Origin of the sequence: Vibrio sp. J383, assembly GCF_023503985.1 — a bacterium.
GTDB lineage: Bacteria > Pseudomonadota > Gammaproteobacteria > Enterobacterales > Vibrionaceae > Vibrio > Vibrio splendidus.
This window is the reverse complement of record NZ_CP097294.1, coordinates 515,640-573,310: the sequence shown is the minus strand read 5'-3', so window position 1 is coordinate 573,310 and position 57,671 is coordinate 515,640. Positions and strand designations below refer to the sequence as shown.

Annotated in this window: 46 protein-coding genes (2 of these 46 cut by a window edge); 13 read left to right on the top strand and 33 right to left on the bottom strand. The window is 45.7% G+C overall.

What is annotated here, in order from left to right:
- Positions 1 to 651, bottom strand: partial view of a Qnr family pentapeptide repeat protein gene (locus M4S28_RS19120; RefSeq protein ID WP_249633521.1) — the 5' portion only. 6 nt of this gene lie to the left of the window's left edge; only the first 651 of its 657 coding nucleotides appear in the window; the start codon lies at positions 649 to 651; its stop codon lies beyond the left edge, outside the window.
- Positions 652 to 971: 320 nt separating this feature from the next.
- Between M4S28_RS19120 and M4S28_RS19115 the strand changes: the two genes are divergently transcribed.
- Positions 972 to 1,562 carry a TetR/AcrR family transcriptional regulator gene (locus M4S28_RS19115; protein WP_249633520.1) on the top strand — a complete coding sequence of 197 codons (591 nt, stop codon included), beginning with the start codon at positions 972 to 974 and terminating at the stop codon, positions 1,560 to 1,562.
- A 94-nt stretch (positions 1,563 to 1,656) separates the two neighbouring features.
- Here the strand turns inward: M4S28_RS19115 and M4S28_RS19110 are convergent, their stop codons facing one another.
- The 19 genes from M4S28_RS19110 to M4S28_RS19020 all read right to left on the bottom strand — a co-directional run bounded on the left by M4S28_RS19110 (position 1,657) and on the right by M4S28_RS19020 (position 24,292).
- Positions 1,657 to 2,904: an anaerobic sulfatase maturase gene (locus M4S28_RS19110; RefSeq protein ID WP_249633519.1), complete on the bottom strand. Its 1,248-nt coding sequence runs from the start codon at positions 2,902 to 2,904 to the stop codon at positions 1,657 to 1,659.
- Between the two features lie 118 nt (positions 2,905 to 3,022).
- Positions 3,023 to 4,768, bottom strand: coding sequence for an arylsulfatase (locus M4S28_RS19105; protein WP_249633518.1), 1,746 nt, complete (start codon positions 4,766 to 4,768; stop codon positions 3,023 to 3,025).
- A 76-nt stretch (positions 4,769 to 4,844) separates the two neighbouring features.
- Entirely contained in the window at positions 4,845 to 5,276 is a 432-nt protein-coding gene (locus tag M4S28_RS19100) for a tetratricopeptide repeat protein (RefSeq protein WP_249633517.1), read from the bottom strand.
- A 207-nt stretch (positions 5,277 to 5,483) separates the two neighbouring features.
- The gene (locus M4S28_RS19095) at positions 5,484 to 6,689 is read right to left on the bottom strand and encodes an iron-containing alcohol dehydrogenase (protein WP_249633516.1); all 1,206 of its coding nucleotides are present in this window, start codon (positions 6,687 to 6,689) and stop codon (positions 5,484 to 5,486) included.
- Positions 6,690 to 6,906: 217 nt separating this feature from the next.
- Entirely contained in the window at positions 6,907 to 7,350 is a 444-nt protein-coding gene (locus M4S28_RS19090; protein ID WP_004732424.1) for a hypothetical protein, read from the bottom strand.
- A gap of 85 nt (positions 7,351 to 7,435) precedes the next feature.
- Positions 7,436 to 8,851 (bottom strand): coniferyl aldehyde dehydrogenase, encoded by a 1,416-nt coding sequence (locus tag M4S28_RS19085; protein ID WP_249633515.1) that lies wholly within the window; start codon positions 8,849 to 8,851, stop codon positions 7,436 to 7,438.
- Between the two features lie 276 nt (positions 8,852 to 9,127).
- Positions 9,128 to 9,610 (bottom strand): MarR family winged helix-turn-helix transcriptional regulator, encoded by a 483-nt coding sequence (locus tag M4S28_RS19080; RefSeq protein ID WP_004732429.1) that lies wholly within the window; start codon positions 9,608 to 9,610, stop codon positions 9,128 to 9,130.
- 362 nt (positions 9,611 to 9,972) lie between these two features.
- Positions 9,973 to 11,187, bottom strand: a complete 1,215-nt coding sequence (gene choV, locus M4S28_RS19075; protein ID WP_249633514.1) for a choline ABC transporter ATP-binding protein — start codon at positions 11,185 to 11,187, stop codon at positions 9,973 to 9,975.
- A gap of 2 nt (positions 11,188 to 11,189) precedes the next feature.
- Positions 11,190 to 12,032, bottom strand: a complete 843-nt coding sequence (choW, locus tag M4S28_RS19070) for a choline ABC transporter permease subunit (RefSeq protein ID WP_009845976.1) — start codon at positions 12,030 to 12,032, stop codon at positions 11,190 to 11,192.
- Between the two features lie 95 nt (positions 12,033 to 12,127).
- Positions 12,128 to 13,099, bottom strand: coding sequence for a choline ABC transporter substrate-binding protein (locus M4S28_RS19065; RefSeq protein WP_004732435.1), 972 nt, complete (start codon positions 13,097 to 13,099; stop codon positions 12,128 to 12,130).
- Between the two features lie 145 nt (positions 13,100 to 13,244).
- Positions 13,245 to 14,972: a choline dehydrogenase gene (betA, locus tag M4S28_RS19060; protein WP_249633513.1), complete on the bottom strand. Its 1,728-nt coding sequence runs from the start codon at positions 14,970 to 14,972 to the stop codon at positions 13,245 to 13,247.
- Positions 14,973 to 15,044: 72 nt separating this feature from the next.
- Entirely contained in the window at positions 15,045 to 16,505 is a 1,461-nt protein-coding gene (gene betB, locus M4S28_RS19055; RefSeq protein WP_249633512.1) for a betaine-aldehyde dehydrogenase, read from the bottom strand.
- A gap of 155 nt (positions 16,506 to 16,660) precedes the next feature.
- Positions 16,661 to 17,263, bottom strand: coding sequence for a transcriptional regulator BetI (gene betI, locus M4S28_RS19050; protein ID WP_004732441.1), 603 nt, complete (start codon positions 17,261 to 17,263; stop codon positions 16,661 to 16,663).
- Between the two features lie 402 nt (positions 17,264 to 17,665).
- A complete protein-coding gene (locus M4S28_RS19045) occupies positions 17,666 to 18,847 on the bottom strand; it encodes a M24 family metallopeptidase (RefSeq protein WP_102572379.1) in 1,182 nt (393 codons plus the stop codon).
- A 37-nt stretch (positions 18,848 to 18,884) separates the two neighbouring features.
- Positions 18,885 to 20,228: a TRAP transporter large permease gene (locus M4S28_RS19040; protein WP_061021025.1), complete on the bottom strand. Its 1,344-nt coding sequence runs from the start codon at positions 20,226 to 20,228 to the stop codon at positions 18,885 to 18,887.
- Entirely contained in the window at positions 20,225 to 20,767 is a 543-nt protein-coding gene (locus M4S28_RS19035; RefSeq protein WP_249633511.1) for a TRAP transporter small permease, read from the bottom strand. Before M4S28_RS19035 ends, M4S28_RS19040 begins: the two co-directional genes overlap by 4 nt.
- Positions 20,768 to 20,887: 120 nt before the next feature.
- A complete protein-coding gene (locus M4S28_RS19030) occupies positions 20,888 to 21,931 on the bottom strand; it encodes a TRAP transporter substrate-binding protein (protein WP_004732448.1) in 1,044 nt (347 codons plus the stop codon).
- 220 nt (positions 21,932 to 22,151) lie between these two features.
- The gene (locus tag M4S28_RS19025) at positions 22,152 to 23,393 is read right to left on the bottom strand and encodes a M20 aminoacylase family protein (RefSeq protein ID WP_249633510.1); all 1,242 of its coding nucleotides are present in this window, start codon (positions 23,391 to 23,393) and stop codon (positions 22,152 to 22,154) included.
- A gap of 101 nt (positions 23,394 to 23,494) precedes the next feature.
- The gene (locus tag M4S28_RS19020; protein ID WP_249633509.1) at positions 23,495 to 24,292 is read right to left on the bottom strand and encodes a maleate cis-trans isomerase family protein; all 798 of its coding nucleotides are present in this window, start codon (positions 24,290 to 24,292) and stop codon (positions 23,495 to 23,497) included.
- Between the two features lie 310 nt (positions 24,293 to 24,602).
- Here M4S28_RS19020 and M4S28_RS19015 point away from each other — a divergent pair, with 310 nt between their 5' ends.
- A complete protein-coding gene (locus M4S28_RS19015) occupies positions 24,603 to 25,094 on the top strand; it encodes an Lrp/AsnC family transcriptional regulator (protein WP_004732456.1) in 492 nt (163 codons plus the stop codon).
- Positions 25,095 to 25,280: 186 nt separating this feature from the next.
- Here M4S28_RS19015 and M4S28_RS19010 read toward each other — a convergent pair whose 3' ends face one another.
- Positions 25,281 to 26,480 (bottom strand): diaminopropionate ammonia-lyase, encoded by a 1,200-nt coding sequence (locus M4S28_RS19010; RefSeq protein ID WP_249633508.1) that lies wholly within the window; start codon positions 26,478 to 26,480, stop codon positions 25,281 to 25,283.
- 308 nt (positions 26,481 to 26,788) lie between these two features.
- On the bottom strand, positions 26,789 to 27,886 hold the full coding sequence (locus M4S28_RS19005) for an alpha/beta hydrolase (protein ID WP_102562648.1): 1,098 nt from the start codon (positions 27,884 to 27,886) through the stop codon (positions 26,789 to 26,791).
- Between the two features lie 279 nt (positions 27,887 to 28,165).
- On the opposite strand from M4S28_RS19005, the gene M4S28_RS19000 reads away from it, so the two are divergent.
- The 5 genes from M4S28_RS19000 to M4S28_RS18980 all read left to right on the top strand — a co-directional run bounded on the left by M4S28_RS19000 (position 28,166) and on the right by M4S28_RS18980 (position 35,286).
- Entirely contained in the window at positions 28,166 to 28,870 is a 705-nt protein-coding gene (locus tag M4S28_RS19000) for a response regulator (RefSeq protein WP_026012327.1), read from the top strand.
- Positions 28,871 to 28,906: 36 nt separating this feature from the next.
- Positions 28,907 to 30,226, top strand: a complete 1,320-nt coding sequence (locus M4S28_RS18995) for a sensor histidine kinase (RefSeq protein ID WP_249633507.1) — start codon at positions 28,907 to 28,909, stop codon at positions 30,224 to 30,226.
- A 135-nt stretch (positions 30,227 to 30,361) separates the two neighbouring features.
- Positions 30,362 to 30,637: a hypothetical protein gene (locus tag M4S28_RS18990; RefSeq protein WP_004732471.1), complete on the top strand. Its 276-nt coding sequence runs from the start codon at positions 30,362 to 30,364 to the stop codon at positions 30,635 to 30,637.
- Positions 30,638 to 31,201: 564 nt separating this feature from the next.
- Positions 31,202 to 33,586: a M4 family metallopeptidase gene (locus M4S28_RS18985; RefSeq protein WP_249633506.1), complete on the top strand. Its 2,385-nt coding sequence runs from the start codon at positions 31,202 to 31,204 to the stop codon at positions 33,584 to 33,586.
- A gap of 143 nt (positions 33,587 to 33,729) precedes the next feature.
- The gene (locus M4S28_RS18980) at positions 33,730 to 35,286 is read left to right on the top strand and encodes a M28 family metallopeptidase (RefSeq protein WP_249633505.1); all 1,557 of its coding nucleotides are present in this window, start codon (positions 33,730 to 33,732) and stop codon (positions 35,284 to 35,286) included.
- A 167-nt stretch (positions 35,287 to 35,453) separates the two neighbouring features.
- Here M4S28_RS18980 and lhgD read toward each other — a convergent pair whose 3' ends face one another.
- From lhgD to M4S28_RS18960, 4 genes are all read right to left on the bottom strand, one after another.
- On the bottom strand, positions 35,454 to 36,668 hold the full coding sequence (lhgD, locus tag M4S28_RS18975; protein WP_249633504.1) for an L-2-hydroxyglutarate dehydrogenase: 1,215 nt from the start codon (positions 36,666 to 36,668) through the stop codon (positions 35,454 to 35,456).
- Between the two features lie 26 nt (positions 36,669 to 36,694).
- Positions 36,695 to 38,872: a TRAP transporter permease gene (locus M4S28_RS18970; protein ID WP_249633503.1), complete on the bottom strand. Its 2,178-nt coding sequence runs from the start codon at positions 38,870 to 38,872 to the stop codon at positions 36,695 to 36,697.
- 225 nt (positions 38,873 to 39,097) lie between these two features.
- Positions 39,098 to 40,111, bottom strand: coding sequence for a TAXI family TRAP transporter solute-binding subunit (locus tag M4S28_RS18965; protein ID WP_048610053.1), 1,014 nt, complete (start codon positions 40,109 to 40,111; stop codon positions 39,098 to 39,100).
- 320 nt (positions 40,112 to 40,431) lie between these two features.
- Positions 40,432 to 41,772, bottom strand: coding sequence for a sigma-54-dependent transcriptional regulator (locus M4S28_RS18960; protein WP_249633502.1), 1,341 nt, complete (start codon positions 41,770 to 41,772; stop codon positions 40,432 to 40,434).
- A 229-nt stretch (positions 41,773 to 42,001) separates the two neighbouring features.
- Between M4S28_RS18960 and M4S28_RS18955 the strand changes: the two genes are divergently transcribed.
- Positions 42,002 to 44,065: an ATP-binding protein gene (locus M4S28_RS18955; RefSeq protein ID WP_249633501.1), complete on the top strand. Its 2,064-nt coding sequence runs from the start codon at positions 42,002 to 42,004 to the stop codon at positions 44,063 to 44,065.
- Positions 44,066 to 44,185: 120 nt separating this feature from the next.
- Here M4S28_RS18955 and M4S28_RS18950 read toward each other — a convergent pair whose 3' ends face one another.
- The 6 genes from M4S28_RS18950 to M4S28_RS18925 all read right to left on the bottom strand — a co-directional run bounded on the left by M4S28_RS18950 (position 44,186) and on the right by M4S28_RS18925 (position 52,159).
- On the bottom strand, positions 44,186 to 46,636 hold the full coding sequence (locus M4S28_RS18950) for a family 20 glycosylhydrolase (protein WP_249633500.1): 2,451 nt from the start codon (positions 46,634 to 46,636) through the stop codon (positions 44,186 to 44,188).
- A 108-nt stretch (positions 46,637 to 46,744) separates the two neighbouring features.
- Positions 46,745 to 47,374: a bifunctional 4-hydroxy-2-oxoglutarate aldolase/2-dehydro-3-deoxy-phosphogluconate aldolase gene (locus M4S28_RS18945; protein WP_249633499.1), complete on the bottom strand. Its 630-nt coding sequence runs from the start codon at positions 47,372 to 47,374 to the stop codon at positions 46,745 to 46,747.
- A 14-nt stretch (positions 47,375 to 47,388) separates the two neighbouring features.
- Positions 47,389 to 48,357, bottom strand: coding sequence for a sugar kinase (locus M4S28_RS18940; RefSeq protein ID WP_249633498.1), 969 nt, complete (start codon positions 48,355 to 48,357; stop codon positions 47,389 to 47,391).
- 116 nt (positions 48,358 to 48,473) lie between these two features.
- Complete coding sequence (locus M4S28_RS18935; protein WP_249633497.1) at positions 48,474 to 49,988, bottom strand: sodium:solute symporter family protein; 1,515 nt, start codon at positions 49,986 to 49,988, stop codon at positions 48,474 to 48,476.
- A gap of 205 nt (positions 49,989 to 50,193) precedes the next feature.
- Entirely contained in the window at positions 50,194 to 50,586 is a 393-nt protein-coding gene (locus M4S28_RS18930) for a RidA family protein (RefSeq protein WP_004732497.1), read from the bottom strand.
- Between the two features lie 139 nt (positions 50,587 to 50,725).
- Complete coding sequence (locus M4S28_RS18925; RefSeq protein WP_249633496.1) at positions 50,726 to 52,159, bottom strand: N-acyl-D-amino-acid deacylase family protein; 1,434 nt, start codon at positions 52,157 to 52,159, stop codon at positions 50,726 to 50,728.
- 176 nt (positions 52,160 to 52,335) lie between these two features.
- Here M4S28_RS18925 and M4S28_RS18920 point away from each other — a divergent pair, with 176 nt between their 5' ends.
- Complete coding sequence (locus M4S28_RS18920) at positions 52,336 to 53,610, top strand: amino acid deaminase (RefSeq protein ID WP_017084930.1); 1,275 nt, start codon at positions 52,336 to 52,338, stop codon at positions 53,608 to 53,610.
- A 117-nt stretch (positions 53,611 to 53,727) separates the two neighbouring features.
- Positions 53,728 to 54,591, top strand: a complete 864-nt coding sequence (locus tag M4S28_RS18915; RefSeq protein ID WP_017082877.1) for a MurR/RpiR family transcriptional regulator — start codon at positions 53,728 to 53,730, stop codon at positions 54,589 to 54,591.
- Here M4S28_RS18915 and M4S28_RS18910 read toward each other — a convergent pair.
- Complete coding sequence (locus tag M4S28_RS18910) at positions 54,588 to 55,127, bottom strand: hydrolase (protein WP_249633495.1); 540 nt, start codon at positions 55,125 to 55,127, stop codon at positions 54,588 to 54,590. The two genes, M4S28_RS18915 and M4S28_RS18910, sit on opposite strands and share 4 nt — an antisense overlap.
- A gap of 364 nt (positions 55,128 to 55,491) precedes the next feature.
- On the opposite strand from M4S28_RS18910, the gene M4S28_RS18905 reads away from it, so the two are divergent.
- From M4S28_RS18905 to M4S28_RS18895, 3 genes are all read left to right on the top strand, one after another.
- Positions 55,492 to 56,067: a porin family protein gene (locus tag M4S28_RS18905; protein WP_372305130.1), complete on the top strand. Its 576-nt coding sequence runs from the start codon at positions 55,492 to 55,494 to the stop codon at positions 56,065 to 56,067.
- Between the two features lie 252 nt (positions 56,068 to 56,319).
- A complete protein-coding gene (locus tag M4S28_RS18900) occupies positions 56,320 to 56,904 on the top strand; it encodes a porin family protein (protein ID WP_102491274.1) in 585 nt (194 codons plus the stop codon).
- A gap of 232 nt (positions 56,905 to 57,136) precedes the next feature.
- Positions 57,137 to 57,671 carry the beginning of a phosphoethanolamine transferase gene (locus tag M4S28_RS18895; RefSeq protein ID WP_249633493.1) on the top strand. The gene runs 1,088 nt beyond the window's last position, so 535 of the gene's 1,623 nt are visible here — the first part of the coding sequence; it begins with the start codon at positions 57,137 to 57,139; its stop codon lies beyond the right edge, outside the window.

The following is a 57,671-nucleotide window of genomic DNA, read 5'->3' as shown; positions in this document are numbered from 1 at the left end:
GGGCATGACCACAATACCCATGGTTTCAAGCAGTTGCTCTTGTTGCCAAGCGACAATTTTAATCCCCGACGTGTCTACCTTGCGAGGATCTAACCCTTCTAATTCAGCATGGCATAAATTAGCACCTTGCATACTGAATTGCCCCCATACTTCCTCCGAGAACACACCTCGGCTAAGATCAGACTCTTTCAGTGACGCGCCGCCAAGGTAAGTACCTATCCAACGGTTCTCAAACAGTTCGCACTTCTCTAAACAAGCCTGTTCAAAATTAGCGTAAGACAGGTTGCAACCCGTGATGTATGCCGAGCAAAAATACATGCGATTGCTCACCTGATTGGCAAAGTTAGCACGAGTGAAGTTCGCCCCTTTCAAGTCGCATTCACGTAGCTCAATACCATAGCAATTCGCGTTACTAAAATTCGCCATCGCCAACTGGCAATTCTGGAAGCTTGCGTCTCGTAAGTCGGCAATATCAAAGTGGCATCCCTCAATATCGCCTTGTTCGATGAACTTACAGTTAATAAACGTCGCATCACGCAGGTTCGAACGTCTGAAATCACAACGGATAAACGTGCAGGCTGTAAATGTAAGCTCTGATAAGTCTTGTTGAGCAAAACTGTGGTGATGATAAGTGCTGTTATTGGTGTCCATTTAGCCCCCTAAAGAAATTAAGCTAAGACTACCATTGCGATCTTAAGAAAACACCAAATTAAAAACCAACAAAAACAGCAACTTAAAACACCCTGATTTAGCCATTTTAAGACACCAAACAAGCCCTTTAAGGTCGTTATTTTCGATTTATAGGATATGCTTATCTTGAAAAAAGTTTTGTCGCTTAGAAGTGCCAATAAGAGAAAAAGTTACTTTGACGAAACGAGTCAATTATTGACCGCGTCCTAACGCGCTAGACTGGACGGTTGGTATGTTGCTCGTTACACTATTCCTCATTCTCAGCATAAAGAGTAAGAACAATGAAAGACATGCGACAAGCTATGCTCGATGCAGGGTTTAGCCTTATTAATGAACACGGGTTTGCTGGTGTTGGCCTGATGAAAATCATCAACCAAGCGGAAGGCACGAAGGGTTCTTTTTACCATTACTTCAAATCCAAAGAACACTTTGGTGAGATCCTTCTTACCAACTACTTTGATGAGCATCTCGCTAAGCTGGACGACTTTTTAAGTGATGAGTCGCTTTCTCGTCGTGATCGCGTAAAAGCCTATTTCGAGTTTTGGTGTGCATCGAAACTGACTGAAGACTTCAATATCCAATGTCTTGTCGTAAAACTGGCGGGAGAAGTATCTGGGTCTGCTAACCCGTTGCAATCGACCATGGCAGAAGGCGCTGAAAAGATCATCCTGCGTATGGCAAAACTGTTTGAAGAAGGTAATGAGGCCGGTGATTTCACTATCGCAGAGCCCGAATCGCTGTCTCGAATGCTTTATGGCCTATGGCTAGGCTCAACGCTCATGGCCGCCATGCAGCGTAACCGTTCGATTCTAAACAATGCCATGGAAGAGACTCTTCTCGCCATAAGCCCAGCCCAAGAATCGGCTGACTAGATATACCCGTTACCAAATACCAAAAGGCTCGCACAATTTAGCGAGCCTTTTATCTAACTTTAAATCTAGATTGAATTCATTCACGCCTACTCCGCTACCCCAGACGAGACGGAATATTATTGGCTTTGAGTAAGCCCTTAATAACCGGGTCGATATGCTTGAAGAAGCTTAGCCATCCTTCACAGAGATAATTTAATCCAGCCTCACCATCTCGGCTTTTGATGATGCGGTTTTTAGGGCACTCGCCATGGCATGCAAATTTAAACTCACAGGCTTGGCATTGTTTCGGCAGAGACTTCTGTTTGGCGAACCCAAAACTCTGCTGCTTTGGCGAGAAGGCTAAAGTTGAAAGTGCTTGTTCCTGAATATTACCTAGCTGAAATTCAGGAAAGACATAATGGTCACATGAGTACACATCGCCATTGGGCTCAACTGCTAACCCTTTGCCGCAGATCTCACTCAGCGTGCACATGGTACTTTCTCTGCCCATCCATACGCCGACAAAATTTTCAAAGTACGGCACTAATACCCGACCAAAATCATGTTCGAACCATTCGTCAAAAATGGTAGTGAGGAACTCTCCCCATTGTGCAGAATCGACACTCCAAGCCTCAACCTCACCTGATACGGGAATGATCGCTTGTTGGTTGCTCAACCATTTATTGTTGGTGTGAGCTTCGCGCTTATCGACCACAGGTATAAACTGCAACTGCTTCGAACCCACTTCATCTCGCAGAAAGCGATAGACCTCTAACGGATACTTTCCTGTCACATCATTCACGCAGGTTAGGGTCGCGAACTCGACGTTATGCTGCTTCAAGTAGTGAATACCACGCATTGTTTGAGAAAAAGTGCCTTTGCCTGCACGGTTGGTTCGGTAGTGATTATGTAAGTGCTCTGGGCCATCAATACTCACGCCAATGATAAAGTTATTGTTCTTAAAGAACTCACACCACGCATCATTCAGTAACGTGCCGTTGGTTTGAAGGTCGTTGCTGATCTTACTGTGGTTAGGACAATATTTTTTCTGCAGCTCGACGACCTTTTGAAAGTACTCAATCCCCAACAAGGTAGGCTCTCCACCATGCCAAGAAAAGATGATTTCAGGCGTATTCTGCCCTTCTATATATTGCTTGATATAACGCTCTAACAGAACTTCATCCATCGTATATTGAGAGCCTTTTGGGTAATCAAGCAGCTGTTGTTTTTCTAAATAATAACAGTAGGTGCAACTGATATTACACACCGCCCCAATGGGTTTTGCTAATGCTTGCAGCTTGCTGTGTGCTTTGCCATTGAACTGCGGAACCGAACTCAAATTTGATAGCGATAATGTCGTCATGAAGAGTGCCTCGATGTAAAAGTCTTTGTATTAGCCAAAACAATTCGTAATTCCTTTACACGTTGTTCATCGGCCAACCAAGCTTGATGGCATTCGGTTGGCCAAGTGGTTTTTTCCTCTATTTCACGTTTTCAAACGGGTTCCACGCTTCGTCAACCGGGACGATATTTTGCGTTTTTTCGTATTCTTGATATTCAGCGACCATTTCAAGGAACAGATCTGGCATTTCATTTCTCAAGTCATGTTGCTCAGCAGGGTCTTTCTTGGTGTTGTATAAGTGCCACTCACTGTCACCGCCCATTCCTGTAGAAATTCGAATGATCTTGTAATCACCTTTAAGCAAAATTCCGCTACCAAACAATTCGAATGGAATCGCATTGTTGGCACTGTGCACCTCTGCCGTCTCCCCTTTGAAGTAAGGCAACAAGCTCACACCACTCATCGGCGCCACTTCTCGACCTTGATATTCAGTTCCTGGATGCTCTACCTTTGCAATTTCAAGAATAGTGGCTGCAATGTCTTTCACTTGAGACAAATCATCCGTCTGAGTTCCCGGCTGCAACGCATTTTCATCTTCTAAAAGCGCTTTTGCTGGCTTGACGATAAACGGCACACGGATACCGCCCTCTGCTGTGTAAGCTTTATACCAAGATAGGCCGCCGGTTGAAGCGCTTGCCCACTCAGGACCAAGTGACACACTGGAGTTCGCCTTGCCCAAGTTTTCAGTCGAATTATCGAAGTGATGAGCAGTCCAAGTTCGGATCAAGTCACTGATATTTTCACCGGTAATATCCGTTGCTTCTGGACCATTATCCGCAAGATACATGATGTAGGTATTGTCGTATTCTCCGATTTCTTTCAGGTAGTCGACTATCTGCCCTACTTGTTGGTCTTGCATTTCCATCATGCCCATCGCGACAGCCATTTTCTTGCCGTACCACTTTTGTTCTTTCTCAGAGAGCGAGTCCCAAGGTCGACTTAATGCGTTACGATCTGAAATATCGGCGCCTTTTGGAATCACACCCATCTCTTTCATGCGCTCAAAGCGGTCTTCTCGAATCGAGTCCCAACCATGTTCAACGTAGTAGTCGACCTTGTCTTGATACGCCGATTCTGGGGCTTGCAGCGGAAGGTGTATGGCGGTGAAAGGAAGATAAGCGAAGAAAGGCTTACCGTCGTCTTTTTTACTGTCGATCATCTTGATGATCTCGTTGGTGTAAACTTGATCGGAGTACTCGCCTTTGTATTTATCTTCTACCACTTCACCATTTCGGTAGATTGACTCAACTTCAACGCCGGGAATATCACCTTTTTGCAGCGCATCCGCTGTCGCGGAATTTTTGGCAGGGAACATCATGTCGCGGTTAAAGTGATTCGAACCGCCCGCTAAAATGCCGTAACTCTCTTCAAAACCTCGATCGTCAGGCAAGAACCCATCATCATGACCTAAATGCCATTTACCCGATAAATACGTGTTGTAGCCACTGTCTTTAAGCAGCGTAGCCACTGTTACGCCCTTCTTGGTCAGGTAACCTTCATAACCCGGTTTGCCAATCGCGCCCGGATAGACAGCATAGTCGAAGGTGCCTAGCCCAACTTCGTGGCTGTTTGCTCCGGTTAACATCATTGAGCGCGTTACCGATGAGGTTGGTGAGGCATGGAAGTTAGTGAATTTAACCCCCTCTTCAGCCAACGCCATCAAGTTGGGAGTTTCGGCTTCTGAGCCATAGGGCTGGGTATCAGCAAAGCCCACATCATCACCGACAATAACAACGATGTTCGGCTTGTCTGATACGGCGGCGAAAGCGGCGCTACTTGCGGCGGCCATCGCTGTGAATAGTAGGGATTTCTTGAATGTCTGCATAAGACGTTCTCCAATTTCTGTGATTGATTTTTCTGTTATTAACTTGTTCTGTGATTAACTTTCGTTAGGATTTGAATTAGTGCGCGGCTTGAGACATCCAATGTAATAAGTCGAGCGCGGGGTCATACTCTTGAGCTGCTGCCATGCCAATCCAGGTGACAGCCTCCGCTTGGCTGGCTTGAACGCCACTTCCAGAGATATACATCAACCCAAGCTGTGTTTGAGCTTCAGGGCTACCGTTATTGGCTGCGGTGACGAACCACTCCGCGGCTTTTTTATCATTCTGTTCTACGCCCTCTCCGCTCAGATATAAATAAGCGACAGAGAGCTGGGCATCCAATTGCCCTTGGTAAGCTTCATCCAACAGTTGCACGACGTCTTGATGCTGCTGCACTTGATCCATGGTGGCTCCATTCTCAAAGCTCTCGCTTCCAAAGCTTGCCTTGGCAAAAAACAGAACAACCAAAACACCCGCCAAAATCACGGTAGTTAAACGTTTATTGAGCATTTATTTCCTCCTCGGGAATAAAGGTCTCGACGTCCCTGTTGAATGAATTAGGTGAAAAGTAGGAATGGCGCGATGATGCACAAGCTTGATAGCAATACGTTTTCGATTTTCATAATTGGCTCTCGAGTAATGATTGTTGAGTGAATCAGGGACTGAATCATCGACTGAATTAAATGGTCATAAGATTCAGTCGATTAAGACAGAGACTTAAATCGCTTTCTCTATGATGGTTTCAATCGTCTGTTTCGAGATTGGGTAGAACTGAAAACAGATGTCTTTTTCAATCGCTTCTGCAATGTTGCTCTTCTCTTGCTCATCAAACTTCCAGCTGCTGAAACGCTTCATCGCACCGACACGGGTTTGGAAGTTATTTAAGAAATCCAACACGCGTAGGTAAATCATTTCATCGGTTCCCGTGCTGTCGACAGAGAATGCTTGAGCTAACTTCGCCGCATTCGGCATGTAGAACTCTGGCAGTGCTTCAATCACAACCGGCATTAATACCGTGTTGGCATCACCATGTGGAATGTGGCTAATCGCACCAAAAGCGTGAGCGCAGTTGTGAATCGGAATACCGCCTAAAGACGAATAAAATGCAGAGATCGCCATGGTACTTGCTTGAAGAAGATTGCCACGTGCCGTTAGGTTTTCTGGCTCTTTCAATGCCAAGGGTAAGTTTTCAATAATCAGTTTTGCAGCCTGAATACCGTAAGCGTCGGTGAATGCATTACTCATTGGCGAGACAATCGCTTCAACAGCGTGTGTTAGTGCATCCATCGCGGTAGAACGAGTAAGGTGAGCTGGCAGCTTAGTGGTAACCGTTGGATCAAGGATCGCGATATCGGCTTCCAATCCAGACGCGACTAGACTTGCTTTGATGTTTTCATGTTCATTGTAAAAAACAGCAATCGGAGAGGCTTCTGCGCCCGTACCAGCCGTTGTCGGAACAGCAATGTGGGGTACTTGGATATCTTCATTGTTTGGCCATACATCCATATGACCACCGCCCGCAATCACCGTACGGATATCATCTATCTGCTTATGGAATGCGTATTTCACACCTTTAGAAGCATCAATCACGCTGCCGCCGCCAACAGACAAGATCGCATCAGCATTGACGCTGTTTGCAAACTCAATTGCAGCGTTGATGTTGTCGCAAGTCGCGTCTGGCGCGATATCGGTGTACACACCAACAAGCTGAACCGCTTGTTCATTACCTGGCTGGTTCACCTTTTCGTTTACAAACAACGCCGAGAACTGCTCAACAAAACCAAGAGACTCCAAGCCTTTATCAGAAAAGAGCACGACTCTTTGCGCACCTAAGCGACCAAAAAGAGAAGGGATATTTTCAATGCCATTCTCTTGAGCATGAACAATGGTTTTAAGTTGAAAGTTAAAATTATTGGTTGTCATGATATTTACCTCATTTCTAGTTGATGACTAAACAATAGCCAATACAAACCGGTCGGTCTAGAGTGTTAATGTCAAAGATATGTCAATTAAGATCTTTATGGATCATTGCCCCAAAACGAAAAAAGCCCGCAAATGCGGGCTGTAGTAATAAGTAAGCTAGTTAGAGAGTGATCATTAAATAAGTGTCATTGACTCACCATGGGCAACTTACTAACTATTAACGAAGATGAGCTGGAACCTTGCTTTTGTCTCTAGTGAGGTAGTAATACAGGTAAACTAAAGAGTAGACAGTCACAAATCCATCGAGCGCAAACACACCGCTCCAACCGTAAAACCACTCATAATCGTTGATACACACGTTGTATAAGAATATGCCCACAAACATCGACTTCTCAAATGCACTGTAAATCATGGTCGAAGTACGCAGCGATTTGTACTTCGCCGAGAACATCAACAACACACCAATACAGCCAACCATGACTCCCCAGTGTTGATAGGTACCCATAAGATACTCTTTGTTCACCATCATCGTATCGTTGTACGAGAACAGCGTTTGCATACTCCAATCAGGCGCAAGGAAAGTAGAGAAAGCGGTTGCGGTTAAGAATCCTGTAACCATCAAATACGCTTTCATCGTTCGTTCAAAAAATCGTTCTAACATAAAAATAACCTCTTAAAATAACGTCGTAAAAATAATTTCTTATAAATAACTTCTTGTAGATAAATTGAGTAATGACAGAAATGATTTACTTGCCAAGCATGCTCATCACTGTGGTCTTTAATTCGTTGTCTTCTTTTGAAAACAGATGCTTAACTCGATGATCTAAGCCTGTTTCCAAGACGGTTTTGGCATGGGAGAAAGTAAGGAAACCTTCTTTGCCGTGATAGTTGCCCTGACCAGATTCACCAATGCCACCAAACGGCGCGTCATCAACCGCTAAATGAAAAACACAGTCATTGATACACATTCCGCCGGAATGAACTTGGTGTTTAACCTGAGCTTGTAAGCTCAAATCAAAGCTCATTAGATAGAGCGCTAACGGCCTTGGTTTGCTATTGATGACTTGGAACGCCTCTTCGATATTGCGATACGTAATCAAGGGTAATAGTGGGCCGAAAATCTCTTCGTTCATCATCTTGGATGACAGGCTTGGTTCAACAATTAGGTGCGTCACCAAACGATGGTTATCTAAGTCCATCGCTTCGTCATGGCAAGCGACGGTTCGCGTTCCTGCTTGTTGCTCTTCATTCAACAAGCCGACAATACGATCGCATTGACGAGGATTGATTAGGGACGTCAAACTCTCGGAATAGACCCCTTCATCGAACAGCAATTGGTACTGTTTTTTATACTCTTGAATGAAAGATTCAACTTTCCCTTCGGGTAGCAATACATAGTCAGGAGCCACACACACCTGCCCGTTATTGAGGCTCTTACCATAAATGATTCGCTCAACCGCGATATCAATTGGCATGTCTTCTGCAACGATAACCGGTGACTTACCACCTAGCTCTAGCGTGACTGGAGTTAGCGTGTCAGCCGCTGACCTCATCACTTGGCGACCCACTTGGGTTGACCCCGTAAACAGAAGATGATCAAACGGCAACGCCGAAAATGCGGCTGCGATTTCTACCTCACCTTCAACCAAGCACACCTCATCGGATTGGAAGACTTCCGCCAATAGCGCTCTTAATACTTGGTTCGTAGCTGGGGTAAATTCACTCATCTTGATCATGGCGCGATTGCCCGCTGCCAACGCCGAAATAAGCGGGCCGACGGATAACATGATCGGGAAGTTCCACGGAGCAATGATCCCGACAACGCCTTTGGGTTGATAAACCACTTCAACACGAGAGGTTGAAAGCAAAGGGCCGGAATGACGAATCGAAGATGTCGACCAATGAGGTAAACACTCAATGCTGTGATCAATATTTCCGATGCAAGGCAATATGTCGGCCATCAAAGTGTCTTGTCGACTGCGGTGACCATAGTCCTCACTCACGGCTGAACACAAACGATCTGTGTAATCGATAAGCGCAGATTTAAGTGCAAGCAACTGCTCAATTCTCACCGATACCGCTGGCATCGGGTTCTGTGCAAAAGCTCCCTGCATGTTGTTCAACGTCATGGTCATTTGTGTTGGCGTCAATTCGTATTTCATACATCACCTCGTGGTTAAGATGAGCACACAATAATACAAAGCAGACCGGTCGGTCTATACTTTTATTGTCAGAGAATCGTCAATGCATTTTTGAATACAAATAAATAGGGTGGTTACAACGTAGGGTTAAAACCCAGGGTGATTTAAAATAGGAGGGTGTAACGAACAGGCGGTATAACGAGAAATCTCACATGGTGAGATCAAAAATGGCCGCTTAATGCGACCATTTAATAACTCTTTAAGTTTTTGTTTTCAATCGACAATTTAAAACTAACGTTAGCTTTTGGCTACGTTTGCAATGCCTTCAAGCTGAAGCACTGGAGCAGCGTCGATGTCTTCTGCGTTCATCATTGCTGATACACGCTGCATCGAAGAAAGCAATAAGCTTTGCTCCCACGTCTCTAGATTTTGGAATTTTTTAACGAAGTTATCTTGCAGCGGCGGTGGCGCATTGTTTAGCAACTCTTGACCTTTTTCAGTCAGGTTCGCGTGTACTTTACGGCGGTCCGATGAACTGCGTACTCGTTGTACATAGCCATTTAACTCAAGACGGTCGATGATCGTCGTCGTCGTTGCTTGGCTTACATTGGTCTGATTAGACAATTCTTTGATTGTCACATTACCCATTTCTTGGATTGCTCTCATTAAGATTAATTGAGGGCCAGTCAAACCATACTCTTTACTCAGCTTCTTCGAGTGTAAATCGATAGCGCGAATAATTTGGCGAATAGCGACCAGGATTTCGTCATGTTTGTCCAAGATGCAGACCTTTGTACTAATATACTGTGAATGGTTTTACAGCGTCGAAGCGATGAAATGTCTCGAGTGATTACGTCACGCATGCTCGAATTACACTGTAAATTGATAAATTACTTCATTGATTTTTCCGCATTGTACTGATGTTCATACTATTCTCAATCTTTTCTATACCACTAAACTTGCGTGGTACGGCACTTTTGCTTAATGAAGGGGGAATGAACGCTTCAATGAAGACAAAAATAATGAACCAGAGAATACAAACTCAAAGAATAATATATTTTAATAATCATAGAGGTAGAGAGATTTAACCCTCTCCACCCAATAAAAAACCAGCCTCAATAGCTAAACTGAAAAACGAAATTTTACGCAGCGGTATTCATCTGAAAGTTACCCGTTAGTGCGTTGTAAAACTCGCTGTTATCCAAAATCCCGACCAATTGATTGTTTTCAACCAACAGAATTGGGTGGTTACTGATCTGCTTAAGCTTAATCGCATCACGCATACCAATCTCCGGGCTTGTCACTACCACACTCGACGCGTTAATCGCGGTTAGGTCGTCAGACTCGCTCCACTCAACAAGCGCCAAAGTAGATTCACCTTTCACTGATAAAGCACCTTCACTCTGTTCAATCCAAAGATCTTTAGAATCGCAGATCTTCCAGCTTTCATTCTCTTGCGTCAGTGAATCAAGAGGCTGCATTAAAGAGCGACCTTTAAGCACATTCAATGGATTGGTGTGAGCAACGAAGTCTTTTACGTATTCGGTTTTTGGCGTCAGTACGATCTCTTCAGGCTTACCGTGTTGAATCAGTTTTCCTGACTCCATGATCGCAATGTTATTACCAATCTTCAGTGCTTCATCTAGGTCGTGACTCACGAACAGAATCGTTTTGTTGAGTTTGTTTTGCAGCGTGATCAGTTCATCTTGCAGCTGAGCACGAATCAGTGGATCAAGCGCCGAAAACGGTTCATCCATCAACAGAATGTCGGTGTCCATTGCAAACGCACGCGCCAAACCAACACGTTGCTGCATGCCGCCGGAAAGCTCATGTGGATACTTAGTTTCCCACTCTGCCAAACCCACCATTTCAAGTTGTTCACGCGCTTTAGCACGACGAACATCTTTGGCTACGCCTTGCATTTCTAGACCAAACGCCACGTTATCTAACACGTTTAACCAAGGCATTAGGGCAAATTTTTGGAACACCATAGAAACGCGGTGAGTACGAAGATGACGCAAGGTCGCTTCGTCGCACTGTTCACCTAAATCAACCTGCTTGTCTCCATCTTTGATCGCCAATGAGCCACGGCTGATCTCATTCAGGCCGTTAACTGCGCGAAGCAAAGATGATTTACCAGAACCAGACAACCCCATCAGCACACAAATCTCGCCTTCTTCAACGGTCAGCGACACATTATCTACGCCAACCACTTGGCCAGTCTCATCAATGATCTCTTGGCGAGTTTTACCTTGGTCGAGTAGCTCAAGCGCTTGTTTCGATTTATTACCAAACACAACATCGAGATTCTTAATGGTAATCGCGTCCATTGTCTTTTTTTCCTGAGAGTTAGACATGATTAAGCTTCCTTCTGGTTTGGTGTTTTGCACAAGCGGTCAAGGATGATTGCGACTAATACAATCGCTAATCCAGCTTCAAAACCTTGTGAGATGTTCACTGTGTTCAATGCACGAACAACAGGTTTACCAAGTCCGTCAGCACCGACAAGAGCGGCGATAACCACCATCGAAAGCGACAACATAATACATTGGGTTACACCTGCCATGATGCTTGGTAGAGCCGCCGGTAATTCGACCTTCATCAACAATTTCATGCGGCTGGCACCAAACGCTTTACCCGCTTCAATCAACTCTTCAGGCACTTTAGTGACGCCTAAGTAGGTTAAACGAATCGGTGCAGCTATCGCGAAAATAATGGTAGAGATTAAGCCAGGAACAATACCCAAGCCGAATAGAACCAGAGTTGGAATCAGATAAACGAAAGTTGGGACTGTCTGCATCAAATCAAGGATTGGACGCAAAACTGTATAGAGCCAAGGACGGTGAGCAGCCATGATGCCAACCGGTACGCCAATTAATACGGAAATCGTTGTCGCCGCAAAGACGAGAACAAAGGTTTCCAGCATTTCTTGCCAATAGCCGAGGTTAAGAATAGTCAGCAGTGCTGCGACCACAAAGATCACCAGCGAAGGTTTACGGTGTAAGTACCATGCAATCGCAGCAGTCATCACGATTGGCAGTGCAGGCGGCATCCACTTAAATACATCGACTAAAAACATAATGACGGTTTCTAGAAAAATCGAAATAGCGTCAAAGAATCCTGCTGCATTGATTGTTAGCCAATCAACACCCGCTTCCATCCATTGTCCGACAGGGATTTTGTTTTCCGTAATAAAATTCACAATATTGCCTTTTATTATGGGTGGGCTACTTCAAACCAATCGATAAATTGGCAAGCCCACCTTTATTATTTATGTAGCTGTTGAGATAGGTAGAACTAAGCTTTAACTTGCTTTAGGTATTCAGTAACGGCTTGAGTCGCTGATTCACCTTTATGCGTTTTTACGTTGTCTAACCAAGCTTCAACTTGTTGAGGGTTCTTGTTCAACCATTGTTGAGCCGCTTTTTCTGGCTTCACTTTTTGGTTAAGAATCTCTTCCATCAACTGGTTTTCCATCTCTAGAGTGAATTCTAGGTTTTGTAGAAGTTGACCGACATTTGCACATTCAGACAGGTAGTTTGAACGAACGTTAGTGTAAACATTCGCGCCACCGTAGTTAGGGCCAAAGAAGTCGTCACCACCTGATAGGTATTCCATTTCAACATTGCTGTTCATTGGGTGCGGAGCCCAACCAAGGTAAACGATCCACTGGCTACGACGAGCAGCGCGAGATACTTGCGATACCATGCCCGCTTCACTTGATTCCACTAGGCTGAAATCTTTCAAGCCAAACGCGTCAGAATCAATCATTGATTGGATTAAGCGGTTACCGTCGTTACCCGGCTCGATGCCGTAGATGCGGTCTTTAAATTTGTCGGCGTGTTTTGCTAGGTCTGCGAAGCTTTTTACGCCAGAGTCGTACACGTATTTTGGTACGGCTAGCGTGTATTTTGCGCCTTCAAGGTTGGCACGAACGGTTTCAACCGTGCCCGCTTCACGGTACTTAGCAATATCGCCTTCCATGGTTGGCATCCAGTTACCTAGGAATACATCAATATCGCCGTTCGCCATTGAAGAGTAAGTCACCGGTACTGAAAGTAGGTCGGTTTTGGTTTTGTAACCAAGGCCTTTTAATAGTTCAGAAGTAACGGCGGTTGTTGCGGTAATGTCAGTCCAGCCTACATCAGCGAAGCGAACGTTTTCACATTGCTGCGGTTCAATAGAAGCGTTAGCACCAAATGCAAATGAACTAATGGCTAGTGCTGTTAACGTTTTCGTGGTCATGTTCTGAATATTTAGAGTCGTCATAATGGTTCCTTTTTATCTTTCCTTTTTCTGCTCGATATCAACACCGATAGAGAGCAGTTCTTCTGACTTTTGACTAATTTTTGTTGTTACTTTTTGCTTTTTCTATTTTTGAACTACTTTCTATTTTTGAACTAATAACAGAGGCTTACGCTTCTCTTACTGGTTTATTTATTCTTTGCTTCTCTTGCCACTCAGGTGCAATCCACACTAGAACGTCCTGCGCTTTGAGCATCGGCTTACCTAAAATCAAATCGGAAGCACGCTCAGCAACCATAATGGTCGGGGCGTTCAAATTGCCGTTTGGAATGGTTGGGAAAACCGATGAGTCGACAACGCGTAAATTATCGACACCGCGAACGCGACACTCTTCATCAAGCACTGCCATTGGATCATCATCTGAACCCATTTTGCAGCCACATGAAGGGTGATAAGCACTTTCAACGTTCTGCTTAACCCATTCATCAATTGCTTCATCGGAAGTAATATTTAGACCCGGCTGAATCTCTTTTCCTCGATACACATCCATCGCAGGTTGAGACAAAATCTCACGCGTCAGACGAATACAATCGCGCCAATCTTGGCGATCTTGTTCAGTCGAGATGTAGTTGAAAATGATCTCTGGCTTGGCATGCGGATCAGCAGAAGTGATCGCAACCGTACCGCGACTCTCTGGCTTGTTAGGCCCAACGTGTACTTGGAAACCGTGACCATCAAAGGCCGCTTGTCCGTCGTAACGCATCGCGGCTGGTAGGAAGTGATATTGAATGTTTGGCCACTTCAATCCTTTGCGAGAACGAATAAACGCGCACGATTCAAAGTGGTTAGTGGCACCAAGGCCTTTACGAGTCAAAATCCATTCCGCGCCAATCATGCCTTTGCTGACTAAACCAAGCTTGCTGTTGAGCGTGATGGGTTCGTTACAGTGATATTGGAAGTACACTTCTAGGTGATCTTGAAGGTTTTCACCTACGCCATTCAGCTCGTGTTTAAGCTCAACGCCCGCCTTTTCAAGTACAGCTTTCGGTCCGATACCAGAAAGCTGAAGCAGTTGAACAGAACCGATAGAGCCCGCAGAAGAGATCACTTCTTTGTTCGCTACAGCCACTTGAGTATTGCCTGATTTTTCAAACTCGACACCAACAGCTTTCAGCCTTGATTGACCTTTTGATGACTGGTCTTTTACGACGAGTGCTTCAAGTAAGAAACGACGCGCCACGATACCCTTCTTCAAGGTTAGGTTTGAACGCTTCAATGCACGGCGTAGATAAGCGTTAGAGGTTGAGGCTCTAACACCCTTGTCTACCGTCATATGCATAGTGCCGAATCCTTCTTGCTGGTAGCCGTTGTAATCGTTTGTTTCTGGGTAACCGGCATCTTTACCTGCATCGATGAACGCTTGGTAAAGCGGGTTGAGCTCCATATCGTTACCGTTACAAGTGCCGACAGGGCCATTGTCACCACGGTATTCATCACCGCCTTTGTTCCATGATTCAGCACGGCGGAAGTAAGGTAAGCATGCTTGGTAGTTCCAACCCGCTGCGCCCTCTTCTTCCCATTGGTCAAAATCACACGCGTGGCCACGAACATAAACCATGCCGTTAATTGATGAGCTGCCGCCTAACACTTTGCCACGTGGGCAGTGCAGTTCACGTCCATCAAGACCCGGTTCTTTCTCTGTTTCAAATTGCCAAGCGTACTTTTCAGTATTCATTGGGTAAGAAAGCGCGGTTGGCATCTGGATAAAAATACTCTTGTCCGTACCACCCGCTTCCAGTAATAAAACGCTATGTTCACCGCTTTCCGTTAGCCTATCCGCTAACACACAGCCGGCCGAACCCGCGCCGACGATAATATAATCGTAGCGTTGTTCCATGTTTTGATTTCCCTGAGATGAGTCAGTAGGGCTAGCTCTGTTAAGCTAACCCATAAAATTGAGTGTTACGCTTTAGGCATAAGGGCTGGCGTAGTCGCCAAGTTCAATAAGAATGCTCTTAGTCTGCGTATAATGAAGTAGGGTTTCTGGTCCATTTTCACGGCCAATACCCGAAAGCTTGTAACCACCAACAGGCATTTCTGCCGGTGAGTCGCCCCACGTGTTCACCCAACAAATACCTGCCTGCATTTGATGAATAACACGGTGCGCACGAGAAAGGTTTTGCGTGAACACACCAGCCGCCAGGCCGTATTTGGTGTCGTTAGCGCGGCGAATCACATCGTCTTCGTCCGTAAACTTCAACACTGACATCACAGGGCCGAAGATCTCTTGTTGAACATGAGGCATGTTGTCTTCGCAATCCACAAACACCGTTGGAATAACAAAGTTGCCGTTTTCGAGACCGTTGTCTGTCACTTGATAGCCGCCCGTCAACAGGGTTGCACCCGACTGCTTAGCTAGCTCAATTGCTTCAAGGACTTTTGACAGGTGTTCTTTAGAAATCAACGCGCCGATCTGAGTCTCCATGTCCATTGGGTTACCAATGATCAGCTTCTCAGTGCGTGTTTTAAGTTGGTCGATGAATGTGTTGTAGATGTTTTCGTGTACATAAACACGGGTACCATTAGTACACACTTCGCCTTGGGTGTAGAAGTTAGCCACCATCGAAGCGGAAACTGCATCATCCAATTTCGCATCATCAAACACGATCATCGGTGACTTGCCGCCAAGTTCCATGGTGACTGATTTCAGCGTCTTAGCGCTGTCTGCCATTACCGCTTTACCGGTACCGGTTTCGCCCGTGAACGACACTTTTGCTATGTCTGGGTGCGCCGTTAGCATCTGACCAACACGGTAATCGCCCTGAACCACGTTAAACACGCCATCAGGAAGACCAGCTTCAGTAAAGATCTCAGCAAGCTTGAGCGCTGTGAGCGGCGTTTCTTCTGAAGGCTTGAAAATCATCGCGTTACCCGCGGCCAATGCCGGAGCTGATTTCCACATCGCGATTTGAATGGGGTAGTTCCACGCACCAATGCCCGCACAAATGCCTAGCGGTTCGCGGCGAGTGTAGAAAAATTGAGATTCACTCAGCGGTTGTTGGTCGCCTTGTAGCGTTGGTGCCAAGCCAGCAAAGTATTCAATAACATCAGCGCCAGACGCCACATCCACTTCAATCGCTTCTTGCAGCGGCTTGCCCGTATCAACAACCTCAAGGTTTGCAAGGTCATTATTTCGAGCTCTAAGTATTTCCACTGCCTTCAAAAGAATGCGGCTGCGTTCCACAGCGGTCATTGCTGACCATACCGCAAATCCGCGCTTCGCAGATTCAATAGCACTGTCGACATCCGCTGAAGATGCTTGGCCTAACGTCGCGATAGGTTCGCCGTTTGCAGGGTTAATGCTATCAAAGGTTTCACCAGAGGTTGCTTTAACCGCTGCGCCATCGATGTATAACGAGTTCATTTCCATTTGAGATTCTGACTTAATTATTGTTATTAGACTCTACTGGTCTATATGTGAGTATTGGGTGCGAATAGTGGTCGTTCTAGCTCTTGCTCTAGGTTTAGGTCTAGGTCTAGGTTTAGGTCTAGGTCTAGGTCTAGGTCTAGCGCTACCACTGCGATCTATTTGCTGTGACACGAGTAGAACGTAAGTTGTTTATCTAGATAATCATTGATGATGGCACGCGCCTTTTGAGCATCGATACCATCTGGGTTTAATGTGCCTCTCAGCCACAAACCATCGATCAGAGACGCAATCCCGTGAGCAACGAGATCCGCTTGTTCATGATTCAAAATACCTTTCAACTCAAGACGTAAGTGTGAAATCAAACGTTTTTCATTCACACGCTGCAGTCTTTTCAGCTGCTCGTCATGCATTGAATATGACCAAAATGCCAACCACGCCTTCGCGACCTTATTTTCTGCTTGGTAACCTTCGAAGTTACCATCGATGATCGCGTTAATTCTCTGTTGGTGAGCATCAACAGGAAGTGCTTTTAGTGACGTGGTGATGGTATTAGAAAGTTGGCGAAGGATTTCACGCATGGTCTCTTCGAGCAGCCCATGCTTTCCACCAAAATAGTGATTAATAATGCCAGTGGAGACTCCCGCTTCTTTGCTGATCAACGCAATACTCGCGGCATGCAAACCCACTCGATCAATCACCGTCATGGTGGCTTGAACAAGCTGTGGTTTACGTATATCAGGCATCCCAACCTTCGGCATTTCTTAGTCCTTTTATTTTATATTGAACGTTCAGTTAAATATAAAATGACAGAAATTTAGTTAGGGTTCAAATGATTATTTAAAACAAACTCGTAACAATACAGCATTCAAAACAACAAAAATCATTACAAAACAATAAATTAAATATCATTTAGAGCACTAACGAAAACAATTAAAGATTTGAGGTGTGATAGTTATTGGTCAAATGTTTTTGCTCAACAAGGACAATATTTGAACAGAAAGAGAGATTCTTGAAACAAAGAGGAATTCGGAAATTGGAGGTATTTAAGTGTAAAAGATGACGAGGTATGGCGAAGTGAAAAAGAAAACCGAGCGTCCAACAAAGTGCTTGAACGCCCTCCTCTACCAGGATTCAACATTATGATTAGATTCTAAACGCAATTAGCCAATAATCGGCATCGACTGCCAAGATCTTTGATGCAGCATTTCGCAGCCAGATTCGGTGATGACGATGTTTTCCTCGTGTACCATCATGCGGTTTTTCGCAAACGCCATACCGGGCTCTAACGTTAACACCATGCCGGGTTTTAATATCACGTCACCATTTGGTACATGTGATGGCCACTCTGTTAGCTGCATGCCTAATCCATGCCCCATACGACCCACATCGTTGCCAAGCGCGCCGTTCTTTTCGAGCACCGACCACATGGCTTGCCACACGTCTCCGGTTGTTCGTCCCGGCTCTGCCATCGCGAGCCCCGCTTCTGTCGATTGATATACTGCGTCATAAGCCGCTATCGTATCTGGCTGCGCATGCCCAAACGCATAGTTCCGGTCAAAATCACTGAAATAGCCATCAAAGTTAGCCCCCGTATCGATGATCAGTACATCTCCTTCAGAGAGCATACGATCCGTTGGCCCCATGATGATGTTGTCATAGCCACCTTGGCCGGATGCCGAAATCAGATAAGGACACGCATCGGCGCCCAAACGCAGCATCTCCAAATGCATGGCTTTACACGCCTGTCGTTCCGTCATCCCTATCGCGAGGTTATGACGAAGATACTCAAAGCCCGCCGCTGTCACTTGGCAAGCGAAGCGTACTTTATCGATCTCCGCTTGAGACTTAACACTGCGCAGATCGCGAACCATGAATGACACATCAACCACACTATGTTGGCTCAACTTCTGCTGTAACAACGCATAGTTAGTGGCAGGCATACGTAGGTGTGTTTCCGGGCCAATCATCGAACCGATTCTGCGAGAACCTTTGGAGACTTCAGATAGCGTAGAAGCTAACAAAGAGATACCGTCATCTTCTGGCCTTGGTGACGGCCAACTGCGCACATCTTCAATCCATGTATCGTCGAAACCAGCCACACCGATCTCTGGTACTACCGCTATGGGCTTACCAACCGCTGGCACCACCAAAAACCACGGACGCGTTGGGCTTTCCCAAAACTGCGATTTAAAGCCACTGAAATAACGGAATTCAGGCTCGGTCGTGAAAAACGCAGCATCGATGTTTTGCGCGCGAAGACGTTGTTGCAACTCGACAGTACGTTGCTCTAGTTCTGCTGATTCAAACCCTCTCTGCGGAGGTGTTAACGGCAATATACTCATATCTCTATCCTTGATTGAATAAGGGTAACTCGACGGGTTAATTGAATAAGATGTCTCTTGGTAACAGAGCGATGCTTGGGAAGAAAATCAGCAACGCAGACATCAACACCAAGATCAGGAAGAACGGCAGCGTCCCGCGAATCACTTCCATATAAGGCTTTTCAAAGATGGCGATAGCAGTAAAGATGTCGCACCCAAAAGGTGGCGTCGCTGAGCCAATGGCCATTTGCAATGTCACCATCACACCCACCAATATCGGGTCGATGCCTGCTGCATCAACAATCGGCATGAAAATCGGCGTCAAGATCAGCAAAACCACTAACGAATCCACAAACATACAGCCGACAAAGAAAGTCAGTGCGATGACAAACAAGATGTACTCTGGAGAGGCACTCTCTAAGTCCAAAGGTGCTAACAGTTCTTGAGGGATTTGTTCGAAAGAGATGTACCAAGAAAAAGCCTGACCAACACCCACCAGCACAAATACAACCGCGGTGATCAAGCCGGTATTCAACGCCGCATCGCAGATGTCTTTCACGCCAAGCTTACGATAGAAAATACACTCGACAATGATCGCATACAGCACCGCAAACGAAGCGGCTTCTGTTGGCGTCACGACCCCAGAGTAGATACCGCCGATAATTAAAGCAGGGAAACCGAGAGGAAGAATCGCTTTCTTGATCGCTTCAATGCGTTCTGCGGTGTTGGCTTTTTCAACCAAAGTGATGGTATCGCTGTGTTTGACGCTGTAGGCATAGCTGTATAACGAGAACAGGCTCGCGAGCACTAAACCTGGGCCAATACCAGCAATGAACAATTCTCCCACACTGGCGTTGGCTAAGGTGCCATAAAGAATCAAACCAATACTTGGCGGAATAAGGAACGCGATGTCGCTGGCATTGATGATCAGCGCCATCACAAAGCTGTCTTTGTACCCTGCTTGCAGCAACTTCGGGCGCATGATTTGGCCAACCGACACCACGGTCGCCTGAGTCGATCCAGAAACCGATCCAAATAAGGTACAGCTAATACAGGTCGTAATCGGCAACCCGCCACGCAAATGACCTACAAACGCTTGAATCAAACCCAGCAAGTTATAGGCCGTGTGGCCGCGTGTCATAATATCCGCAGCCAAAATGAACATAGGAACCGCAATCAAGGCGTTCGGCGAAATGCCTGTCACCATCTGCTGAATCAGCACTCCCGGCTCAACCTGAGAGAAATGAATCAAGCCAATTAACGCGCCAACCGCTAACGGTACAATCATTGGGAAGCTCAAAAAGAGCAGAATCACCATCACAGAGACCAAAGTAAAAGTGATGACATAAATATCGAGTTCGCCGGCAATAATGTCCGAGAAAAATTGTGCAATATCACTCATTCGAATTCACCCACATTGTTATTTTTAATCTCTATGACATCGAATGACACGTAGATTTCTTTATGCAGCAAGTTCATCAAAAAACTCATGCTGTATTGCAGCCCTGCTATGGCAAAGCCGATTGGAATAATGGAGTAGACCCAATACACCGGAAACTGCAGCGCTGGGCTAAGTCGGTTGATTGACTTCAACTCTTGGACATACAGGAAGGCGTGATAAGCGAGGTAAAACATCAACATCCCAGTCAACAATGCAATCACGGTGGTGAGCACCTTCTGGGCTTTGAAACTCAGTGAATCGTACACCGCAGTCATGCGGATATTTCGACCTTGGCGGACGGCATAGGCGAAGCCAATAAAGGTCACTGAGACAATAAGGAATTGATTAAGCTCTTCTGAGAAGAACAGGCTTTTATTGAAGGCATATCGCCCAATCGCATTGGCGGTGGAGTTGATCATCATCGCGAGAATAGCGGTTGTGATCAAAAAGCGTTCTAGCTTTTCTGTCGCGACGCTTATTTTATGTAGCAGTTCTTTCATAACAGGCAGTGCTCCATACTTCGTTCAGTGACAGGGGTCCATTGCCACAATTTGGAGAAGGTGGGGATAAGCTAACCGCTGCCAATAAACAGCGGATAGCATTAATCCTGACAACGCTTTCTATTGCGTCGCTGAAGCAGCCTTCACTTCATCTAGGATTTCTTCGAGAATGGTTTTCGCACCCTCACGCGCTTCACTTTGCTCACCGGCAGGGTAGGCATTTGCTACCACGTCATAGTAAGTCGTGTGCAGCTTTTGACTGAGGACCTTGAAGCGTTCACGCTCTTCCTCAGTTAACACAACCACTTGCATGTCTGGACGCTCTTTTAAGATCTTGTCCATGTTCTCTTTGTTGATGCGTACCTGATAGTCGTAAGCCGCTTGGTCTGCCGCTGTAATTGCTTTGTCGACCATCGCTTGCTTCTCTTTCGACAGGCCGTTGTACCACTTGCTATTGGTCGAAACGGTGCTCACATAGGGTTGCTGACCTGGGAACATTAGGTAGTCTTGAACCTCATGCCACTTCGCGTTGTAGATGAAGTAAATCGGGTTAACCATGCTATCGATGGTCTTAAGTTGCAGTGAACCGTACACTTCACCCCAAGAAAGAGGAGTAGGTGTTGCACCAAACGCTTTGTAGGTTTCAACAGGAATGGTTGAAGTGAAAGTACGGATTTTCTGGTTCGCAAAATCTTCAGGTGTACGGATAGGTTTATTGCCGCCCCAAACCATTTCACCTTCAGACATCATCGACAACAGCTTTAAGTTTACGCTCTCAAACTTAGGTGCCAGCTTGTTGTAGATAGTTGGACTTTCCGTTAAGACCTTATGCGTGATCGCTTCGTTAGTACCAAGAACATACGGTAAGCTCACCGCTTGAACTTCAGGTACGTAAGACCCTAAGTGACCCGCGCCTACCGACACAAATTGAATCGTACCCTTAGCAGCCAGCTCTACGATGTCGTTTTCTGTACCCAGTTGACCGTAGTAATAGATGCGAACACGGATGTCGCCATCAGATTCCTTCTTAATCACTTCCGCAAATTTTTGCGCATAGATGTCTTGAACGTCTGTTTTGTCCTCTTCTGAAGCAAACTTCCATGTTTCGGCATGAACGCCAAAAACCATGCTCAAACTTAGCAGTGCTACGCCTAATCGTTTCATCCTGTCTTTCCTTTTATTATCCTAATTACTCGCTGATGACCTTGGTCACTTCACGCGCTTCAGTTTTGGCTGTGTCGACAATAAACTCCGTTTAAAGTCAGCCATCTTGCAGTGCCAATACGTCACTGCTGAATCTATTTCTGTACTTGTTACTTCTAATTAAGTTATTGCTTCTAATTGAGTTGTTACTTCTCATTGAGCTGCTTCTAAATAAGTATGTCTAAATTGATCGTGCTAAACGATCGTTCACCAACTGAATCCAGTAGCTCGCACCGAGCTTTAAGATGCCGTCATTAAAATCGTATTTAGGGTTATGCAATGCGCAACCACCGACCGATTCCGTGCCATTACCCAACAGCACATAACAGCCCGGTTTAACACGCAACATGCTTGAAAAATCTTCAGAAATTGTTAGTGGGTCGCAGGCATCATTAACGTTCTCTACACCAAGCACCTTCTGCGCGGCAGCTACCGAGTATTGGGTTTGTTGCTCGCTGTTGATGGTTGGGTAGAAGGTATTGATAAACTCGAATTCGTAAGTCGCACCAGCTGCCTGACAAATGCCCGCCACAATTCGCTCCATGCTTTGCTTGATTCGATCGAGAGAAGATTCAGTGAAGCAGCGACAGTCACCTTTAATGACCACTTGAGTAGGAATCACGTTGACCGTGCCATCGGTAATAAATTCGGTGGCAGAGACTACAGCCGTGTCGTGAATCGCACTAAGATTACGAGACACGATGGTTTGCAGACCAAGAATGACTTGCGAGCCAACGACGAGAGGATCGACCCCTTGATGCGGCAGAGCAGCATGTCCACCCACACCATTGATGGTGATCTCAAAGCTACTCTCACTGGCCATTAATGATCCGGGGCGAACCATCAATTCACCTTCCGCTAGACCGGGGAAGTTGTGAACCCCATACACCTCATCAATCGAGAATCGTTCAAACAAGCCATCATCAATCATCGCTTGCGCGCCACAACCGTGCTCTTCATCGGGTTGAAAAATGAAATACACCGTGCCATCGAAGGTCGGGTTACCTGATAATAGGTTTGGGGCTAATAGGTTTTGGGCCAATAAGTTTTCGGCTAAATAACTTGCCGCGCCAAGCAGCATTGCAGAGTGCCCATCGTGGCCACAAGCGTGCATCTTCCCATCATGTTGTGAACAGTGTGCGAAGCTGTTTTGCTCATGAATATGCAGAGCGTCCATATCAGCTCTTAGGCCAATACTCGCTTCACTTGATCCTGAACGAAGTATTCCTACTAATCCTGTTTTGCCGATGTTACGCACCACTTCGATGCCAAAGCTCTCAAGCTTACTGGCGATGAAATCAGAGGTGAGGTTGACGTCAAAGCCACACTCAGGGAAACGGTGTAAGTGTTGACGCCACTCCGTCATGCTTTGAATAAGCTGCGAAGACAGTTGGTCTGGTTTAATCGAGAAAGTAGACGGCATAGTAGTGATCCCAAAGTGTAATTCTTTGTATTAACGTTAAATGTAGAGTTAGCTTGGCTGCTGAAGTTAAACGCAAAGCGAGCAGCTTTAATCGAAGGTCGTTACAACGACTGCGACCTTCGGCAATTATCTGAGGATGGTTGGAGATGGTGCTCTAGCAGCAGCGCACCAAACCCTTTAATGGGTATGGAGTAGTTCATCAACTGAAGCGAGTGCCAAGCCAACACCTGATTGCTGCTGACAACGGGCTTATCTAATGCCACTTCAATGGATTCAATCACCGATGCTGCTCGCAACGCAGTGCAAGAGATAAACAGAAGATCCGCTTCAGGGTCACAGACTTGTATCGCGGCTTGTTTGATGTCCATTGGAGAAATGAACGTCATTGCGGTGTCATCTTCAAAACCAAAGCCTGCGATGCTCAACACTTCAATGCCTTGTGATTCAAAAAATGCCGCGACATCTTTATTTACGGCTTCGGTATAAGGCGTTAATACAGAGATACGCTTCGCTTTAAAGCTGTCGAAAGCCGATAAGGCAGCAGTCACCGGATTCGTAACCGCAGCGTTTGGGCGAGACTGATGAATGAGCTGGGTAATTCGCTCGCTTCCAATCGCTATGGTGCCGGAGGTGCAAGCGTAAATCACCACATCCAATTCGGTGCCCGGTAGGATGGTATCGGCACAAGCGGCGATTCCCGGTTCCATCTTACGCAGGTTTTCTATCGTCAATGGATTGTAGTTTCTTAGGCGGCTGGTGAACGATTGCACATCGTTTGGATACAGGGCGTTTAAATCACGCTCAATATTGAAATCTGTCGCTAACGCAATCACACCGACGCGTCCTGCTGGTGCCAATTTTTCTAATTCAAACTGTAAAGTAGCGGTTGCAGATTTCATACTTTCCAACTCCTTGAGCGAGAGTTAACATCGCCCAAAGGATGTTAACAACATGTTTCATATAATTCTCAAACTCTGTCGATTTGATCTTTACATTTCGTTCACAAGATTAATAATGCACCGATAACTTTAAGGATTATCATTAAATGATTACCTTGTTGTGCAGAAATTCCGCATTTTTTCTGCGTTATAGTGGTTTTTTGTTCTCGCTCATTGAGGTCTAAATGTTAAGGCTAAATACCTTTAACTCGATCACACACTGGTTCAAAAGAAACAATTAATTTACAAACAGATATTGGGAAGTATGGGTATGACACAGCAACCTGCATTGGTGGTCGACAGTTTCGACAAGAAGATCCTCAACATCGTACAAGACTCAAACAGAGCTACCTCAGACAAGATTGCAGAAAAGGTCGGACTCTCTCCAGCTGCTGTTCAGCGCCGTTTAAAACGCATGAGAGCGCAAGGTGTCATTCAAGCTGATGTCTCTGTTATCAACCCAAAGGCAGTCGGCCACGGAATGACGTTTATCGTTCAGGTAACGCTAGAACGTGAGCGTGTGGATTTAATGCACAACTTCAAAAAAGAGATGAGCTCGAACCGCTCAGTACAGCAATGCTATTACGTGACCGGTAGTTCAGATTTCATCATGATTGTTACGGCAGCGGATATGGAGGGTTACGACAACTTTACTCGTGAAGCCTTCTTCGACAATGCCAATATCAAGAGCTTTCAAACCAATGTGGTGATGGATAACGTCAAGGTGGGGCTGACGATTCCAATTGATGAGCAGCGCGATTGATGACCAGATCGATTGATGACCAGTGCAATTAGAAAGCAAGGCGTGTCGTGAAATGAAGTCAGAAAAGAGAGGAAAAAAAGACGGTATGAAGAAACCTTACATACCGCCAACCTTGGGGCTTACTTTATTATTCGTTGTTCGCGATTAGCTATTAACTGCTAGCTGCTAGCTATGTACTTTTCGCTATTAGATTTTATTGTCGATGATCTGTTGGTAGAGATCGGGGTCGGTTGCCCCTTCAGTACCAATAACCAACACTCGACTGTCTTGAGTCAAATTCAATTTTTCAGCGAAGTTCGGATCTTGCTTGGCGATGATCGCTGCGGCAAAACCTGGGACTGCAGATTCCCCGCCCTCTATCGCTACTTCCGTTTTTTCGCCACTTGCCAACATGCGCATCGCTTGCGGAATAGCTTCTTCGCTCAACGTCATAAAGTCATCCGCGCCATTTTGTAGAATCGTCCACGCCAAGCTTGAAACCTCACCACATGCCAAACCAGCCATCAGCGTCTCTAAGTCGCCCGTAACCACGATAGGTTTTCCAGCTTGAGCACTCTTCTGTAAGCAGTTAGCCTGTTCAGGTTCTACGATTACAAAACGTGGACGATCGACGCCCCACAAATCCCAGAAGTAACCACAGACAGCGGATGCCAAACCACCCACTCCCCCTTGCACAAAGACATGGGTTGGAATCTCGCCATCCAATTGCTCAACAATTTCTGCCAACATCACGGTGTAACCTAAAGCAACGTCTTTAGGGATTTCCATATAGCCTTCGTAAGAGGTGTCCGAAACAATCACACGATTTTGCGCTTTAGCTTCTGAGTCGGCCAAACGAACGGATTCATCGTAGTTACCAGTAATGCGTACTACTTCTGCACCGAACGCTTCCATCGCTTGCTTGCGGCCTTCCGAGACGTCACGGTGAATGTAGATAACACAACCACAACCAAACATTTGTGCGCCCCATGCGACGGAGCGACCATGATTTCCGTCAGTTGCACAGCTGACAACGATTTCAGCAACTTCTGATTTCCATTCCCCGTTGAGCAGCTCACTGATGGTCGGGTTCTTCCCATAGCGATTGGCGATTTCAATCTGAAGCTGACGAGCAACGGCATACGCGCCGCCCAGTGCTTTAAAACTCTTCAGGCCAAAACGCTGCGATTCATCTTTGTACCAAAACTTGTTTACACCGATCTCAGCAGAGATTGCATTCAGCTCGTGTAGAGGAGTAACAGAGTAGCCTGGCCATTGAGAGATATCTTTAATCGCCTGTTGAGAGTTCGCGACACTTAAAATGTCACGCTGCTCACTCGAGTATTCCAATTCAGGGCGTGCTTGAGGGTTAGCATAGTGTGTCAGAGTGCCTGCCAGTAACTGCATAAATGATCGTCCTTATTAGTCATTCACATGCTCCTTACATCGTTAGATTATAGAAACCTATCGACCAGTAAGGCTGCGGATAATAAATTCTATCGACAAAAAAGTGCCGTGATTACACATTCTTATCACACGATCTGCGGGAATTAATTGTTACATGAGTGTTAAATGAAGAATTTGTTCACCAACGAACATCGGTACTCGACGACTCAATATGCCAGTACACTAAACAACAGATGCTCAAAGGGTTGGTGACAACAACGTCATCACCAACCCTTTCAAGTCGTTTCTAATTTTAATCCGAGCTTAAGCTACTCAATGCGAGTGATGAAGCCGTATTTATCTGAATCGGTCTTAGTCACCCAGTGTTCACCATCAGATGGCGCAGAGTCTAAAGTGAAGATGTAAAAATCAATCCCTGTATCTCCCATCACCTTCTTAAAATACGTCGCTTGCTTACGGTGGCTCTCCTCAGTATACGGGAAATCTTTTGCGGTCTTATCGCCCGTCCCCCAACTGTGCACGCCGATTTGTTTGTTTAATTCAATGGCCTGCTTGGTGTTAGAGCGCTGTAAGATACGTGGATTACCAGCAGCAAATAGATCCGTACCACCCGAGAACACCGAACCCGTTGGGGTCACGATTGTCGTCATCTTGTTGTTCTTAATCATGCGCCCGGTGTACATATTGATATCGTCGTCGGCACTACCACCGATGTGGTTAGTGAACTTCAATGTCATCTCACTGCCTCGGTATAACTTCACGATATCAAAAAGCTGAGAATAGGTTGATGCACCCAGAGTTGAATTAATGCGCTCAACAGCGCCAGTCTCTTTAAGCACATCTCGGTAAAAAGCGTTGAAGGCAAACGAGGTGGTTATCGTTACCTTGTTCCCACTTTTAGTGTTGCTCAAAATCGTCGAACCAAGACTAGTCATGTATTGCGACAACTCATTGTGGTATTCAAGCTTAACGGCTTTTGCACTGTTCGCTGTTGTTTGGATTAACGTGGTCTCATTAGAAACAGAGCGTAACGCGGAGCTGCAATCAAACACGTCCAAACCCTTGCTCTCTGTGTAGATACCACAGCTATCAAACCCTGCATCAGGAAAATACAGGTCAACGCTTTGACCTAAACTATCCGCAAGCCTAACCACTTTTTGCTTATCACTAATGTCTTCCGCAAACAGAATAGTTTCATACTGCACACCATCGTAAGTCAGCTCCATTGACTCTTGGACCTCTTGTCGCTCTTGATACAACTCGCCAAGCTTAGCTGATGAAAACACGTAATCTGCCTTAGGTTTCACTTGTGCTTTAGTCGCCGCTTTACCTGAGTTGGAGCTTGAGTTACACCCAGCTAAAAGAACCAAAGGCAACGCCAGTAATGCATTTCGATAGTCGTTCATACAATTATTCCCCAAATGTTTGATGGGGTAATTCTATTGATAAATAGTTAATCTATCTGTCGTGCGAATGTAAGAGTATGTATTGGCTTTTTGAACATTGTTTTTTATTCTCCCATTAATGTAAAATCATCATTGAACTGGCGTGGAAAGTGTTTAATCATTCATGTCAGGTATTTTACGTAAAGCATGCAAATTGGAGATGCCACAATAGCTAACCACTAGATAAGGCTCCCTCACGTAATCTCAATGATTGAAACGCACGACAAGGCTGATAATGGAATGACAAAACCTAAAATGATCATCGTGGAAGACGATTTAAAACTTCAGAAAATGCTGCAGGACTACTTTGTCACGCAGGATTTTGATGTCACCACGCTAGATGACGGTAGTGATGCTGCGAAAACTATCCTTGCCGAACAACCTGACATCGTGTTGTTGGATTTAATGCTCCCTGTAACCGATGGACTGACAATCTGCCGACAGACGCGTACACACTATAAGGGTAAAATCTTGATGCTCACCGCTAGCGATGACGACTTTGATCACGTCGCTGGTTTAGAGACAGGGGCTGATGACTATGTCACCAAGCCAATCAAACCAAGAGTTCTGCTGGCCAGAGTTCGCTCGTTATTACGCCGTCAAGACGCTAATACCACTTCAGTTGATGACTCAGACAACCTTCAGTTCGATCAACTGGTTCTGAAAAACACCTATAAGAAGTGTGAACTTTCAGGTGCCGTTTTATCACTCACTGACAGTGAATTTGACCTACTTTGGTTATTAGCGAGTAACCCTGATACGCCATTATCACGTGACTATTTGACGCAAACACTGCGCGGGATTGAGTACGACGGGATTGATCGAACCATTGATAACAAAGTGGTGCGCCTAAGAAAGATTCTTGGCGACGATCACGCACCAGCAGAGAAAATTCAGACCATTCGCGGTAAAGGCTATTTGTTTGTTTCAACCGCCTGGCACTAACCTCGCTCAATACGAGCGTAATGAAAGAGATCAATTATGCGACGTATCTATTTGGAGTCCTTGTTAGGGCTATTAGTTTGCTTTATGACCGGCCTTGTCGCCTACGAGATCTGTGTCTATCAGCTCAACACCGACTACGAATATGTACTGCAAGATTACGAAGCGACGGCCCACCAGCAACTGATAGAAAACATCGCTAAGAATCAAGGTCTTGAAGCCGCTCATCAAGCGATAAACCAGTTTGTAGAAACCACACGAAATAAACTGGTCACGTTCAGCCCAGAAGATGAAATACCAGGCCCAGTTTCAGAATTTTTCAGTACCAACCCAAATACCTTTATCTTTCACGATGATGAACGTGACCTATGGTTTCGATTAGCCAGCAGTGACGATACCTATCACTACCTACCCAACAGTGAAGCGTTCGTTAGGCAAAAGATAGAGCTAGAGGATGACCTCATTTGGTTGTTCTTTTTAGCAAGCTTTATCTTGTACGGCTTATGCCACCTGTTAATCATCTTCCGCCGAGTTAAAAAGCTTGAATCTGCCACTCTGCGTTTTGCTGAAGGGGATCTCTCTTCGCGAGCCGAGACTTCAAGCGGCATTGCGATTGGGTCACTGAACAAATCCTTCAACCTAATGGCCGACCGAATTCACCGCTTAATCGAAAGTAATCGTTCGCTCACCAACGCGGTCGCCCATGAACTGCGCACGCCAATATTCCGTATTCAATGGCAAGCTGAAATGCTCAAAGACACCCAGCTAAACGAAGATCAAGAGAGAACGATTGAGAGTATTGTCGAAGACACAGAAGAAATGGAAAAAATGGTTGATGAGCTATTGTATTACGCCAAACTCGATAGCACTGACCTAGAAAACTTACAAAAACCATTAGAGATTCGAGATTTTCTCGACCACGCAATGGCGCGTTGGAACAAAGACACTCAGCTCAGCATCGACCTATCGCTACCAGAGCAACCTAGCTCAATAATGGCGGATGAAACGCTACTTAACCGAGCACTAGATAACCTAGTGCGTAACGCAATGAAATTCGCACGATCACAAGTGTCGATTGCAGCGACCGTGCATCAAGATCAGCTACAAATCGCGGTACACGATGACGGTGATGGCGTGGCAAAGGAGCATCAAGCTCGCCTGTTTGAACCGTTTTACGTTGGCGACAAAGCGCGTAACAAAGCCAAGAGCGGTCATGGTTTAGGGCTGTCTATCGTCGAAAAGATCTGTGCTCAACACGGCGCTACCGTGGAGGTAGGTCAGAGCCAAGCCTTAAAGGGTGCGGTATTCACCATTACCATTCAGCTGTGTAATGATTCAACTGACAAACCCATACAGTAACTACAAAACACCTCTGGAATAATGTTCAACATCGGTCGGGAGATGCTGTCTCCCATGAACTTATTGAATCTTGATAATCACGACACTGCTTTTGTGGCTTGCCATCTCGGTTCCAATCATTCTTAAGGTATTTTTATGAAAAAGTTATTAGTTGTTTTAGGCATTGTTTCTCTAGCAGGTTGTTCAGGTATTAACCACAATGAAGAAGTTTACACAGCGCACGCTGAGAGCTTCAACATTGTAGGCTTCCAAGTTCCGGGCAACACTCAAGATCGTGCAATGGAATTGGTTCCTGAAGGCGCAACCGTCGATACCGTTACATCAACAAATTCTGATACGACCTCTGTTTTGGGTGTTATCAACCGTATTATTGGTATTGAATATGTTCAAGTTGGCGGTAAAAAGCAGTAATTCGCTTTAGTCGCAAACCATAGCTAAGTGTATTAGTTACGTACCTTTAATCAGTAACCTGCACAAACTAAGTTAATCTAAGCCAGTGACCCGTCGCTGGCTTTTTTCATCCAGCAGTTTTTGTGCTCTGTGCCAAATAAAGCCCCATTTGGCTAACTCTCTTGTAACTAACAATTCAGAAAATAAGCCCAAAAATCGTCAATTTCTTATCAAAATTGCCTTTAAATTCGCATAATCGTCTTTCGCTCAAACTGACACTTCCAAATCGTTGATCCTTCTATCAACCCAGAGCCCGCTAATTGAGGCACAGATCAATTTACCCAAAAATCTTAATTTCCAGTAAAAAACAACACCTAATAAAATTGTCATGATTTTATAAATAAAACCTATGAGTGCGTTCAAAAATAAACAGAAACGATAACTATCTGTAAATACGAGAAATATAAGTTTCATGAATAAAAGAGATCATTGCCATGCTACTAATTAATCAGATCGAATGATGTAAATTCGTTGTGATAATTTTGTTACGTTTTCATGGATTTTACATGGAAAGAGAAAATAACAATGAAAATGAAAAAGCGTTTAGTTGCCGTTGCTATAGCCAGTGCTATGTCTTTATCAGTACATGCAAGTGAATCAGTTAGCATCGATCAACCGATCAACTTTACTAGCTTTTCTGGGTTGAACACTCAGTTAGGCGTCAGTAACGCCTCTAGCTTTAAGATGGTAAAGGAAGTTAACCTCAAAAAGCGTGGTATCTACAAAGTTAAGATCCAACAAAACATCTGGGGAACGCCAGTATGGGGACATTACCTAAATGCCACCCAAAGTGTACAAGGTGGCGCACTTAAGTCTGTTCAAGGCAACTACCTTAAAACGACGACCCTAGAGCGATCTTTTGTTAAACCATCGCTCAACAGCTCTCAAGCAGTTGAGCTTGCGAGTAAAGATCTCAAAGTTCAGGGCTTAACCAGCAAATCTTTAGACAACGTACAACATCAGCTGTTTATTTATCAGGGCGCATCTAAGCAAGGAGCTGATAAACAAGGCATTGGCTCACAAGGTGCAGACAAAACACGCCTAGTCTACGTTGTCTCTTATCTTGTCGAAGGCAGCGAACAGCCGACTCGACCATTCACCATGCTAGACGCGCACACCGGCGAAGTCATCGACCGTTGGGAAGGTATTGCTCACGCACAGATCGGTACAGGCCCAGGTGGTAACGAAAAAACAGGCATGTACGAGTACGGCACCGATTACCACTACCTTGATGTTCAAGAAGTTGGCACAGAGTGTGTGATGGAGTCTGAAAATGTCGTTACCGTTGACCTAAATGGTGCGACAGACGGCGACACCACTTACAGCTACGAATGTCCTCGTAACGAGTACAAAGAAGTCAACGGCGCATTCTCACCACTCAACGATGCGCACTACTTCGGTAACATCGTATTCGACATGTATAAGAACTGGTTCGACACTGCGCCACTCTCTTTCAAACTCATGATGCGTGTTCACTACGGAAATAACTACGAGAACGCATTCTGGGATGGCAAGGCAATGACCTTTGGCGATGGTGAAAGCTTCTTCTATCCACTTGTTAGCCTAGATGTGTCAGCACACGAAGTGAGCCACGGTTTCACTGAGCAAAACTCAGGTTTGGTTTACGCGAACCAATCCGGTGGTATGAACGAAGCTTTCTCTGATATGGCAGGTGAAGCTGCAGAATACTACATGAAAGGCACTAACGACTGGATGGTCGGCCGTAATATCTTTAAAGGCGACGGCGCTCTACGTTACATGGACGATCCATCACGAGATGGTTCTTCAATCAACAACGCATCTGAATACTACGATGGCTTGAACGTGCATTACAGCTCCGGAGTGTTCAACAAGGCCTTCTACCACCTTGCAACCACACAAGGCTGGGATACCAAAAAAGCGTTCGAGCTTTTCGTGCTATCCAACCAAATCTACTGGTCAGAAAATAGTGACTTCTGGCAAGGTGCTTGTGGCGTGAAAAACTCGGCAACCGACCTTGGCTACAATGCCGATGACGTTGTTTCTGCGTTCGCTCTTGTGGGTGTTACCCCATGTGCCGAGCCACCACTGCCGCCAGAACCGGAATATCAACGCCTTGAAAACGGTGTTGAAGCTGCGGTTGCTGGTGAAACCGGCTCAAAAACTTACTTCGATATCGAAGTACCAGAAGGCCAAGACAAGCTAACGATTGATCTTGCTGTCTCTACTGGTGACCCAGATATGTATGTCGGTCTAGATTATGCGCCAAGCTCTCAAGAGAATATCTGTAAGAGTGAAAGTGTAACCGATGAAGTGTGTGTGATTGAAAACCCAACGGCCGGTCGCTACACGGTGAACATTCTGGGTTACTCAGATTACGCAGGTGCAAATCTGAAAGCATCGTACGAATCAGGCAATGCTAACGTACCGCCAGTCTCTTCTTTCGAGCACACCATTGTCGGCAAAGAAGTCGAACTGCGCAGCACAAGTACGGACAGCGATGGCCAGATCGTTTCTTACCAATGGAACCTAGGCGATGGCAACACACAAACAGGTGAAGTGACTCGCTATACCTACGCTGAAGCTGGCGACTACGTGGTGACTCTAACCGTGACAGACGATGCAGGCGTTGCAACATCAACAAGCAAGTCGATTACGATTGAAGGGGACTCAGCGGAAGGCTTCCCATTAAAACTGAAGTTTGGTAACAAAAACCCGAATGGCAAAGCTCGCGTTAAGCTGGCATGGGATTACGACACCAATGACTACTTCGTGATTAAGCGTAATGGCAAGAATGTTGGTGCTACAGACTTTAACTCATACGTCGACAAGTTCCGTCACAACGGCACAGTGGATGTTGAGTACCAAGTGTGTACCTCAAGCGATATCTGTTCAGAAACCAAGCACTACCGTTTCATTAAAACACAATAATCGATAGTAAATTCAGGGCTCCGAAAGGGGCCCTTTTCGCGGTTAACTGTTCAGAAAATGAAACATCTACACAAAAACATCCACGCACTAAACAAAATTCACACCCATCAACACAACAATACTCACTATAAAAAGGACGACAAATGGCTATTCAAAAAAGCATGCTAGCTTTGGCTGTGCTCGGAGGCTCTTTAGCCTTAACCACCAGCACTTCGGCTTACGCATCCCTAGGTATCACACCACCAGCGAACGAAGAAGTCTGGATTACCACCGATGCTGACGCACAGCATATAATGACTCAACATGGCGCAACAGTTTACCCAAGCGTGACTGGAAACAAGCATTCCATCGTCGCGAAAATCAACCAGAAAGAGCTCGCTAAACTATCCAGCCACATGCACGAAGAAACTCACCGTTGTGGTGGCTACATGGTGCACGAAGACAAAGCAAGCGCACTCAAAGCGGCAGCTATGCCACTGACCATGAGCAGCTTCGAAAAGCCGGTGATCAGCCATCAAGATACGGTGAACGACCTACTCGCTCAGGTCGAGCCGAACAACATGGTCACGACCATCGAAAATCTAACCAACTTCACCAACCGTTTTTATACTACTTCTACTGGTGTCGCTGCTTCAGATTGGCTTTTAGAACGTTGGGAGACGGAAATTAAAGATGTGCCTTATGCGTCTGCACGCCAGATCACGCATGCCGAATATCCGCAAAAATCCGTTGAAGTGACACTGCTTGGCGCTAAATATCCTGAAGAGATCGTCGTTGTTGGTGGGCACCTTGATTCGACCGTTGGATCTTGGACAAGCGAAGGCACCATCTCACCGGGAGCCGATGATGATGCGTCTGGCATTGCAACAGTAACAGAGTCGCTTCGCCTGATGATCGCCAGTGGCATTCAGCCAGACAAAACGATTAAGTTCTATGGTTATGCGGCAGAAGAAGTGGGCCTACGTGGTTCTCAAGATGTCGCTAACGCTTTAAGAGATGAACAAGCCAACGTTGTGTCGGTATTGCAATTAGACATGACCAACTACAACGGTTCGGCGCACGATATCACCTTCATCACGGACTATACCGACAGTAACTTAACCGCCTACTTAAGCGAGCTGATCGACACTTACGCTAGTGAGATCAGTTACGGTTTCGATGATTGTGGCTATGCCTGTTCTGACCACGCTTCTTGGCACAATGTTGGCTACCCAGCCTCCATGCCATTCGAGAGCATGTTCAATGATTACAACCCAAGTATTCATACCCAGCACGATACGCTTGAGAACTCCGATCCTACAGCGACACACGCGACCAAGTTCGCCAAACTGGCCATTGCTTACCTTGTCGAAACCAGCCTTGATTCACCGGTTGCAGGCCCTAAAGAGCTGCAAAATGACGTGCCTGTTGAAGGACTTACTGCAGGATATGGTGAAGAGCAGTTCTTCACATTTACAACGGAAAGTGCAGGTCAATTAACAGTAACATTAACAGGCCCTCGTAGTGGCGATGCCGACCTTTACGTGAAACACAACGGCACCGTATCGAAAGCGAGCTACGATTGCCGTCCATACCAGAACAGCAGCAACGAACAGTGTGTATTAGACATGCCTGTGGGGGAATTCAATATCATGGTGCGCGGGTATCGCAACTTTAACGATGTCACCATCGTCGCTAACTTCGTCCCTGATTGGCTGTAAGATTAGTTAATTGACTAACAGTTAAACCGAGTAAACACGGCTAAAACTAAAAATCCGCAAGCCCACGATCATAAATAGATTGGAGCTTGCGGATTTTTATTGTCTACGTTCTTCACTTGCTATGAAAAGCCCTGTTCGAACAAACAAGCCATTAGTTCAATTAACAGTTAAGACGTTTTTTTCATCACCTTGCCACAAATGTATTCGCCAATCGGCATCGCAGAAGTCGCTGCCGGCGATGGCGCGTTACATACATGCAAGCTTCTTGGGCTTTCGGCAAACAGAAAATCATGAACTAAGGTGCCATCCTTGAGGACCGCTTGGGCACGAATGCCTGCTGGGTATGGTTTGAAATCTGACACTGTAATGCTCGGGCAGTACTTGTTCACTAGCTTTAGATAGCCCGGCTTCCACCACGAATTCTTAAACTCGACCAAACCGGTTTTTAGATTATTCGCAGTCACTTTCCAAAAGCCCGCAAAGCTCAGCATCTGCCAAGTGTCCTTAAAACTAAAGTTAAGCTTGCCATAACCTTCTCGCTTCCAGCCTTGAACTGCATTTGGCCCTACTGTTACGGAGCCATCAATCATGCGTGTTAAATGCACGCCCAAGAAAGGCAGTTCTGGGTCAGGGATAGGATAGATAAGATGATTCACCACTTGGTTGTGTTTGGCGTCTAACTGATAATATTCACCGCGATAAGGGACGATTTGGAAGTCGGTTTCAATGCCAAGCATGCTGGTCATTCTATCGGCCATCAAACCTGAACATGTGATCAAGAATCGGCTGTTCAATTGTAGAGTTTGACCATCGACTTTGCACGTTAACTGCACCTCATCTGCTTGCTCATCCGCCATAATCACTTCCGTGCCTAGACTGAGCTTACCACCCGCTTCAACAAACTCTTGAGCCATCACTTCGGTGACTTTTTTGTAGTCGACGATACTGGTGGTTTTGACATAAATCGCGCCCAAGCCCGTGATGTTTGGCTCGGCTAGTTTCAGCTGCGCTTGATCTAAGAGGTCGACATCAATGTCGTTATCATGACAACGTTGATAGAGCGTGTTCATACGCTCCACTTCCTGCTCATTGGTCGCGACCAACAGCTTGCCACAGTTTTCGACAGGGATATCGTGTTGGCTGCAAAAGGCGATGGTGCGCTCTACGCCACGCTTACAGAAATCCGCCTTTAAGCTGCCTGGAGCGTAGTAAACGCCAGCGTGAATCACACCACTGTTATGGCCAGTTTGGTGCTGCGCGAAGCCACGCTCCTTTTCGACTAAAAGGATACTTTTATCAGGGTGAGCTTGCTGTAATTGCCATGCCGTCGACACGCCAACAATGCCACCACCAACGATAATATAGTCATATGTTGAGTTCATAATAATCCTACATTCAATCCTTTTAATTATAGGGAAGACACAACAGTGTCAGGTTCATTTTGAGGCAACGATTCTTGCTCATCTTCCGGTTCCTTTTTCACTTGATTGGCATCGTATTGACGAGCCGTGTGAATAAAGAGACCAACGAAAAGTGCAACGCACACTATGCGAATCACGACGGAAATGTCAGGCCAAACCAATGCCACACCCAGCACGATTAACACAGCACGAGTCAGCAGATTAATTTTATTTTCTAGATAGCCTTCAATCGCAGCAACAAACGCGTAAGTACCAATAATAGCAAAACCACCCGTGACCAAAACGGAGGTCACATCCCAACTTACCAAGTTAGTGTAGGCAATCAACAATGGCACTAAGTACAAGCCTTTTGCTATCTTCCATGCCATTAAACCGGTTCTCATTGGTGGCGTTTTAGCAATGGTCGCGGCAGCAAATGCGGTTAAGCAAACTGGCGGGGTTACGTTGCTGTCTTGCGATAGCCAGAAAATGATCAAGTGTGCAGAAAGCAGTGCAAGGCTGATCGCTTCTAAGCCCAAGCTTTGCTCAAGCAGAGTTTCGACAAAATCAGCAGGGACTAACGCAATCATCTCTTTGGCGGTTTCGAGTGCCATTGGCGCATTCAGTAAATCTAATTTTTCTGGCGCCGCCAACATGAAGATAGCTTTCGCCTGTTCAGGTAACTGACCCGAAACCAACAAGTCTAGCAACTGGCTTTCAGCAATCAGTTTGTATAAGGCAGGAGCCGACAGAGTACCCAACACGATGTAAGCCGCGGTTACCGGTAAGCCCATACCCAGAATCAAAGATGCCAGTGCGATTAAGGCTATCATCACCAACAAATCACCGTTCGCCCAGCTGTTGATCATCAATGAGAAGGTGTTACCAATACCCGTCGTGCTGATCACGTTGATAACTAATCCAATGCCTACCAACAACACCGCCGTGGTCGCCATGTTTTTTGCGCCTTGAGAAAGCGCTTCGATGATCGCCTTTGGACCCATTTTGTGATTTTTAGAGAACCATGAAGCCACGACGACAGACAGAATCGAGATACCCGCTGCGTAAGTCGGCGTGAAGCCCTTCACCAACAGAGTCACCAACACCGCTAATGGGATCAGATTGTGCCAGCCCGACAGCAATACCTTCAATAGAGGTTCACAGCCAGAAGTGACTTTTTGCACGCCACTGCGTTTTGCTTCAATACGCACGAAAAATGCCACAGACAAAAAGTAGATAAGCGCAGGTAAGAAGGAAACCGCAATGATGTCGACATAAGGGATCTGCGTGTAAGAGGCCATGATAAACGCCCCCGCACCCATCACTGGTGGCATCAACTGCCCGCCCGTCGATGCAGCCGCTTCAACACCTGCCGCGAAACGCGAAGGGAAGCCTGCTTTTTGCATCAAAGGAATACTGATCACGCCCGTCGATACGGTATTTGCTACGCTCGAACCGGACACCGAGCCCATTAAGCCTGAGCCAATTACCGCGATGAAGCCGGGGCCACCAATCACCTTGCCAGCCGCTGCGCGAGACACATCAATGATGTAATCACCGACACCCGAACGCACTAAGAATGCGCCAAATAAGATGAACATAAACACGAAGGTCCAGCTGATTCTAGAGATCGAACCGAACATCCCTTCTGATGAGTAAAAGCTTCGATAAAGCAGTGTTTCAAGGCTTAGACCCGGGAAGTGGAAGATGCCGCTGGTCCATTGTCCCCACAGCACCACATAGCTCAAACACACCAAGATAAGCACCGGAATAAACCAGCCCATGGTGCGACGAATCAGCTCAATAACGATGGCAATCGCCAAGATAGAGAAGAACCAATCACTGGCGATAAACTTCACGCCTCGCTCATACAAAGCATCTTCTGCAAAGGGGATGTAGATAAGACAAGCCAGAGCTGCCAAAGCGATTCCGATATCGACCGCCAGAGCGATCTTGCTCTTTTTCAGCGAGATATGGGCGGGATACCAAAGTGCACAAATGATCGCAAAGCCAGCAAAGTGGGTCGCCGAGATCCAAAGCTCTGGCAAAGTAGATAAGGTGTTAAACCAAATGTGTAATAGGGAGAGTATCACTCCCATTGTCGTTATCGCTTTGCCTACCCACGGAAAATCCGTTCGGGTCGGCAGTTCAAATTTTTTCAGTTCCTGCTGCAGCGAATCGCTCATAGAAAACTCCTGCTCTCCGCAGCAAACACGAAGAGAAAATCCATAAAGTGAGTAGGTGCACGAACACATTCTTGAGCGAACGTGCACCAAGCAATTAAGTCACGAAGGGGGTCGTTGATGGCAACAAACCGTTAGTTCACAGACCAATAGTTAGTTCACGAACCAATAATTAGTTAGCGACAAATCATTAGCTCACGAACCAATAGTCACCTGACAACAGATAAGCTAGTTAACGATCAACTCAGAAGGGACATCGATGCCCACTTCTTGGTAGTAACGTGCAGCGCCCGGGTGAAGTGGAACAGGCAGACCTGCTATCCCTTTCTCGAGTGCCATTGCTTTGGTTGCTTTGTGGATACCTTGTAGGAAAGGTAGGTTTTCATAGATAGCTTTGGTCAGCTGATACACGTCTTCTTCAGAAATGTCTTCACGAACCGCTAGGAAGTTGGGTTGAGCGATAGTGGTGATCGGCTTATCAACACCTGGATAAGTGTTTGCAGGGATCTCATATTTAGTCCAGATATTGTAATCGCCGTTCGCTTGTTTGATTTGCGCATCGGTAAATGACAGGATTTGAATGTCTTCACCCAAGGCTGCAAACGCTTGAGTTACCGCGCCAACAGGCACGCCAGCAGGCGTATTCATACCATCGATGGTGCCATTTTGTAGTGCGCTGGCACTGCCGCCGTAACCCATAAAGGCGAGTTTAAATTGTTCTGGGTTAACCGACAGGCCTTGCATGATCTGGCGTCCTGAATTCTCTGTACCTGAGTTCTTCTTACCGATAGAGAATTTCTTGCCATTTAGATTTTCTAAATCACTCATGGTGCCCGTTTCTGTCAGATCAGAACGCACAATAAAGTGTTCAACGTTTTGCCATAGCATAGAGACTGAACGCAGTTGTTTTTGACTGCCTGACTTCTCATATGGACCAAGCCCTTGCCACGCCCACGCGCCATACAAACCTTGCAGAATGGCAAACTGTGCTTCGTTCTCATTGAGAAGTTTCACGTTCTCGCCCGATCCTGCAGAGCTGATAGCCGCCAAAGAAAAGTGCTGCTTTGGCGCAAGCTTAACTTTACTCAATGTCGCTAGAGCAACACCTACCGGATAGTAAGTCCCACCCGTTGAGGCCGTCGCTAAAATGTAGCTGCGGTCTTCTTGAGCTGAGGCGTTACTGATAAGGCCAATAGAGGCCATTGCGATTGCTAAAGTTTTAACTAGCTTGTTGTATTTCATTATTACTCTCCATGTAGAGTTATTCACGTTATATTTTTGTTAACAACAATTGCTAGATAGCAAGCACAATGCCAATTTTCAACTATCTGTTTTTATTGGTTTTTATTTAAAAACCCACCTAAAGTAAGCCATTTTTTGCTTATTTGACTACGAATCAATGAGCTATTTTTTGCTTATCCCAAACAGCGAATAACATCGGTTTAAAGGTAGCCAAATCACACTGTGTTACATTTACGTGATCAATGTTTATAAAATGATAAATATCTGATGAGCCATTTTTTGCTCATTGATTCAGACAGCATCTCTAATCTCATCATCAATTATGAATCGACATAATCGCTTCGGTTCAACGCATAACGCACCATCTTTTGGTTCAACGTTCGACGGGGTAAATCCAAATCTTGCATCACATCATTGATGCGCCCTTGATAACGTACTAACGCATCGTGAATCACTTTTCGCTCAAAGCTCTGTACTTGAACCGCCAACGGGATGCCCGCCGTTGTGGACTCTGTGACAGAGTTGGGGCGACACGCCAAAATATCGCCAACAGTCAGGCTTTCATCCAGTGCGAAACGAATCGCGACATTACGCAGTTCACGCACATTGCCCGGCCACGCATACGACAACAAGGCATAACGATCGGCCTCACTGGCAACTCGGGTTTCACTGTTCGCTTCTTGAGTGAAGTGTTCGAAAAGGATCAAAGCATCGTCTTCTCGTTCGCTAAGGGGAGGCAGATGCAGTTGGGCAACGTTCAAACGATAGAAAAGGTCTTGGCGAAAATCGGGGTGATTCAATAGATCGCTTTTCGAGGCAGAGACCACTCTCAGATCAACATGTTGTTGCTGATTACCCCCCACGCGTTCGACGACATTATCTTGCAAGGTGCGCAGCACTTTTACCTGCATCGACAGCGGCATACTCTCTATTTCATCGAGAAACACCGTGCCTTTGTCGGCAAATTCAAGTTTACCAATACGTCGCTTGGCTGCACCAGTAAACGCACCGGCTTCGTGTCCAAACAGCTCGCTTTCAAAGAGGTTTTCTGGAATCGCGCCACAGTTTAGCGGCACAAACGGATGGGTTTTACGCAGGCTAAACTCATGCAAACAAGAAGCGACCAGCTCTTTACCGCAGCCGGTTTCACCATAGATGATCACATTGGTATCAATCGAGGCGACTTTTTGTATTTGCTCTCGCAATTCATACATCACTTTACTGCGACCAATCAGCACCTGTTCAATGCCTTTCAGGTTATCCAGATAGTTCTGACGACTGTTCCTGTCTTGGCCACTTTGATGCTTGTCGACCGCTTCCGAGACCGTTTGAGAGAGGCGCTCAGGGTCGAATGGCTTTTCAATAAAATCATACGCGCCTTGCTGTAACGCTTTCACCGCCATATCGACATCGCCATGACCAGTGATCAAGATGACAGGCACCTCAGGTACTAACTGCTTAAATCGCGCAAGCAACTCAACGCCATCTATATCAGGTAAACGCACATCACTAATGATGGTTTGGAAGTCACCCTGCTCTACCGCGTTTAACGCATCTTGCCCAACCTCAAATGCGGTGACATCGAAGCCCGCTAATTGTAGCCACTGGCTGGTTGCTTGACGCACAATTGCATCATCTTCAATCAAAGCTATACGCTGCATAGTTTGGTTCCGCTACTTACATCAGAATAATGTCGCCCACGGTATGTAAAAAATCCGCAGACGAAAAGGAGCTAGCTCCCACTTTGAATAACACTCCTTTAACAGTTTTATAATGTTTGTTAGCTTCAACTTGTCTCACTCTCCATTCGCTTAAAAAGCAAACAGAAAACCTTGTCAAACCACTAGCTCAAAGAGACAAGCCACTAATTTTAAAGGGATTTGATCAGCAATGATGAATAACAATCGATATTGGTTGTTCCTATGTGCCTGTTTATTAATTGGTTTGGTTCAGGTAACCACCAAAAGTGGCATAAGCCAATGGAAGCTCGAACAAGCCCAACGCTATGCCGAACAGCGCTTCCTCGGATACATTGCTGAAGCAAGGCGAACCCTTAAACGTTTCTATTATCTGCCCTACCTAGTGACGAACGATGAAACCAGTGTGCGTTTCATTGATGGTGAAACCCGCCTAGAAAAACGCATTAAGAAACAGCTGATTCAATTGGACAAAGCGGCCAACACCAAGGGCTGGTATCTGCTTTCTGGCGAAGGTGATTTGTTGGTATCGAGTGTTGAAAGAAGCAAACTGAGTAAAAAGAACGCCAGCACGATTGTCTCTAAAATCCACCAGCAAGGTGGTGCGATTTCGGTGGTGACAAAAAACAAAGGCGTGACACCCGATTACTTCATTGCAGCGCCGGTTTATCGGGCGTCCGATGTGGTGGGTATTGTCGCGGTGCAAATCGACCTATCGTTGCTGACCGATCAATGGTTCGCCGATGGTGAAGCGATACTGTTCCAGAACCCTCGTGATCAGTTCTTTCTCTCCAGTGACAACAAGTTGAGTGCCGACTGGTTCAATGACACCTTCAACTCTCAGCCCACAGCGACAAAACGTGAGCTGTATGACCAAACCCATATTCGCGTGTGGCGACTGCAAGATAAAGACTACCTTATCCAATCCATTAAGTTAGATGACCTCAATTGGCGTTTAACCTACCTAACGCCATTAACCAGCCTCAATCAGACCACTAACTGGATCAGCTGGAGTGTGGCGGTTGGCTGTCTTTTCATTCTGCTGTTGCTGGTTATTCTTTATCAAAGGCGTCAGAAAAAACTCAGTAATCTACGAATCCAAAAGCTCATCGAAGAGTCGGAGAAACGACTGTCTGGAATGATCAATAAGACCCATGTCGGGTTGGTATTGATCGATAAACATGGTCATATCCACGATATTAACCTGATGGCGAAGAACTACTTTTGCCTTTCTGATTCAATGATCAGCAACATCAAAGCGTGGCAGCTATTTGAAGCAGGCAACCCAAATTCAACCACGTTACAGCTACTCAAGAACCTGGAGCAACACCAAGAACTGGCCGAGATCACCAGCGTCGAAACCATGGCAAGGCGCAGTGATGGCAGCTACTTCCCAGTGCTGTTCTCTATTAGCTCATTTCCTTGGCATTCAACGCCTTATTACCTGTGTACCGTGATCGACATCAGTAAGCGGAAAAAAGCGGAAATTGCGGTACAAAACGCCAATAAAACACTGCAACTGCGAGTAGAAGAGCGAACACAAGATCTCAAAGACGCGCAGCAAGAACTGGTGGAATCAAGCAAACTTGCCGCATTAGGTCGTATGTCGAGTGCGATTACTCATGAGCTGAATCAACCGCTTACTGGTCTAAAAACCCTGCTTTCAAGTAATCAGTTGCTGATGGAAAGAGGTGAGACCAAGATGTTGAAAGCGAACATGGACTTAGTCATGAGCCTCATCGACAGAATGGCCAACATGACCAGTCAATTGAAGTCGTTCGCCTTTAAAAGACTTGAGAAGCCCTATCCAGTTTCACTCACCGACGCACTGCAAGAAACCCTACGTATTCATCAAGCCGAACTGGAAAACGTCGATATTCGTGTGCGTGTCGCCTCTAATATTTCGATGGTGATGGGAGAAGAGGCACGACTTCGCCAAGTGCTTGGCAACCTATTGAGAAACGCTGTGGACGCTACGCAGAATCAAACACCCGCGACCATTGTTATCAGCGCACACACCGATCGACAACGTGTGATCATCAAGGTGCAAGATAATGGCTGTGGCGTGTCAGAAGACCAACTCGAAACCATTTTCGAACCCTTCCATACCAACAAAAAGATGGGCGAAGGTTTGGGTCTCGGCTTGGCCATCACTGCAAACAATGTGCGGGATATGCAAGGTACCTTGATAGCGAAGAACAACCCAGACCAAGGCATGACATTCACGTTAACCCTACAGAATAGTGATAGTAAGTAATCGCTTACGTAAAGCTTAGAATTCACACTCTATTGAGAAGCTAAAACTAAAAAACCGCCCACAGAGGGCGGTTTTGATTCACTTATTGGCGTGTGACTTATTCGCTAATCCGTTAACAGCTTACTCAGCTAACTGCTTCAACAGTAGCTCTGTCGGACGAACAATCGCGATGATCGATTCGTCGTAGATCTTCGCTGATTCAGACAGTATCGCTTGGTAGGCATTCGCATCTGATGCTCGAATTTTTTCACCCGCTTGTGCTTTAGCAATCAAGGTTAACGCCAAGTCTGCGACTTCCGCCGTTTTCTCTGCGACAATCACAGTCTCTACCGAAGATACATTACCTGAGAAGACAGTTTTAGCAGCGAGTGCAGCCGCTTTTGCTTGATGATAATGCTCTGCAAGTTGCTCAAGCGCTTGTTGATTACCCGTCGCGACTTCGTTGACCAAATCTTGCATCTCATACACGGCGTAGCTTTCGACTGGTAGTGCATCAACAAAGCGGTTTAGACGCTCGTATTGGCTGTATAAAGTGCCCTTAGGTTCAGTGGAGTTCCACTTTTCCCAGTTGCGCGCGTAGTACTGTGCTGGCTCGGTGTATTTAGCAAGCACGCGTAGGTCGTGGATATCTTGTCCTTTCGCAATACGTTTTAACAGCATGTTCGCATCCGCATGATGACGTAGGCCAACCGACACTTCAGACCATGTATCCATCGCTTTCATACGCTTGTACATGCTGCGCTCGTCAGTCAATTCAGCATCAGACCAAAAGCGCTCTGCAATCGCATAGCTGCGTGGCCATAGGTAGTTTTCAACCGTGTGGCTGTCTTTATTTTCTAGCCACATGGTGATCTCACCGCCTAAAATCAGCTCTTTTTCTTTATCGGTGAGCTCCGCAGGGTAACCACCATTTGGCTCTGGAATCACGCTGCCTTCAACATCACTGCTCGCAATCACTTCACCTGTGGTTGGCCAACGCACGTTACCCACCAGTTGGTAACTGCCTTCTGCAAAACCCTTTGGATTCAGATTTAGGTTGAATTCGGTGTACGACATGAAGTTATCGAAGTGGCCAACAAAGGTTTTACCTGGCACATAATCAAGGATGAAGATCTCTTCGCGAGACTTGCCGTTGTAATCACTGAATGCGCGGAAAGTGCCGTCTTTCGCTTCAATAATAGTCAGTGTTCCCTTACGTGGGCCGCCTTTTGAACGAGGCTTCTGCCATTGATACGTCACGAATTTTTCGCCACTGTGCAGCTTATCGTCAGCTGTGATGCCACTTGGCATTGGGTCATTACGATAGTGGTAGCTCGTCGGCTGAGGTTGATCTAGGTAATAACCCGTAGAAAGAATACCTGGGTAGCCCTCTTTCGCCGCACGACCAATGCTGTCGTGCCCTTGCCAGCTTTGAATCACGATGGAAGTCGGCAGATCTTTATGCCAAATTTCATCCCAACCCGTCATCTTCTTACCACGCTCTTCGAGCATCTTCTCAACTTTTACATTAAGGTAAGACTGCAGACCACGCTCACCATCGATATTGTTTTCTTCAATGAACTGTTGGTGCTTTTCGCTGTTTTTCCACTGTGCATAATTCGGCTCATCGCCACCAATGTGGAAGTACTCATCAGGGAACAGCTCGGTCACTTCGTCAAACACGTCACCTAGCATCTCATAGACTTCTGGGTTCAGTGGATCCATGAGCGGTTCAAACACTCCCCACCCTCTTTCTTGCTCGTAGTTTTGCCCTTCACCGCCCGACATCAAACGTGGGTAAGCGTGAGCAACCGCAGAAGAGTGACCCGGAAGAGACACCTCAGGAATCACACGAATACCGAGGTTACGGGCGTATTCCACTAAGTAACGAACTTGGTCTTTGGTGTAGTAATTACCATCAGCGGTTTCAGACCACAGACGCGGCCATGATTCGGTTTGTATACGAATGCCTTGGTCGTCCCAGAAGTGCCAATGGAACACGTTCATCTTCGCCGACGCCATCGCATCTAACTGACGAATCAGCACATCGAATTCAATGAAGTGACGTGAAGTATCGTAAGAAACACCACGCCAGCGGAAGCGAGGCTCATCGACAATGGTTACGGCAGGAATATGGTAGCCAGTCGCCGTGGTTTCAACGAGCTGTAAAAGGGTTTCGATGCCGTGAATCGTGCCGTATGGGCTTGGAGAGCTCAGCGTGATTTGTTCACCCTGAGTGGTAATTTTGTAGGACTCCACAGAATCAATGTTTTGTACTTCAGATTTTGGCGCCGCGTCGATATCAATGATCAAGTTCGCTTGGTCTTCACTATCAACCTGCCAATTTAGAATCGGTACACCCGTCTGACGCTCAAGGCGATCAATAAAGCGTTTCGCCGTGTATTCAACGCGATCAGAATTAAAGCCTTTGATGTAAACCTTGAAGTTACCGTCGACCTTAACTTGCCCAGCTTGCAGCTCGACCGTTTGTGGGTACGGCATTAAATTTAGATCGGTATTTGGAGCCATTGCTAACGCCATTGGGGACACTACTGAACCTGAAATCAATAGGGATAATATAGTTTTTTTCATTATTAGATTTCCTATATAACGGGCGTTCTGTTTTGTTTATCGGAGGCAATTCACAAAACAGAACCATCAACCACTGCTGTTGTTTATCTTTATTCCAAACGCTTCTCGTTAGTCCACAAGAGCGACCGCTTCACGAACCAATACTGCAATCTCATCCCATTGCTCGTTTTCGATCATTTTTGGCGACACCATCCAAGTACCACCACAACACACCACGCGATCGACTGCTAGGTAGTCATTCACGTTGTGTTTACCGATACCGCCCGTTGGCATCAAAGACACATCAACGTAAGGCGCTAGCAGAGACTTCACCATGTTGATGCCACCAGACGCTTCTGCAGGGAAGAACTTCAAGAAGTTAAGGCCAAGCTCTAGCGCTTGCTCTACTTGGCTTGGGTTGTTTACGCCCGGAACGATTGGCATGCCGATCTCTTGGCAGCGTTTTACGGTGTTTGGGTTCAGGCCCGGAGCCACGATGAATTCGCTGCCCGACTCTTTCGCAAGGTCGATCTGCGCTGACGTTAATACTGTGCCAGCACCGATACACATCTCTGGATACGCATCGCGCATCGCACGAATCGCGTCTGCTGCCGCTTCAGTACGGAATGTTACTTCAGCAACGGGTAGGCCATTTTCTACTAACACCTTTGCCAGTGGAATCGCGTGCTCAACCTTGTTGATTTGGATAACAGGGATAACTTTGAATTGCTTAAGTTTGTTGATCATTTCTTGAGACATAATAATTCCGCTTTTTATTTTTTAATCAGTTGGCTCATAGCGCTCACGGGGATGATTGCGCCAGAGTATTGAATAACGATGGAAGCCAGTTGGTGGCCAAGTTCGGCTGCGTCGGTGGCGCTCTCGCCAGTAAGACACGCAGCTAAATAACCCGCAGCGAATGAATCGCCCGCAGCACAGGTGTCGACCACGTTAGAAACACGAGTCGCTGAGACATAATTCTCAATAATGTTGCCCTGTTCAACTTGAACAATCTTGCATGGCTCGCAGCCACGCTTAATAACGATCTCTTGGCAACCCAAACGAAGGCAGCGTTGTTGAACGCTCTCTGAGTTACCCCAGACAAGTATGTCGTCGTCTTCGGTAATCAAGGCGATGTCCACCAGCGGCAGTAACTTGGCGTACCAATGTTGAGCTTGCTCGGTGCTCCAAAGTTGCGGGCGATAGTTGTTATCAAAAATCACCTTACCGCCTTGATTTGAAAACACACCAATCGCTTTGAATAAACGCTCACGAGAGGCATCATCCAAGATCGCGATGCTGATACCGCTGATGTAAATCGCATCGACTTGTTTCTCGGTCAGAGCGATTTCAAGCTTATTCAGGTTGTCGGCTTGCTTGTTTAAGTTATCGATTTGAAAGTAAGATTTTACTGCCGCATCGTTGCGCCAGTAGTGAAAGTGTCGCTCGCCCGTTTCATCGGTTTCGACCATGTAGAGTCCAGGCAGCTTGTTCGCAATGCGTTCAACGAAATTGGTTTGAATACCTTCGAGCTGCCAGCTATCAATCATATTTTGAGACAGCTCATCACTGCCAAGACCTGTCGCGTAATGAACAGAGAGGTTTTGATGTTGGGTTAAGCGAGAAAGGTAAAGCGCGGTATTGAGCGTGTCACCGCCGAATTTTTTGGTTAATGGAGAACCGCTGATTTCGACCATGCACTCGCCAAAAAAAGCAATATTGAAGTTAGAAGATGCAGGCATAGCAGATCCTAAAATAGAGAGATAAATGGGGAAGAAGGCTCTACCGAGAAGCAGAGCCTGAGCTAGCTAAACCACTCCACAGCTTGTTGTACTAACTAGCTGTGGAGCGTTTTAGATTAGCTTGTTTGATTAGCAGGACGTTGAGAAGACGCTTCTTCTTCAAGCACACCTGAGTCTGACAATTCCATTTCCATCAGAGCGCGCTCGTCATCAAGAATTGCTTTCGCCATTTCAGGTGTCACTTGGTTAGCCGGAGTACATAGGCTTACCAGCACACCAGCCGTTAGAGCCACTAGACAAGAAGGAATCACAGGGTTGCCCCAGAAAGCCGTGTAGTCTGCATTTAGCATTACAACAAATGAAGCCACAGATGCACCCGCTAGCGTAGCAAGCGCACCCTGCCAGTTGTAACGTTTCCAGAATCGACCCAACATACCGCACACAAACATGCCCGACATTACGGTTGAAATCATTTTCGTGATGTAGCCAATGATGTCGTTTGACGTTAGTGCGAACAACAGTGCAAAACCAATCACCACAATCAGTGCCAAGCGAGAATAGTTCACCATTGACTCTTTGTTGGGTACGCGGCCAGTGAACATCACGTAAACATCACGCAGTAGGATAGACACACCAGCTATCGCATCTGAACTTGCGCTCGACATGGTTGCAGAAAGACCCGCGATAAGAACAATCATGCCAACGCCAACCGGAAGAACCGTTGCTGCAACATAAGGGAACGAGTAATTCGGATTATCCAATGATGGGTCAATCGCATGTGCTGCCATACCGATGATTGCAGGGATGATTGAGAAGAAAAGGTACAACACACCCGATGCAACAAATGAGCGACGAACGGTTGATACGTCTTTACCTGAGTAGATACGTTGACGGAATGAAGGCGTCGCAAGAACACCCACACCAATAACCACAGCCAGAGACACAGCAGGCAGAAGGCCCAGTTTATCGATTGCTAAAAAGCTCGTAGCAGCAGGGTCCATCGCAGCGTAAAGGTTATCCATACCGCCGATGTAATCAACTGACATTACCGCCATTAAGATGAAACCAGCAAAAAGAATGATAGCTTGAATGGTATCGGTCCAAACAACCGCGGTGTAACCACCGATCACCACGTAAATAGTGAATGCCGCAGCAATAATGATTTTCGCTAGGTTGAGATCGATGTCTGCAATCCACGCTAGGTACATGCCGCCACCTAGAATGTGCGCGCCTAACCAACCAATTGAAGCCACAAAGATCAGTACACCTACAACGTTTTTCACGATGCGGTTAGCGCCAACATAGTAAGCCAACTCTTCACTCATGGTCATAAAGTTCAGTTTACGAACCGGAGCAAACCAAAGTGCAAGTAATAGGATGCCTATCGCACCACCAATGCCGTACAGTGCACCTGCCCAGCCATTTGCGTAACCGAAGCCAACCGCACCCATACTTGAACCCGTACCAACCATCGTCGCTACTGTTGTACCAAGTACTAAGAACATAGGTAGGCCACGGCCACCTAATAAGAAATCTTCGCCAGATTTTTGATTACGCGAGACAAACCAGCCTAACCAAATTAAAAATAATACGTACACGCCGAAGCCTGTAAGAAAAAGTGTGCTGTTCATTTGACACCTCTCAGTGAAATATTGAGTTCATTCTTGAACTTTATTTATGATTCATTCATTTTATATTTCATATAATTACTTTATTGATTTTATCTTTTTTAATTAAAGTAATTTTTATAAATGTAGGGTGAGAGTATTAAAGGATAATAACAGGGATGACTAACCCCTAATACTCTCTAAGTAGGTAATTGTGATTAGGTTATTACTATCCGCGATCGGCGCGGTAGCAAGTCACATCTACTTCAACCTTCACGTCTACAACTAAGTCGCAAACCATGCAGATACGAGCTGGTGGGTTAGCACCGAAGAACTCTTTGAATACCTTATTAAAAGATTGGAAGTAACGAGAATCCGTTAGCACAACCTTTACGTGCATTACGTCTTCTAGGCCGTAGCCCGCTTCAGTCATGATATCGACACAGTTTTGGATCGCTAGGCGAGACTGGTCAACAATGCCACCCTCAACCACTTCACCATCTGTCATCGGTGTCTGGCCAGAAACGTATAGGAAACCACCTGCTTCAGTAGCACGTGCAAATGGTAAATGTTGTCCGCCTGTACCTGTACCGCCTTCAACACCGTAACGTTTAATAGTCATTTTTTAACTCCACTTATTTATAGATACTATTGGGTTTATAGATAACATTAGCTTTATAGATAAAACAGTTTCTATTCCAATATATTTAAATTAATTCGCCGTTTTTATAATCGCCTGAATTTAATAAATAATTTAAATTCTAGTTTCGGTAAATAAAAACGCCTGAACGATTATTTCTTACTTTTCCTTGCTGGTAAGTTAACTCACCATTTACAAATACACTTTCTATTCCTTCAGCAACTGAAATAGGATTTTCAAATGTTGCAGTGTCTTTAATATTCTTTGGATCAAATAAAACTAAATCGGCAAAGGCACCACAGCGAACTTCGCCTCGGCCCGCTAAGTTGTAACGCTGAGCCGACATTCCGGTCATCTTGTGAATCGCTTCTGGTAACGAGAACAATTTTTCGTCTCGGCAATAGTGACCCAGCACTTTCGGGAAGGTGCCCCACAACCTTGGGTGTGGATGCGGGTCATTAGGTAAACCGTCTGAACCGACCATGGTCAGTTTGTATTTCAATACGCGCTTTACGTCATTCTCATCCATGCAGTGATAAACCGCGCCCGCTGGTTGAAGCGCTTTTGCTGCGTCCATCAGGGGTAGGTTCATTTCATCAGCAATCTGCTTCAGCGTTTTGCCTGCATGTTCTGGTTTTGCTTCAGACCAAGTGATGAAGATGTCAAAATCGTCGGTCACTTGTTTCAAATCTAATGTCGAAGAACTCGCTGAATATGGGTAACAGTCGCAAGAGACATCTTGGTGCTCAGAAACCTTGTCCATTAAGTCGAGTACTTCAACGGTTCTACCCCAATTGCCCGCACCTGCACATTTAAGATGGGATATAACAACAGGCACTTTCGCGTATTGTCCTGTCTCAAACGCCTCTTCCATCGCGCTTAAGATCTCTTCAAATTCGGTACGCATATGCGTGGTATAGATGCCGCCGTGACTAGAAAGCACTTTCGCTAACTGCATCACTTCGTTGGCATTCGCTTGTTTCGCGCTGGCGTAAGCCAAACCCGAGCTCAAACCTAATGCGCCTTGCGCCATCGCCAAATCAAGGTTGGTTTGCATCGCTGCGATTTCGTCTTCGCTTGCAGTGCGCTGTAGGTCGTCCATCACTTGGTTACGTAATGTCGTATGGCCGACTAACGCTGCGACGTTTACTGCGGGTTTAGCTTGCTCTACCGCTTGTGCATACGCTGCGAAAGTTGGGTATTTAAAATCAGCCTGCGCACCTAAAAGATTCATTGGGTCAGGAGGGTCACCAGCCAAAACGGTTGGTGATGCGCTGATACCACAGTTACCAACAATCACGGTTGTAACACCTTGGCTGATCTTAGGCAGGCAGTCTGGGTAACGAATTACGTTGGTATCGTCATGTGTATGTACATCGATAAATCCAGGAGCCAATGCTAAGCCAGCTCCCTCAACCAACTGGCCACAACCTTCGTGATCGATTTGACCAATTTCGGCTATTTTTCCATCTCGGATTGCTACATCGGCACAAAACGATTGTTCGCCGGTGCCATCAAACACCTCTACATTTTTAATTATCGTATCGAACAACATTTTTCACTCTCTCAATCCACAGTGTTGATGGAGCTATATTAGAAATTCAGCCGATTATTTTCAGTGACAAAACACACATAATATTTTAATTTGTGTGATAGTTTCTACCACAAAACAGATTGTGGATATATTTAAACATTAAATAACAACAGCTTAAATCATGTTAGGAATCAGTAATGAAACATAACCCTGCACATAAAGATGTTATAAAGTATCAAAACGATAGTTTTATCTTGACTGAAAAAGGCCAAAAAGGGAGAGCCATATCACAATCTGAGAACGGTATTTACCGACTGGTTGATGAAGATATTTCGCTCCCGGTAGCAATTATCAAACAATCCGCCTTAACCAATAACCTGAATTGGATGCAATCATTCGCCGATCACCATCAGGTTAAATTGTCGCCACATGGCAAAACATCAATGACACCTGCTTTTTTCCGCCAACAACTAGAAAATGGCGCTTGGGGTATTACAGTAGCAACGCCTGCACAGGCAGAAGTTGCCGCTATGGCGGGTGCAAAACGAATCATCATGGCCAACCAATTGGTGGGTAAAACCAACATGGCGATCGTTGAACAGCTGATCAGTGAGTTTGATATCGACTTTTACTGTTGTGTGGATTCTTCGGTAAACGTGCAGCAACTTAACCAATATTTCTCTAATACAAAACAGACACTAAAAGTACTGATCGAATTTGGTGTACCGGGCGGTCGTTGTGGATGTCGTTCACCACAAGAAGTTCTAGAACTGGCTCAAACTATCCAAGACACACCAGCCCTTTCGTTGGCAGGTATTGAGGTGTACGAGGGTGTGATTCACGGTGACAATGCAGAACAAGACATTCGTACCTTCTTAAATCACGCGCTCACCTCGGTCGAAAGCCTCGCGTCAGATGGCCTAATTGCAGGGCAACCTATCATCACGGGCGCTGGTTCTGCTTGGTATGACGTGGTTGCAGAATGTTTGGCGAACCTAACCGATTACTTGGCGATCATCCGCCCGGGCTGTTATGCCATTCACGACACAGGTATTTACCTAGACGCTCAAAGCAAGGTGTTGCAACGCGCCCAAGTAAACCAAGGTTACGCGTGTGAATTGGGTGGCGATTTAGAATCGGCACTTGAGGTGTGGGCTTATGTAATCTCTCGTCCGGAACCAACGAAGTTAGTGGTTGGGCTAGGCAAGCGTGATGTGGCCTTTGATGCGGGTTTACCGATTGCCGAGCGCGGCTATCGCAATGGCAAAGCTATATCAGTGAAAGGCTTAACCTCTACTGCGGTGATGGATCAACATACCTTTGTGGAAACCGACGGTTCTTCTGAGATTGAAGTGGGCGACATGATTGCTTTCTCCACCTCACACCCGTGTTTAACCTTCGACAAATGGCGCTACATTGCCATCAGCGATGACGACCATCAGGTCACAAACTGGGTGGAAACCTGTTTCTAAATCGAATTCTCGATAAGCTAGAATCAGCGAAACAATAAGATATACTAACGGGGCTAAGCTTTAGCAACCAATGACTAGGTATTAGCAAATAGCCCCATCAACAAAGGATCAGGATTCTTGAGTTTAGAAGTAGATATCATTTCACAGATAACGGAGCGTTTTCCCGTACTTCGTGATGCAGAGAAAAAAGTCGCCAAGCTGATCATGGACGACATTGATTTTGCTGCCAATGCCAGCATCACAGAACTTGCTGAAGGTGCGCAAGTGAGTGAAGCCACCATCACGCGTTTTGCTAAGGCTATCGGCTGCAGCAACGTACGTGATATGAAGATTAAGTTGGCTCAGACGCTAACCGTTGGCCAGCGCTTTATCCTCGAGCCTGTTGACCAAACGGGTTATCAAGGTATCTACGAATCGATCAAGCAGAGCCTAGACATCAACCGCACTCTGTTCAAAGAGCAAGACGTTGAAACTGCAGTGAGCTGGCTGCATAACGCCAGACAGATCATTGCTATCGGCATGGGCGGCGGTTCGACAATTGCTTCTCAAGAGCTGCAACATAGACTGTTTCGTTTGGGCTACCCAGTGGTGTCGTACAACGATGGTTTGATGTCACGTATGGTTGCTGCCACGGCCGATGCCAATGACGTGATGGTGATGATTTCAGCGACAGGCTTTACGCCAGTGATCACCGAAACCGCCGAATTAGCCAAGCAGTACGGACTTAAGATCATCGCGATTACCCCACAAGACACACCGCTGGCAAAGATTGCGGATATCTTGTTGCCCATCAAGCATATGGAAACCGACTTCATCTACAAACCATCGGCTTCTCGCTACGCTATGTTGGCGTTAGTGGATGTGCTTTCTATGGGCATTGCAGTCAATCATAAAAACCGTTCGCGCGACAAACTGCGTCGCTTGAAGGTTGCGCTCGATTCCTACCGAGGCGGTGGCGATAGACAGCCTCTCGGTGATTAACGAATCAAGGATAGAATGAGCTTAAATTCACGCGCGCGGCAGTCCTTTACCAGTTCGTATAAGCTCATTTCCAATCCTGTGATTTCGATACCAGCATCTGCTAATCGACTGATAGCCAGTTTCTTATTCAATGCTGTTCGCGAGCTAATACAGTCACTAACTACCTGAACCTTGTACCCAAGATCTAACAACCCCATTGCGGTTTGATAGACACAAATATGAGCCTCAATGCCACACACCAGCCAAGTTTTCACATCCTTGGCTCGCACCGCCTCAACAAACTTAGGTTCGTCACACGCGTTGAAAGTAAATTTCGGTATCGGCTTAGCATCACTCAATAAGTCATTAAGTTCGTCGACCGTAGCACCTAGCTTCTCTGGATTCTGTTCCAAACGAATAATTGGCAGACCCAAAGCCTGTGCTCCTTGAGCTAACTTTCCGCAATTAGCAATCAGCGCATCACTGTCATCAACAAGGCGTGCGAGCTTGCCTTGTACGTCCACAACCACCAAACCTGTGTTTGCTCGGTTTAACATCCTACTCTCCTTGTCATGATTAGAATCAGCGTACTGCTTTTCTTTCAACAAATACCGCAATAAATACTACAATAGAACAAATTCAACATTTATTATGCTTTATTTTTCAATTAGTTAGATAAATCCGATCTCATTTCAACTTTAAAAAACATCGTTTTATTTAGCAAATTTAACCATTTGTCAATATATGAATTTTATTTATAAACAATATAACCAACAAATATTTCGTTAGCTCTTGATAAATCAAGGGGCGCAGGTAATCACGTTATCAATGAAAAAATAGGTTTCATTTGTGAGGGTTTTATAAATCAATCATCAGCGATACCGTGATTTGCATCACAGGATGAGTAAACAAGGTATTATCATGAAAAAATCAGCATTAGCACTCGGCTTAATCGGTTTAGTTTCACTTCCAACTTTTGCAGCAGGTATCGATGGTGGCGCATACGTAGGTGGCGGACTTAGTGCCTATCAAGGTTCCGATACGGATGGAGCACCAAGTCTGGATTCAGACGGCATGGGCTACAACCTATACGGCGGTTACCAATTCAACCGTATCGTTGGCGTGGAACTTGGCTACAACGATTACGCAGACTACAAAAACAGCACAGACAAACTTTCACCAACGTCTATTTCTGTATCAGCAAATGTCGGTTATACGTTCGACAACACCATTCGTCCATTTGTACTTGCAGGTTTGAGTTCTGTCGACCTCAATGCAAACAGCGGCGCTGGATACAATGATGATAGCGGCACTGGCTTCCACTTTGGTGTTGGTGTTGAATACACGCCGGTTGAACACCTAACACTTCGCCTGATTTCTCAAGCTGACGCGGTAAGTGTAGAAGACTCTTATAAATTTAATGGATCTACGTTCTCAACCGACGACCACACTCTAGCGTTCAACAGTGTGAGCTTCGGTGGTTCATACGACTTCTAATACTCACCCCAAACGACTAAGTCGTAAGTAAGTAGCTCAAATTCACTTTGCTACTCTGCCCTGTGATAAGGCAGCACAGTAAAGTGAATTTTTGTATCTATGTAACGATTCAGCTTACAAAGCCATACAGTAATGAGCAAAAGACTCAGGGATAATTGTCAACAACGGTCGAGAGGCCAAAAACCAATAACGATTAAAAATCGACAGTGACCGACAATCACATTTGAAGACATGACAGAGTGAGTATCAAAGATGAACAAGATAACAAAATCAGCATTAGCACTGGGTTTAATCAGCGCAGTTTCTCTTCCTGCTTTAGCAGCAGGTACTGACGGCGGTGCGTACATTGGTGGCGGACTTAGTGTCTACCAAGATTCTGATACAGACGGTCAAGGCAACCTAGACTCAGACGGCATGGGTTACAACCTATATGGTGGCTACCAGTTCAACCGTATCGTTGGTGTTGAGCTTGGCTACAACGATTACGCAGACTACAAAAAAGGGACTGCAAAACTGTCTCCAACGTCTGTTTCTTTATCAGCAAATCTTGGTTACACATTCGACAACACAATCCGCCCATTCGTATTGGCTGGTTTAAGCTCTGTTGACCTGAACGCAAACAAGAGCGCTGGTTACGATGATGATAGCGGTACGGGTTTCCACTTTGGTGTTGGTGTCGAATACACGCCAATCGAACACCTAACATTGCGTCTAATTTCGCAAGCAGACGCAGTGAGTGTTGAAAACTACTACATTGGAAACAACAGTTCATTGAAAACTGAAGACAAAACGCTTGCCTTCAACAGCATTAGCTTCGGTGGTTCATACAACTTCTAATGTGATTGAACCACATAGAATAAGCTGAACATACTAATTCACTTTGCTGTTCCACCTTGTCATGAAGGTCACTCAGTAAAGTGAATTTTTTGTATCTACACACCTTAGCGTCATTTCACTTTAGCCAGTTTATCGCTCAGCGCCTTCTATTTGAGCTTTATGCATTGATATTAGAGCTTTCTTGGTAGCGAGACTAAAATAAAGGGATAAGTGACACAGGAAGACAAGACCTATGAATCTACCACGCTTAAACATGTCGATAAACAAACTCCCTTTCGTTTTGGCAGTGTATTACCTGCTTGTCATTAACTTGCCTATCTCACGCGAACTGTTCAATATTCTTAGTGCCTCACAAGCCGAAAGCATTGGGTTTATCATCTCGATCCCATTTTTCTTTCTCGCCGCATTCAACTTTATCTTTCAAGTATTCAACTGGCCGATATTCGCCAAAGCTTTTTTTATCTTGTTACTACTTACTTCCTCTTTAGTCAGCTACAGCATGTTCAACTACGGCATTTTTGTTGACTATGGAATGATAGAAAACGTTTTTGAAACCAACAGCGGAGAAGCAGCAAGTTATCTAAGTCTGTATTCGATTTTATGGTTTGTTCTAATGGGAGCTCTCCCATCACTGATGCTTTTATTCACAAACCTTGAGAGAGAATCTTGGAAAGATTTTGCTATTTGGAAAAGTATCGGTCTATTAAGTTCATTGATCGTAATCGCGATTATTGCAGGGTTATTTTACAAAGATTATGTCTCGATTG

Excerpts from the sequence above, each read along its gene's own strand:
- M4S28_RS19020 (WP_249633509.1), bottom strand. The coding sequence starts at position 24,292 with ATGAAATCTGCAACCGCTACTTTACAGTTTGAATTAGAAAAATTGGCA.
- M4S28_RS19015 (WP_004732456.1), top strand. The coding sequence starts at position 24,603 with ATGACACAGCAACCTGCATTGGTGGTCGACAGTTTCGACAAGAAGATC.
- M4S28_RS19045 (WP_102572379.1), bottom strand. The coding sequence starts at position 18,847 with ATGAGTATATTGCCGTTAACACCTCCGCAGAGAGGGTTTGAATCAGCA.
- M4S28_RS19025 (WP_249633510.1), bottom strand. The coding sequence starts at position 23,393 with ATGCCGTCTACTTTCTCGATTAAACCAGACCAACTGTCTTCGCAGCTT.
- M4S28_RS18960 (WP_249633502.1), bottom strand. The coding sequence starts at position 41,772 with ATGCAGCGTATAGCTTTGATTGAAGATGATGCAATTGTGCGTCAAGCA.
- lhgD (WP_249633504.1), bottom strand. The coding sequence starts at position 36,668 with ATGAACTCAACATATGACTATATTATCGTTGGTGGTGGCATTGTTGGC.
- M4S28_RS19090 (WP_004732424.1), bottom strand. The coding sequence starts at position 7,350 with ATGTTAGAACGATTTTTTGAACGAACGATGAAAGCGTATTTGATGGTT.
- M4S28_RS18970 (WP_249633503.1), bottom strand. The coding sequence starts at position 38,872 with ATGAGCGATTCGCTGCAGCAGGAACTGAAAAAATTTGAACTGCCGACC.
- M4S28_RS19100 (WP_249633517.1), bottom strand. The coding sequence starts at position 5,276 with ATGCTCAATAAACGTTTAACTACCGTGATTTTGGCGGGTGTTTTGGTT.
- M4S28_RS18935 (WP_249633497.1), bottom strand. The coding sequence starts at position 49,988 with ATGAACAGCACACTTTTTCTTACAGGCTTCGGCGTGTACGTATTATTT.
- M4S28_RS19030 (WP_004732448.1), bottom strand. The coding sequence starts at position 21,931 with ATGAAACGATTAGGCGTAGCACTGCTAAGTTTGAGCATGGTTTTTGGC.
- M4S28_RS18930 (WP_004732497.1), bottom strand. The coding sequence starts at position 50,586 with ATGACTATTAAACGTTACGGTGTTGAAGGCGGTACAGGTACAGGCGGA.
- M4S28_RS18950 (WP_249633500.1), bottom strand. The coding sequence starts at position 46,636 with ATGAAAAAAACTATATTATCCCTATTGATTTCAGGTTCAGTAGTGTCC.
- M4S28_RS18905 (WP_372305130.1), top strand. The coding sequence starts at position 55,492 with ATGAAAAAATCAGCATTAGCACTCGGCTTAATCGGTTTAGTTTCACTT.
- M4S28_RS18985 (WP_249633506.1), top strand. The coding sequence starts at position 31,202 with ATGAAAATGAAAAAGCGTTTAGTTGCCGTTGCTATAGCCAGTGCTATG.
- M4S28_RS19095 (WP_249633516.1), bottom strand. The coding sequence starts at position 6,689 with ATGACAACCAATAATTTTAACTTTCAACTTAAAACCATTGTTCATGCT.
- M4S28_RS18945 (WP_249633499.1), bottom strand. The coding sequence starts at position 47,374 with ATGTCTCAAGAAATGATCAACAAACTTAAGCAATTCAAAGTTATCCCT.
- M4S28_RS18965 (WP_048610053.1), bottom strand. The coding sequence starts at position 40,111 with ATGAAATACAACAAGCTAGTTAAAACTTTAGCAATCGCAATGGCCTCT.
- betA (WP_249633513.1), bottom strand. The coding sequence starts at position 14,972 with ATGGAACAACGCTACGATTATATTATCGTCGGCGCGGGTTCGGCCGGC.
- choV (WP_249633514.1), bottom strand. The coding sequence starts at position 11,187 with ATGTCTAACTCTCAGGAAAAAAAGACAATGGACGCGATTACCATTAAG.
- M4S28_RS19110 (WP_249633519.1), bottom strand. The coding sequence starts at position 2,904 with ATGACGACATTATCGCTATCAAATTTGAGTTCGGTTCCGCAGTTCAAT.
- M4S28_RS18955 (WP_249633501.1), top strand. The coding sequence starts at position 42,002 with ATGATGAATAACAATCGATATTGGTTGTTCCTATGTGCCTGTTTATTA.
- M4S28_RS19005 (WP_102562648.1), bottom strand. The coding sequence starts at position 27,886 with ATGAACGACTATCGAAATGCATTACTGGCGTTGCCTTTGGTTCTTTTA.
- M4S28_RS18900 (WP_102491274.1), top strand. The coding sequence starts at position 56,320 with ATGAACAAGATAACAAAATCAGCATTAGCACTGGGTTTAATCAGCGCA.
- M4S28_RS18940 (WP_249633498.1), bottom strand. The coding sequence starts at position 48,357 with ATGCCTGCATCTTCTAACTTCAATATTGCTTTTTTTGGCGAGTGCATG.
- M4S28_RS19085 (WP_249633515.1), bottom strand. The coding sequence starts at position 8,851 with ATGAAATACGAATTGACGCCAACACAAATGACCATGACGTTGAACAAC.
- M4S28_RS19105 (WP_249633518.1), bottom strand. The coding sequence starts at position 4,768 with ATGCAGACATTCAAGAAATCCCTACTATTCACAGCGATGGCCGCCGCA.
- M4S28_RS18925 (WP_249633496.1), bottom strand. The coding sequence starts at position 52,159 with ATGTTGTTCGATACGATAATTAAAAATGTAGAGGTGTTTGATGGCACC.
- betB (WP_249633512.1), bottom strand. The coding sequence starts at position 16,505 with ATGGAAATGAACTCGTTATACATCGATGGCGCAGCGGTTAAAGCAACC.
- M4S28_RS19065 (WP_004732435.1), bottom strand. The coding sequence starts at position 13,099 with ATGACGACTCTAAATATTCAGAACATGACCACGAAAACGTTAACAGCA.
- betI (WP_004732441.1), bottom strand. The coding sequence starts at position 17,263 with ATGCCGAAGGTTGGGATGCCTGATATACGTAAACCACAGCTTGTTCAA.
- M4S28_RS19115 (WP_249633520.1), top strand. The coding sequence starts at position 972 with ATGAAAGACATGCGACAAGCTATGCTCGATGCAGGGTTTAGCCTTATT.
- M4S28_RS19010 (WP_249633508.1), bottom strand. The coding sequence starts at position 26,480 with ATGCAGTTACTGGCAGGCACTCTGACACACTATGCTAACCCTCAAGCA.
- M4S28_RS18995 (WP_249633507.1), top strand. The coding sequence starts at position 28,907 with ATGCGACGTATCTATTTGGAGTCCTTGTTAGGGCTATTAGTTTGCTTT.
- M4S28_RS19040 (WP_061021025.1), bottom strand. The coding sequence starts at position 20,228 with ATGAGTGATATTGCACAATTTTTCTCGGACATTATTGCCGGCGAACTC.
- M4S28_RS19035 (WP_249633511.1), bottom strand. The coding sequence starts at position 20,767 with ATGAAAGAACTGCTACATAAAATAAGCGTCGCGACAGAAAAGCTAGAA.
- M4S28_RS18920 (WP_017084930.1), top strand. The coding sequence starts at position 52,336 with ATGAAACATAACCCTGCACATAAAGATGTTATAAAGTATCAAAACGAT.
- M4S28_RS18910 (WP_249633495.1), bottom strand. The coding sequence starts at position 55,127 with ATGTTAAACCGAGCAAACACAGGTTTGGTGGTTGTGGACGTACAAGGC.
- M4S28_RS18990 (WP_004732471.1), top strand. The coding sequence starts at position 30,362 with ATGAAAAAGTTATTAGTTGTTTTAGGCATTGTTTCTCTAGCAGGTTGT.
- M4S28_RS19000 (WP_026012327.1), top strand. The coding sequence starts at position 28,166 with ATGACAAAACCTAAAATGATCATCGTGGAAGACGATTTAAAACTTCAG.
- M4S28_RS18980 (WP_249633505.1), top strand. The coding sequence starts at position 33,730 with ATGGCTATTCAAAAAAGCATGCTAGCTTTGGCTGTGCTCGGAGGCTCT.